We start from the raw sequence: 57,671 nt of genomic DNA, 5'->3' as shown, positions 1-57,671 counted from the left end.
CCCCGGCCGGCCGAGCACCGGCGCCGCCCGCGCCACCACTGCCATCACCTGTCGTTGCGCGACTTACCGCATCGCCACGCCACCCCACCGGAAAAGCAGAGCGGGACGTAATGAAAACTCAGCGTTGGTTCACCCCCTGGCTGTTGCTCGGGCCTGCCCTCGTCTGGCTGCTGGTGTTCAACCTCTGGCCAGCGATCAACACCGTGGTCCTCGCGTTCACCAACGCCAAGCCACTCGGCGGTGGAAGCTTCACTGGAGTGGCCAACTTCGAGCGCATGCTCAACGACGATCAACTCGTCTATGCGCTGGTGAACAGCATCGTCTACATGCTGGTCTGCCTACCCCTGTTGCTGTTCCTGCCGCTGCTGCTCGCGGTGCTGCTGGAGAAGAAGCTGCCGGGCATCACGTTCTTTCGCACGGCCTTCTACACCCCAGTGATCGCCTCCGCGGTGGTCGTGGCGCTGATCTGGACCTGGTTGCTGGAGGACCGCGGCCTGGTCAACGGGCTGGCCCAACAGCTCGGCTTCCTCACCGAACCGCTGCCCTTCCTCAGCGGGCGCTGGCTGCTGCTGTTCAGCGCGATCAGCCTCACCGTGTGGAAGGGGCTGGGTTACTACATGATCATCTACTTGTCGGCGTTGGGGAACGTTTCGCGCCAGCTGCACGAGGCGGCCGCGGTTGACGGCGCTGGTCCGATCCGCCGATTCTGGTCGGTCACCGTGCCCGGGGTGCGCACCACGATGTTGCTGGTCAGCGTCCTGGTCACCGTCTCCGCACTGCGGGTCTTCACCGAGTTGTTCGTGCTCACCAACGGCACCGGCGGGCCCGGCGGCCGGACCATGTCCCTGGTCATGCTCATCCAGATGTACAGCCGGGGCTTCACCGGGCACCTCGGCTACGCCTCGGCGCTCAGCCTGTTGTTGTTCGTGATCACTGTCGGCCCCATGCTTCTCCTCCTGCGCCTGAACCGGAAGGCGGCCTAGCCATGACGCAGCTCACCACCCCTCCCGCCGGCGCTCCGGCGAAGACGCCGGCCTCCGCGCCGAAGCGACGGCGTCGGGGCTCGGGCTTCGGCACCATGCGGCGGCGCGAGAAGCTGCTCCGGTACGCGCTGCTGCTGCTGGCGCTGGTGGTGACCGTCGGGCCGTTCGTGTGGCAGCTGTCCACCTCCCTGAAAGGCGCCGGCGAGAACATCTACACCCTGACGCCGCAGTTCATTCCCTCCGATCCGACGTTCGACAACTACCTGCGGGTGACCGAGACGATCCCCGTCCTGTCGTACGCGAAGAACTCGCTGATCGTGGCGGCGATGGCGGTCGCCGGTAACGCCGTGGGCGCCACCCTGGCCGGGTTCGCCCTCGCCAAGCTGCACTTCCGGGGCCGGACGCTGTTTCTCGCGCTGGTGCTCGGCACCCTGGTGCTGCCCGGCGAGGTGACGATCATCTCGCAGTACGTGACGGTCCGCAGCCTCGGTCTGGCCGACACGTTGGTCGGTGTGGCGCTGCCCACCGCTGTCGCCATGTTGAACGTGCTGTTGATGCGCGCGGCGTTCATGGCGATCCCCGACGAGATGGACGAGGCGGCGGTGATCGACGGGGCGTCGGCCTGGCAACGGCTGATCCATGTCGGACTCCCCAACGTGCGGGGAATGCTCAGCGTCATCACGATCTTCGCGTTCATCGGCGCCTGGGATGACTTCCTGTGGCCGTTGATCGTGTTGACCGACCCGCAGAACTACACCCTCACCGTCGGCCTGCAGTACCTCAGCGGTGCCTTCACCTCGAACCCGCGGGTCATCGCGGCCGGCACGATGATCGCGTTCATTCCGATCGTCATTGTCTTCGCGACGCTGCAACGGTTCTTCTTCCGCGGCGTCGAGGAGGGGGCGATCAAGGGGTAACCCTCGCCCCACCCCCACCCCCCCACCCCCAATGGAGGTGATCCTGGATGCGACGCCTGCTTCTGTCCCTGCTGGTTGGTGCCACAGTCGTGGCTGGCAGCACCCTCAACGCGGCCCCCACCGCGGCAGCCAACACCAACCCGCAGGACGACAGTCAGCCGTACGCCTCGTACTGGTTCCCGAACGAGATCCTCGACTGGGACCCGGACACCGACCCCGACGCCCGCTTCAACCGAGCGACTGTTCCGCTTCAGAAGCGGGTCTCCGACCCCGCCCTGAAGGCCAACCCGAACGCGCGGGCCGGCGAGGGCGAGGTGGCGTCGCTGGTGTCGTTCGCCCCGACGTCGGACAACCCGTCCCAGGGCTCGCTCGACGAGAACTACTACGCGTTCGGGCACTGGCAGTACATCGACACCCTGGTCTTCTGGGGCGGATCGTCCGTCGAGGGCCTGATCCTCGCGCCGAACCCCACGGTGATCGACGCCGCGCACCGCAACGGCGTCAAGGTGTACGGCACTGTCTTCTTCCCGCCGGTCGCCTACGGCGGGAAGATCGACTGGGTGCATGACTTCGTCGCCAAGTCGGGCTCGACCTATCCGGTCGTGGACAAGCTCGCCGAGGTGGCCGAGTACTACGGCTTCGAGGGCTGGTTCATCAACCAGGAGACGACGGGTGGCGACGCCGCCCTCGCCACCGAGATGCGCAACGCCATGACCCACGGCCGCAAGCAGGGCCTGGAGTTCATGTGGTACGACGCGATGACCGAATCCGGCCCCATCTCCTGGCAGAACGCGCTCACCGACGCCAACGACGCGTTCCTGGGTAGTGGCCGGAAGCCGGTCGCCGACTCGATGTTCCTCAACTTCTGGTGGTCCAACAGCGAACTGCTCGCGGAGTCGCGGGAGCACGCGCAGTCGCTTCGGCGCAGCGAGTACGACCTGCACGCCGGCATCGACACCGAGGCCAACGGCTACCACACCAACGTCGACTGGGACTCCCTGTTCCCGGCCGACGAGTCGCACGTCACCTCCCTGGGCATCTACCGCCCGGAGTGGACCTGGAAGTCCTCGAGCGGGCCCGCTGACTTCCGGGAGCGTGATTCTCGCTACTGGGTCGGTGCGAACGGCGACCCCTCGAACACCGCGACCTCCTCGCCCTGGAAGGGGCTCGCCAACTACCTCGCCGAGTCCACCCCGGTGACCCGGAGACCCTTCGTGACCAGCTTCAACACCGGAAACGGTGACGCTTACCACGTCCTGGGTGAGCGGGTGCACACCGGTGGCTGGAACAACCTGTCGCTGCAGGACGTGCCGCCGACGTACCAGTGGGTCGTCTCCTCGACCGGCACGAAGCTGACGCCGTCGCTGGACTTCACCGACGCCTACGAGGGCGGCTCGACGCTGCGCCTCAACGGCACGCTGGACGCCACGAACACCGTGCGCCTCTACCAGACCCAGCTGAAGGTCGCCACGGACACCAAGCTGTCGGCGGTCGTCAAGACCCCGCAGGCCGGTGCGACCCACCTGAGCGCGGCAGTGGCGTTCACCGACGCCCCGGACACCTTCATCCCCCTCGACCTGGGCTCGACCTCCGGCACCGGCTGGGAGCGACGCGTCCTGGACCTCTCCGAGTACGCCGGCAAGACGATCGCCCAGATCGGGTTGCAGGCGTCAGCGTCCGAGGCGGTCCCGTCCTACGACATCAAGGTCGGCCAGCTCGCCGTCTACGACGGCAAGGTGGACCGCGTCACCCCGCCGACCGATCTGACCGTCCTGGGCAGCACCGACGTCTCGGCGAGCCAGCAGACGCTGCGGCTGGCCTGGACCCCCTCGGCCAAGGGGACGGTGCACCACTACGAGGTGTACCGTCGCAACCCGGACGGCAGCCGCACCCTCCTGGGTGCCACGCCGAATGACGCGTACTTCGTGCCGCAGCTTGACCGGGTCGGCACCGAGACCAGCGTGACCATCGAGGTCGAGGCGGTCTCGACCGAGTACGGCCGCTCCACCGCGGCGACCACCACCGTCACCTGGTCCGGCACCGCGCCGACCAGGACCAACCCGGCGCTTGACCGGTCGGCGAACGCGCCGAGTTGACGACACATCCAGTGAGCGTCAACACCCGGTACGTGCGGCTGGTTGTCACCACCCTGACCCAGAACGACGACCTCGTCGTCTGCGCCCACGAGTCTGTGGCCAGCGGCGAATAGCCTCCCCAACTGCCACCGGCGCGATGTGTTTGCGCTGGTGGGCGTACCAACAGAAAGGATGACCCCGTGTCGGTCATGATTACCGCCGTCGAGTCCACCGACCTGTTCGTCGGTACCGAAGACAATCCGCGTCAGGTGCTCCGCGTGACACTTGACGGACCCGCCGGCCCAGTCACCGTCACCGGGCCCGGTGTCTCCGGTAACGCGACCGGCACGGGCGTCGTCGAGGTCCCCCTGGACATCGACGACCGAACCCCCGGCACGAAGCTGCCGGTAACCGTCACGGCCGGCGACGCGACCGCGGAAGCCACGGTCGAGGTCGCCGAGCCGGGCTGGACGATGTTCCTCGTCTCACACTTCCACTACGACCCGGTGTGGTGGAACACGCAGGCCGCGTACACCTCGCCGTGGGAGCTGCTCTCCGGCGACGCCACCACCCGGCCGCTCTGGGAGCGCAACGGCTTCGCGCTGGTGGACGCGCACATGGACCTCGCCCTGCGCGACCCGGTGTACACCTTCGTCCTCGCCGAGATCGACTACCTGAAGCCGTACTTCGACCTGCACCCCGAGCGACGGGCGGACCTGCGCCTGCTGATCGAGCGTGGTCAGGTCGAGCTGATCGGTGGCACCTACAACGAGCCCAACACCAACCTCACCGGCGCCGAGACCACCATCCGTAACATCATTTACGGTGTCGGCTACCAGCGGGACATCCTCGGCGGCGATCCGCAGACGGCCTGGCAGCTGGACGTGTTCGGGCATGACCCGCAGTTCCCGGGCTACCTCGCCGACGCCGGACTGACCGGCTCGGCCTGGGCCCGCGGCCCGTTCCACCAGTGGGGGCCGATCCAGAAGAACTTCCGCGAGGCCAAGAACGACGCGACGGTGATGCAGTTCCCGAGCGAGTTCGAGTGGATCTCGCCGTCGGGTCTCGGTGTCCTCACCCACTTCATGCCGCACCACTACTCGGCCGGCTGGTGGATGGACTCCTCGCCGGACCTGGCCAGCGCCGAGAAGGCCGTCTACGAGCTGTACCAGCGCCTCAAGCCGGTCGGCGCGACGAAGAACCTGCTGCTGCCGGTCGGCACCGACTACACCCCGCCGAACAAGTGGGTCACCGAGATCCACCGTTCGTGGGCCGAGAAGTACGTCTGGCCTCGCTTCGTCTGCGGTAACCCGCGGGACTTCCTCGACGCCGTCCGCGCGGAACTGGCCGAGACCGGCCGCCGCCCCAGCCCACAGACGCGGGACATGAACCCGGTCTACACGGGCAAGGACGTCTCCTACATCGACACCAAGCAGGCGCAGCGGGCCGGCGAGGTCGCCGCCGTGGACGCGGAGAAGCTGGCGACGCTGGCTGCGCTGGAAGGGCTCGGCCGCTACCCCGACGCCGCGCTCGACAAGGTGTGGCGGCAGCTCGCCTACGGCGCCCACCACGACGCGATCACCGGATCGGAGTCCGACCAGGTCTACATCGACCTGCTCTCCGGCTGGCGGGAAGCGTACGACCTGGCGGCCGCCGTCCGGGACCGGGCGTTGGACGTGCTCGTCGGGACGGTCGACACCACCGGTGACGGGACTCCGATCGTCGTCGCGAACACGCTCTCCTTCGTCCGCTCCGACCTGGTGTCGGTACGGCTGCCCGAGGGCCACGACGGTGGCCGGGTGATCGACGACACCGGCGCCGAGGTGCCGGCCGTCGTTGACCGGGGGACGCTGCGGTTCCACGCCGCCGACGTCCCCGCCCTGGGGTGGCGGACCTGGCGGCTGCTGCCGGGCGTCTCCAGCGCCGAGCCGGCCTGGACGCCCGCCGACGGTGCCGCGATCGAGAACGCCTTCTACCGGGTCACCGCCGACGCCGAGCGCGGTGGCGGACTCGACAGCATCTACGACAAGCTCTCGAAGCGGGAGCTGATCCGCGCCGACCACCTCGGCAACGAGCTGCGGATCTACGAGGAGTACCCGGCCCACCCGGACTTCGGCGAGGGCCCGTGGCACCTGATCCCGAAGGGCCCGGTCGTGGGGAGCGCGGCGGCGGGGGCGACGGTCCGCGTCGAGACCAGCCCGATCGGTTCCCGCCTGGTGGTCTCCGGTGTCGTGGACGAGATCGGCTACGAGCAGACGATCACGCTGTGGCACGGTGTGCGCCGCGTGGACTGCCGTACCCGCATCGTCGACTTCGCCGGCGCTGACCGGCTGGTCCGGGTGCGGTTCCCGGTCGACCTGCCCGGCGCGCTGCCGGTCTCCGAGGTGGCCGCCGCGGTGGTCGGCCGTGGGTTCGCGCTGCCGGACGTGGATGCCGCCGAGGCACCCTGGACGCTGGACAACCCGGCCAACACCTGGTTCGGGCTCGGCTCCACGGCGCGGGTCTCGCTCTCCGACGCCGCCGGTTCCCCGCTGGGTGACCGGGCCCTGGGCGTCGCCGAGGTTGTCACGCCCACGCTCGACGAGGCGGCCGACGCCCGCGACCTGGTCGTCGCGCTGGCCGCGGTCGGCGTCACCGTGACCACCGCCAGCGCCGACTGGGCGCGGTACGGCTGGCTCGATGTCGACTCGAACCTGCCCGACTTCCGCATTGTCATCGGCGGGTCGCAGACCAACGACGCCGCCCGGGAACTGCTGGAGCGGGCGGGCCCGGAGTACGTCGAGGCGCTGGAGCAGCACGGCCGGGTCTGGATTCCGGCGGAGAAGCCGCTGCACGAGGTGTGGCAGCCCAACGCCGACCTGCGGGACCTGCGGGCGCTACCGGCGCTCGTGGTCACCGACGTCGCCGCGCTCACCGAGGACGTCGCCGACGCCCAGATCCAGGCGTGCTGCCCGGGTACGGTGCCGACCTCGGAGCTGCTGGTTGACCACACCGTCGCGATGCTCACCTACGGGCTGCCCGGGTTCGCCATCGACCCGACCGGAGCACTGCACCTGTCGCTGATGCGCTCGTGCACCGGCTGGCCGTCCGGGGTGTGGATCGACCCGCCGAAGCGGACCCTGCCCGACGGCGCGTCGTTCCAGCTGCAGCACTGGACCCACGAGTTCAACTACGCGGTGACCAGTGGCGACGGCGACTGGCGGGCGCTCACGCTGCCCGCGCAGGGCCAGGAGTACAACCACCCGCTGTACGGCCGGGTCGCCGAGAACCACTCGGGGACGAAGCCAGCGACGCACTCGTACCTGGGGGTGGAGCCGGCCCGGGAGGTGCTGATCGGGACGCTCAAGCCGACCGGCAACCCGATCGCGCACGGCGCCGCCGCGTCCTCGGACCCGGCGGACGCGGTCAGTCTGCGGCTGCTCGAGTCCACCGGGCTCGGCCGTTCCGCGACCCTGACCGGTGCGCTGGCCCTGTCCGACAAGCACCAGGCCGACCTGTTGGAACGTCGTGGTGCGGCGCTCGCGGACTCGATCGAGTTGGCGGGTTCGCAGGTCACCACGGTCGTCGGCGTGCCGGCAGCGGCCCCGCGCAGCGAGGAACCGCTCGGGCCCGAGGTCGAGATCGCCCAGCCGGTGCACTCCCGGTACTGGTTGCACAACCGGGGCCCGGCGCCGATGGGTTACCTGCCGGTTTCGGTGGGTGTCTCCCCGGGGCTGCTGCGGACCGTCGGTGAGCCGGTCGAGGTCTCCGTGGTGCTCGCCTCGCACCTGCGGGACGCGGCCGTCGAGGGGACCGTCACCATCCTCGCCCCGCAGGGGTGGACGGCCTCGCTGGGCAGCCGCCCGTACCGGCTCGACCCGGATGGTCAGCTTCGCTTCGACGTCACCGTGACGCCGCCGGAAGGGGTGGAGTCCGGGCTGTACTTCATCACGGCGCGGACCGAGCACCTTGGGCAGACCATCGAGGATGTCACCACGGTCGCCGTCGGCGAGCTTCCCGCGTTGCTGCCGGTGCCCGGGGACATTCCGGAGGACTGGGACGCGGCGCAGGGCACGAAGGCCGAGACGGGACGTGACACCGGGCTCACGGTGGACGTCACCACCACTTCGGTCACCGTCGCCCCCGGTGGGCGGGCGACCGTCGGCGTGTCTCTGCACAACCGCACTCGGGGGGAGATCCGGGCTGAGCTCCAGCTCGTCTCGCCCTGGGGCACCTGGGACGCCATCGCCGAGCCGATCCGTGGCGTCGCGTTGCCCGCGGGCGAGTCCGACACGATCACCTTCGACGTCGTTCCCCCGCGGGACGCCGATCCGGGCCGATTCTGGGCGCTGGTGAAGGTGATGTGGTTCGGCCGTTGCCAGTACGCCCCGACGGTTGAATTGGTGCTGGAGCCATGACCACCGCGCAGCTCGACGAGTCGGTGCTGGGCTGGCTCGACGGACGGCCACTGGACCGTACGGAACTTGACCGCCGGCTCGCCGCCCTGCGCGGCGGGCTGCGGTCCTCCGCCCTGCCGGTGCCCGGTAGTGCGGAGGACCGGCAGCTGACCCGCTGGGTGGCGCAGGTGATCCTGACCGAACAGCTCTGCAGTGCGGAGGCCGAGGCCCGTGGTCTCGACGTGACGGATGCGCCACTGGTTCGGTTGGATCAGCTGGCCGCCGTCGAGTTCGGATCCATCACCGCGGCGGCGTTCGAGGGCTGCGCCGCGGTCCGGGCGCTGTACGCGGAGCTGACCGCGGAGGTCACCGCGCCAGCGGAGCAGGTCGCTGCCTACCGTGCGGCGACCGCTGCGTCCTCGGCCGGAGTCGTGTGGCAGTTGTCCTCCGCGGATGGCGACTTCGAAGCGACCCCGGACTCGTTGCCGGCGGCGTTGGCGGAGGCGTTGCGCTCGGCCACGCCGGGGGAGACGGTCACCGTCGACTCGTGGACGGTGGTGCTTCGGGGGCATCGGGAGTTGGTCGATCCGGCTCTTGATCCGACTGATCGGATCAACGACTCCGCGCGTCGGGTCGCCTTTGTTCGGTGGCTTGACCACGCTCGCGCGCACCGGCTGCGGCTGGTGCCGGGGCTGGAGCACCCGGGCGACCCGAACCAGCCCGACAACTACCACCGGCACTGACGATCCGGTATCACCGGCACTGACGGCTCCGGCCGGGGCTGCCCGTCGCTATCGGCGACGAGCAGCCCCGGCCGGGCTTTGTGCTTGCTACTCGCTACTTCTGGTGGTGGGTGGAGCGGTGTCGGCGGGTGAGGAACATGAAGCTGGCACCGACGAGGATGAGCAGGGTGGCGGTGCCGAGCAGGCTGGGCAGGCTGGCCCCGGTGATGGGTAGGTCTGGGTCGGTCGGGTCAGTGGGGTCGGTTGGGTCAGTGGGGTCGGTCGGGTTGGTCGGCTCAGTGACGGTGATGGTGACGGCCTCGGAGTCACTGTTGGGGCAGAGGACGGTCGTGCTGGTGTAGTGGGCGGTGATGGTGTGGGTGCCGACCGGCAGCCGAGTGGTGTAGGTGGCGGTGCTGTTGCTGTCCAGGGGCACGGTGGCGAGGTCGATGTTGTTGTTGCGGAAGGTGATGTCGCCGGTCGCGGGTCCGGGGTCACAGGTGACGGTGGCGGTGAGCGTGACGTCCTGATCCGTGGTCGGGTCCGGCGGCGAGACCTGCAGGTCCGTGCTGGAGGTCGCGATCAGGGTGGGCAGGGCCAGGCTGTGGTTGCTGCCGACGGCGGTGGTGGTCACGGTGGTGCCGGCGGGCAGGCTGACCGCGATGGGGGTGTTGCTGCTGCTGGCGGTGGTGACCTCGGCACCGAGTTGACCGAAGGAGTTGTCGCCCCAGGCGAGGGCGGTTTCGGTGTTGGTTATCGCCACGGTGTGGTTGCCGTTGTTGGCGGCGATGGCGGTGAGCGTGGTGTCGGCGGGAAGGACGACCTCGACCGGGGTGTTGCTGGTGAGGTTGTTTCCGTTGCCGAGCTGGCCGGAGGAGTTGTTACCCCAGCTGGCGGCGGTGCCGTTGCCGAACAACGCCACACTGTGGATGCGGCCAGCGGCGACAGCGACTACCTCGGTGCCCGGTGCCACCGCGACGTTGACCGGCGCGAGGGCGTCGTCGTTGGTCCCGTCCCCGAGCTGCCCCTGGGAGTTGTCCCCCCAGGCGACGGCGACGTTGTCAGAGGTTATCGCCAGGCTGTGGGCGGCGCCGCCGGCGATCCCGGCGAGCGTGGTACCCGGCAGCAGCGCGACGTTGACCGGTGCGTTGGTGTTGTTGGTGGTCTCGTCGCCCAGTTGGCCTTGGTCGTTGCCGCCCCAGGCGAGGGCGCCGCCGGTGGAGGTCAGCGACAGGCTGTGGACGGCCCCGGCGGCGATGGCGGTCGCCGTGGTGCCGCCGGGCAGGCTGACGGTGGTGGGTGTGCTGGTGGCGTCGTTGGTGCCGTCGCCGAGCTGGCCGGAGGAGTTGTCGCCCCAGGCGAAGACGGTGCCACTGGAGGTCAACGCCAGACTGTGGACGTTGCCGGCGGCGATGGCGGTAACCTCTGCTCCGGCGGGTAGGTCTACCGCGACGGGGGTGTTGCTGCTGTTCGTGGTGCCGTCGCCGAGCTGGCCGAAGGAGTTGTCGCCCCAGGCGAGCAGGGTGCCGGTGTTGGTCAACGCCAGGCTGTGGGAGGCGCCGCCGGCGATGTCGGTGACCAGGGTGCCGGCGGGGAGGCTGACCTCGACCGGTACCTCGCTGTTGTCATTGGTCCCGATACCCAACTGCCCCTTGTCGTTCTCGCCCCAGGACAGGGCGGTGTCTGTCACGGCGGCCTTCGCTGGTGGCTTGTTCTGCGCGAACACGGGCGACACGACGACCGCCTGCGTGACCGTCACGGCCAGTGCGAGGGAGAGCCAGCCGGCGGCGGTGCGTCCCGTCTGTTGCCCTCCAACGCCTCGGCCGAGCCGTTGACCGATTCCTTGCATCGTGCATACCTCCGAGCCGGCAAATGACCGCTAATAGGGCAGCAGCCATCCTTAGCCACCTATCCCCCTGTGCGGGTAGAAATATCTCTACCGTCAAGAACAACGCGTATCGGGCGTTAAGGGTGTCGGTCTGGGCAAAAGGACGATTGACTCGGCTTCCGCAACGTGGGTCAGCGCCGACGGCGGCGCTCAGCGGTGACTGCGCTCAGCAGCGGCGGCGCTCAGAAGAGCGTCAGCGGCTGCACCGGAGCCGGTTGGGGCAGCGGCTCGAGCGCGGGTACGCGGGCGCGCACCTCGTCGTGGAAGCGACGGGCGAGCACCGGGGCATCGGCGTTGTCTGGAGTGTGGACGAAGAAGGTGGGCGAGCGGCCCTCGTGGAGCCAGCCGGCGACGGTGTCGACCCAGCGCCGCCAGCCCGCACTGGTCTGGTCGGGATCGTCCCGGCCAAGGTAACGGACGATCGGCCGGTCGGTCAGCGCCGCCGAGCGGAGCGGCATCCGTGGCTTCTTCGTCCAGGCGTCCCGCTCCGCGTCGCTGGTCGGTGGGCGGGCGAAGAATGTGGTGGTGTCGAAGGGGACCCACTCGGTGTCGGTGGCGGCCAGCGTCCGGACCAACAACTGGGCCGCGCTGGAGTCGACGAAGAACGCGGGGTGGCGCACCTCGACCGCGTACCGGTAGGTCGGCGGAAGACGCCGCAGAAAGCGGGCGAGGACGGCCACGTCGTCAGGCGCGAAAGAACCGGGCAGCTGGATCCAGAGGGCCTGCGCCCGGGGGCCCAGGGGTTCGACCGCGTCGAGGAAGGCGCGCAGCGGTTCGTCGACGGCGCCGAGACGGCGCTCGTGCGTGACAACCCGGGGCAGCTTGAGCACGAACCCGAAGTCCGGGTCGGTCTGCTGCGCCCAGGAGGAGACCGTCTCCCGAGAGGGGGTCGCGTAGAAGGTGGTGTTCCCCTCCACCGCCGTGCACCATCCGGCGTAGTGCCGCAGGCGCTCGGGTGCCGGTAGGGGGTGGGCCACCAGACGCCCCTGCCACGCCTTGTGCGTCCACATCGCGCATCCCACCTGGAGCCGCACGCGGTATCCCTTCGCCGAAACGCCGACAGCTGGGCTCGGCCCCGCTGACCCACGCGGCCGGCGTATCAACGCCGCTCGCCGCGCCACGGCGGAGCGGTCGGGGCGAAGCAGGACGGAGCAGGACAGGGGCGGGCGGGGTCGAGACGACACGTACCGCCGCGACCCCGGCCGCCGGAAAGCGAGCTGGTCAGTCCGGGGTGGGGAAGCCGTACCGGGCGGCGTGCTCCGGATCGGCCGGGTCGATCTGGCGTACGCCGGAGTCGGCGAGGCGCTTGTTGACCTCGTCCAGCCGCTCGCGCACCAGCCGGGCCTCCTCCTCGGTGACTCGACCCCGGTGCGGTCGGCCCGCGTGCTCGATACTGCTGTAGTCGACCTTCTCGGCGGCGCGGCGCGTCTTCGGGGGGCGAACCCGCTCGGCGGTCCGCAGCAGCTGCGCCATCGGCGTGTCGGTGGCCATCGCGTCGAACTCGCTGGCTGTCAGTACGACCCGGCGCGGATCGCCCCCGCCGTGGCTGTCGTGGATCTCAACGACCGCGACATCCAGGGCCGCGTCGTCGATGCTCTCCACCTCGGCGGGGATGGCGTCCAACTGTACGGGCCCGGCAACCAGGTCGGGGTGCTCCAGGACGACCACCCGGGTGGCCTCGTCGTCGGGCTGGAGCACCCGGCCGCTGAAGTCGGAGACGCGGATCGTCTTCTTGCCCATGCGCGGAACTTCTCCTGTCGTAGGCCGGTCTGGAGGACCAGCAGACGTTACCCGACAGGTGTGCGAATGCCGGCGTCGGCTCGCCGGTCGGTGCGGTAGTGGTGTTGATCCCGCGTGACGCCCCCTGGGTGGCCCGACGGATGGTCAGCGCGTGTTGAGGTTGCCGGTGGGCAGGCTGTTCAGCTCAACCCAGGTGAGCATCGGAGAGGCGCGGGTGCCGCGGTGCGGTGGCTGGGCCGGGAAGCACTCCGCGGCAACCCAGGCGGTTGGCCAGCGGGCACTGGGGGTGTGGCGGCGACGGTCCGGTGGCTGTTTCGGCATGCCCCCACCATTCCAGGCGATGGTGTACATCGATTGACAATAGCTATAACAATCGATGGGACTAGGCGGCCCGTGGAAGGGGTAGCCGGACCTCGAACCGACACCCGCTAGTGGTGTTGCGGACCTGCACCCGACCGCCGTGTGCCTCGACCAACCCCCGTACGATCGCCAGTCCCAGCCCCCCGGAGCTGGCCAGCTCCCCGGTGCTGGGGCGGGGGGTGCGGGCCCGCTCGCCGCGGAAGGCGACCTCGAAGACGCGGGGTAGATCCCCCTCGGGGATGCCGCCGCAGGTGTCCGCCACGGCCAGCCACGCCCAGTCGGTGTCCGCCCCGGCCTCGACCCGGACGGTCCCCTCCGACGGCGTGTAGCGGACGGCGTTGAGTAGGAGGTTCCCCACCACCCGGGCCAGCTCGGGCTCGCTGGCCAGTACGGTCGGCCAGTCCGAGTCGGGTGCCAGCAGGCGGACTCGGCAGGCGGCCGCCAGCGGTGCGGTGCTGGCGACGGCGTCCGACACGACATCGCCCAGGGGCACCGCCGACAGGGTCAGGCGCAGGGCGCCGGCGTTGATTCGGGAGAGCTCGAAGAGGTCGTCCACCAGCCGGGTCATCCGATCGGTCTCCACCCGGATCCGGCGGTGGTACTCGCTCACCGTCGCGGGATCGTCGACCACCCGGTCCTCCAGCGCCTCAGCCATCGCGCGCAGCCCGGCCAGCGGGGTCCGCAGGTCGTGCGACACCCAGGCGACGAGGTCCCGCCGACCCTGTTCGATCTGGCGTTCCCGCTGCCGGGCCTGGTCCGCCCAGACCGCGGCGGCGGCCAGACGGCGTCCGAAGAGCCAGCCGACCGTGAGGCTTACCAGGGCCGCCGCCGCCACCGTGATCAGCACCACGTTCCGGTCATGCGCCGAGAGGAACATCTCGTTGGCGACCATGGATACCGCGGCCACCATCGCGGTCACCGCGACGACCAGGAGGGTGACGATGTGTACCGTCACCGAGCGTCCGCGCAGCAGGCGCAGGGCGAGCGCGCCGGCCGCGCCGACACAGAGCGCCGGACCGAGCGCGAACGCGAAGATCAGTGCTAGTTCACCCATCGGTCGGCTCGTATCGGTAGCCGATGCCCCAGACCGTCACGATTCGGCGCGGGTTGGCGGGATCGGCCTCCACCTTCTCCCGTAGCCGTCGGACATGGACGGTCACCGTCGACTGGTCACCGAAGTTCCAGCCCCACACCCGCTCCAGCAACTCGGCCCGGCCCAACGCTCGCGCGGGGTGTCGCATCAGGTACGCCAGCAGGTCGAACTCGCGCACGGTGAGGGTCAGTTCGTGGCCGTGCAATCGGGCCACCCGGGGGCCGGTCTCGACCACGAGCGCGCCGTCGCGGAGCACGGTGGCCGGCGCCGTCCGGGGCTCACCGCTGCGCCGCAGTACCGACCCAACCCGCAGCACCAGTTCCCGGGGCGAGAACGGCTTGCTGAGGTAGTCATCCGCGCCCAGCTGCAGGCCGAGGACCCGATCGGCCTCGTCACCGCGCGCGGTGAGCATGACGATGGGTACCCCGCCCGGCTTGGCCCGTAGCCGCCGGCACACCTCCAGGCCGTCGAGCCCGGGCAGCATCAAATCCAGTACGACGAGGTCCGGCGGTTCGGCGGCGACCGCGGCGAGCGCCGAGTTGCCGTCACCGACGTGCCGCACCTGGTAGCCGGCGTGTATCAGATAGCGACAGACCACATCACTGACTGTTCGGTCGTCGTCAACGACCAGCACCCGTTGCGTCACCGGGCCTCCCTCGTCGTTGCCCAGCGTAGCCGCGACGATCGGCTTAAGATCTTGCGAGGCGGTTACGGCCGTCGTCGGCGGCGGTGATCTGCTACCCGCGGGACACCCCGGACGCGGAGTACGACGCGCGGCGAGCAGACCTCGGAGGAGGCGGCGATGGGCAGCCGGCGGCTCTACCTGCACCTGACCACCTGGCTGGGGCAGTGGCCGGCTGGCCCCGGTCTGCACGTGGTCGCCACCCGGCGTCGGGACCAGCCTGCCTGGGACGGCCGGCTCCGGCCGGCGATCGCCGTCTCCGCCGGGGAGCACCAGGTGCTCTCGGTGGCACCGGAACGGGTCGCCACCGTCCGGGAACTGGCCCGGGGCTCGTCCCGGCGGCTCCTCGCTGGCCTGCCGGCGGCTGTCGGCCACCCCGACTGGGTGGTGCACGACGACGTGTTTCGGTGGACCGAGGACCCCGCACCGCTGCCGGATGTCGGGGAGTGGATCCCGCCGACCTCACCCGGCCTGCCGCCCTGGCTTCGACTGTTCGACCGGCCGGTGCTGGTGGTACGTGACGACCGCGGCCGGTACCGGGCCGGGGTCGGCGTCAAGTGCCATGACGCCTACGGCCGGGAACTGGCGGTGGGCACCGTCCCGGCAGCCCGAGGGCGGGGGCTGGCCCGTCGGCTGGTTGCCCAGGCGGCGCGCCACGTCCTCGCCGAGGGGGCGGTGCCGACGTACCTGCACAGTAGGCGGAACGCGGCGTCGGCCCGGGTGGCAGAGGCGGCCGGGTTCCCCGACCGGGGCTGGCGGTCGTTCGGGGTCTACCCGGGCTGAGCCGGCCGGTTCGTGCCCCGGGAGTGGGTAGGGCGCGGACCGGAGCTCCCGGGCCGGAACCCCAGTCCGCGTCCTTCCCCCAGGCCCCCCGCTGGCCACCCGGGGCCGATTGCCGGATGCAGTTGTGACGCTACGTATTTGGCGACGGGTAGGCAAGGGGTGATCGGAGGTGTTGGTGTGTCGAAAACTGGACTCTGACCTGCAGTAAAGGTGTGCGACCGGCCGAAGCAAGCGGTGACGGAGCGTACTAGGTGGGTCTGGCGGTCAGCCCGAGGACTTCGGCGGCGGCGTGGCCATTGGCGTGGCTGGCGCCGTACGTGGTGACGAAGGCGTCGACTCCTGGTGGCCGCCACGGCCCGGGCCAGCCCATCTCGACCACCACCACCGGGTGCTGCGCGGCGAGCGCCGTCACTAGGTCGACGGCGCCGGGCAGCAGGTGTAGCCGTCGGCCGACCAGGACGATCGTCCGCTCGCCGGCGACCCGGCACAGGGCCACCGGATCCGTTTCGGTAGCGACGACCCGCAGCTGCTCGACGTCGGCGAGGTGCGGGCCGAGTCCCCATGGCACGCGTGCCTCGGCGATCGTCGAGTTGGCGTGCAGCTGCACCACCAGGGGACGGCCGAGCCGGGTCAGCGTGCCCTCCACCCGGACCGCGCGGCGGGCAGCGGCGTACCCGAGTTGGGCGGGCAGGGCGTCGGCCGGGCCCGTAGTCCGGGTCCAGGCGGCGAGGTCGGCGGTACGGCCGGCCGCCTCCTCGACCCGGGCCCGTTCCAGCCGGCCGTCGGTGAGCGCCGTCCTGATCTCGTTGGCGACCTGCTCGACCAGGCCAGCATCGACCCGCGCGCCGATGCAGAGCAGGTCCGCCCCGGCGGCAAGTGCCGCGACGGCGGCCGGGCCCACCCCACCCGCGGCCGATGCCGCGCCCTTCATCTCGAGGGCGTCGGTGACGACCGCACCGGTGAAGCCGTACTCGTGGCGCAGAAGCTCAACTAGGGCTGCCCGGCTGAAGGTGGCCGGTCCATCCCCGGTCAGCGTTGGGATTCGGATGTGCGCCGTCATCACCGCCCGGGTGTCGGCGGCGACCACCGCCGCGAACGGCGGTAGGTCCCGCTGGCGGAGGAGCGTCAGCGGGGCGTCGATCGTGGGTAGTTCGTGGTGGGAGTCGGCGACCGTGGCGCCGTGGCCGGGGAAGTGCTTGGCGCAGGCGGCGACGCCGCCGTGTTGCAGGCCGGCTACGGCGGCGGCGGCGTGCGCGGCCACCCGGTCCGGATCGTGGCCAAAGGAGCGGGTGCCGATCACCGGATTCTCGTCGGCGCTGTTGACATCAACGGCCGGGGCCAGGTTGACGGTGATGCCGAGGGTGGCCAACTCCGCTCCGATGGCCTCGTGGACACGTCGGGTCAGCGCCACGTCACCGATCGCGCCGAGTGCGGCATTCCCGGGGTACGGGCTTCCGGTCGCGTGCGCGAGGCGGGTGATGTCGCCGCCTTCCTCGTCGATCGCAATCAGTACGTCGGACCGGGCGGCACGGAGGGCGGTGGTGGCCGCCGCCACCTGTTCGGGGTCGTGCACATTGGTGCCGAAGAGCGTGTGCCCGGCGAGGCCGTCGCCAACGAGGTCAACGGCCCACTGTGGGGGGACCGGGCCCGGGTACGCGGCGAGCAGGGTGCCCAGCACGAGCCGACGAATTCCTGGATCCGGCTTCATCTACTCCCCTGTCGCTCTGTCGGTACGGCCAGTTACCCGTTTCATCGGTGGTCGTTACGCTACGGTTACCTCTTTCGTCGTTGCGCGTGGATAGTTTGATGAAACCTCGAGGACTGGCATGACTATGACCCGGCTCCCCGGCACTCCCCGCCTGTTGCGGGCGCTCAATGACCGCGCGGCGCTGGAGTTGCTGCTGGAGCAGGGTCCGCTGACCCGAGCGCGGCTGGGCGAGTTGACCGGTCTGTCCAAGGTGACCGCATCCCAGCTGGTGGAGCGGCTTGAGGAGCGGGGTCTCGTCACCCGGGTCGGTGAGCAGGCGGGCGGGCGTGGTCCGAACGCCCAGCTGTACGCCGTCCGTCCCGGCAGCGCCCACGTGGTCGGGGTGGACTTCGGGGCCGAACGGGTGGTCGCCGCCTGTGCGGACATCACCGGTGCCGTGGTCGGTCGCTCCGAGCAGCCAACTGGCGATACCGATGACCCGGTCGGCGTGGTGCACAACGCCGTCGTTGCGGCCGTGAGCAGCGCCGGGGCGCCGCTGTCGACCGTACGCCGGGTCGTCCTGGGCGCTCCCGGTCTCGTCGATCCGACCAGTGGTGACATCACCTTCGCGTTCAATCTGCCGCGGTGGCACGCCGGCCTGCTTGGCGCGCTCCGGGACGACCTGCGCACCCGCGTGGTCTTCGAGAACGACGTCAACCTGGTGGCGATGGCCGAGGCGCGGTCGGGAGCGGCGCAGGGCATAGCTGATTTTGTCCTGGTCTGGGTGGACGCCGGTATCGGTCTGGCGATCGTCTTCGGCGGGCGGCTGCACCACGGCAGCACCGGCGCCGCCGGTGAGATCGGCTGGCTGCCGGTGCCTGGCGTGCCGATCCCGCATGCCGCTGCCCCTCGTACGAAGCCCGCGTTCCAGCAGCTCGTCGGCGGGGATGCGGTTCGCGTGCTTGCCCAGGAGTACGGGTATCGCGACGATACGGCGGCCGGCGGGGTCTCCGCGGCGATCGCCGACGGCGCGGCGGGTGCCCCGATGCTGGACGAGCTGGCCCGTCGGCTTGCGCTCGGCGTGACGAGCACTTGTGTGGTGTTGGATCCGCCGCTGGTGGTCCTGGCGGGTGCGGTCGGTCGGGCCGGTGGGGCGGCGTTGGCCGAAAGAGTGCAACGGGAGGTGGCGGCGATCGCCCTGGTTCGGCCGCGGGTGGTGCCGACCGGGCTGACCGAGGAACCGATCCTGCGTGGCGCGCTGCACACCGCCCTGGAGGCCGTTCGGGACGAGGTGTTCGGCTCCACGACGAGCTGACCGACGATCGACAGTGTTCGTTCCGGTATCTCGACTTCGGGGGCCCGGGTGTGGCGCACCGGTGCGTGGTTGGATGGAGTCGTGACTGGTGCCTTGATCCCCGGCCCCTCCGGTGCCGCCCCCGCCCCCGCTTCTGTGGACGCGGACTTGGTGGTCAGCCTTGACGGCGTGACCGTGCGTCGCGCTGGTGCGGCCCTACTGCACGACGTTGATTGGCAGGTCGAGCTGGACGAGCGGTGGGTCGTGCTCGGTCCCAACGGCGCCGGTAAGACCACGCTGCTCAACCTGGCCGGTGGTCGACTGCACCCGACCGCCGGGCTCGCCCACGTGTTGGGCGAGCAGCTTGGCCGTACTGACCTGACCGAGCTGCGGACGCGGATCGGCCTCTCCACCACCGCCCTCGCCGAGCGGATCCCCACCGAGGAGCGGGTCGTGGACGTGGTGGTGACCGCGTCCTGGTCCGTGGTGGGCCGCTGGCGGGAGGAGTACGACAGCGGCGACGAGACGCGGGCACGATCCCTGCTCGGCCAGCTCGGCGTCGGAGACCTCGCCGACCGCCGGTACGGCACCCTCTCCGAGGGGGAGCGTAAGCGGGTGCAGATCGCCCGGGCGCTGATGACCGACCCGGAGTTGTTGCTGCTCGACGAGCCCGCCGCCGGGCTTGACCTGGGGGGCCGCGAAGAGCTGGTGGCCCGGCTCGCGGAGCTGGCGTCGGACCCGGAAGCCCCGGCGTTGGTACTGGTCACCCACCACGTGGAGGAGATCCCGCCGGGCTTCACCCACGCGCTACTGCTGGGCGACGGGGCCGTGGTGGCGCAGGGCCTGCTGACCGATGTTCTCAGCGGGGACAATCTCAGCAAGACGTTCGGGCTGTCCCTGGTGGTTGAGCGGCACGGCGACCGCTACACCGCCCGCGCCGGTTAAGCCACGGCGTGGCCCGCGTCGGGCCCTAACTGGGTAGGGATCCGCAGCCCCAACCCGCACAACCGGAGGTGCTCGATGCCACAGACCCGGGTGGTTGTCCTGGGTAGCGCCAACATGGACCTCGTGGCGACCGCCGCGGCGCTGCCCCGACCGGGGGAGACGCTGCTCGGCACGGACTTCGTCATGGTGCCGGGCGGCAAGGGCGCCAACCAGGCCATTGCGGCAGCGCGGGCCGGTGCGGCCTGCACGTTCCTCGGCGCCATCGGCTCCGACGCCTTCGGCGTCACCCTGCGCGCCCGTATCACCGCGGCCGGAGTGGACACCAGCCAGCTGCGGGTCGTGTACGGCGCCTCGGGGGTTGCCCTGGTGATGGTCAACGCCGAGGGGGAGAACGCCATCGTGGTCAGTCCCGGCGCCAACGCCACGATGACCCGGCTGACCGAGCTGGAGCTGACCGCCGTACGTGAAGCGGATGTGCTGGTTGCCCAGTTGGAGATCCCGGTGGAGACCGTTACCGAGGCGGCGGTGGCGGCGCGTGCCGCCGGCACCCGCGTGGTGCTCAACGCTGCACCCGCCCGGACCGTGCCACCGGAGCTCTTCGCCGCCACCGACGTGTTGGTGGTCAACGAGAGCGAGGCGCAGACGTTCACCGGTCACGGTCGGGACAAGCCACAGGCATTACTGGAGCTGACCCCTCGAGCGGTGCTCACTCTCGGCGTCTCCGGCACCTGGTACGGCGACCGGGATGGCGGCTGCGTGCGGGTCCCGGCGGTGCCGGTCGAGACGGTTGACTCGACGGCGGCCGGGGACGCGTTCTCGGCCGCGCTCGCGGTCGGCTGGGGGGAGGGGCGCGACCTGGTGGACGCGGCGCGGTGGGCGACGGCGGCCGGCGCGGCGTGTGTCCGGCGGCTCGGCGCTTCGGTGGCGTTGCCTCGCCGGGACGAGATCGACGAGCTGTACCGACCGGGCTGACTCGTCAGCGCCGAGGGTCACGGCGGGTGGTGGCCGCGGCAGTCCGGGCGGGATGTTCTGGCCGCGAGGTCACCGGTCGTAGGTCTGCTGTTCGACGGCGCGCTGCACGGCGCGGTAGATCTGGCCGAACCGGAGCGCGTCCGGCGTGCGCAGGAGCAGTAGTTCGCGGCCCTGCACCTGCACCCACAGCTCGTGTACGCGGTTGCCCCGCTCGTAGGAGCGGTCCAGCCAGCCGAGCGGGATCTCCAGGAAGGGCGCCACGGCCAGTGCGAGCAGCAGGCACCCGGCGAGGGTGAGTAACACCGGCAGCCAACCTCGCTCCGGCGCCGACCAGACCAGTGAGAGTACGCAGACCACTGCCGCCAGCGGCGGCAGCGACAGCAGCAGCACCAGGACACTGCGGCTGAGCAGCCGCCCGCGGACGGCGAGGGTGGTTCGCCCTTTCGCGTGCCAGACGTATCTGATCTCAGCTATCGGCACCAAGAGCCCGCCCGACCGGATCGCCTCGGAGGTCACCTGCACCGCGTCGTCCCGGTAATAGAGGGTCATCATTAACTCTAACCGGGTTCGGTCGGTGTGGGTCGGCCCGGCTGGGCCGGGTGCGGGCCGCTGCTGCGGCGCTGCGCCGCTACGGGCTAGTGGCGCGGGAGCGGTCCGACCTCGCGGCCGGGGCGGGGTGCGGTGGTTGGGGAGCCGACTGGCCGGCTTCGATGGTGCGCTGCAGGGCGCGGTAGATCTGCCCGAACCGCAGCGCGTCTGCGGTCGCCAGTAGCAGCATCGGCCGGCCCTGCCAGCGGATCCAGATTTCCAGTCGGCGGCTGCCCCGGGCGTAGGAGCGGTCCAGGTGTTCGAAGAGAAAGTCGGCGACCGGCCCGACCGCGAGCCCGACCAGCACCGAGGCGCCGATGATGGCGATGGTGATGGTGGGGGAGCGGCCGAGCCAGAGCGCGAGCGCGATGCCGGCGACAGCGGCGACCAGCGGACCGGCCAAGGCCGCGCCGATCGCGCCGCGGCCTGCCAGCACGCGCCAGGAGCGGCTGCCACGGTGGTGCCACACAGCGCTGATCTCGGCCAGCGGGAAGGTCCGGCCCTCTACCTGGACAGCGGTGGAGGTGACTTGTATCGATTTATCGTGGTAATACGTGACCATCGCGGAACTCCGGGTGCCGGGGCTGGCGCCAGACTACGGCCCAAGCGGCTGGGCCGTAAGGTTGGCACGCGACTTCGACGAGGAAGTGAGGGACAGCGTGGGCGAGTTCGTGCGGCTGGAGATCAAGGACGGGATCGGCACCATCCGGTTGGAGCGACCGCCGATGAATGCCCTGAACACCCAGGTGCAGGAGGAGTTGCGCGCCGCGGCGAGCCAGGCGGGTGGTGACCCGGCCGTTCGCGCGGTCATCGTGTACGGCGGGGACCGGGTCTTCGCCGCCGGGGCGGACATCAAGGAGATGGCCGACATGTCCTACGTGGACATGTCCGAGCGGGCTGCCGCGCTCTCCAGCGCGCTGGGGGCGATCGCCCAGATCCCCAAGCCGGTGGTCGCCGCGATCACCGGGTACGCCCTCGGCGGCGGCTGCGAGTTGGCCCTCGCCTGCGACTGGCGGGTGGTTGCCGAGAACGCCAAGCTCGGCCAGCCGGAGATCAAGCTCGGCGTCATTCCCGGTGCCGGTGGCACCCAGCGGCTGGCCCGCCTGGTCGGCCCGGCCCGGGCCAAGGATCTGATCATGTCGGGCCGGATGGTGGACGCCGCGGAGGCGCTCCGGATCGGGTTGGTCGACCGGGTGGTCCCCGCCGCCGAGGTCTACGCCGCCGCGGTGGCCCTGGTGCAGCCGTACCTGACCGGGCCGGTGCAGGCCCTGCGCGCGGCGAAGCTGGCGGTCGACGGTGGCCTGGAGATGGATCTGACCTCCGGCCTGGCCTGGGAGAGTCAGCTCTTCGCGGCGCTGTTCGCCACCGACGACCGGCGGGAGGGCATGGCGGCTTTCGTGGCGAAGCGCAAGCCGGACTTCACCGGACGTTGATCCGGGGCGTTCCCATTCCGGCTACCGCTCGGTAGCGTATGTCCGGGCCTTCTGCGGGCAGGGGAGCTGGTCATGTCGGAGCGGATCGAGGGGCACGGCGGAACGCTCGCGCTTGCGGCACTGCGAGCACACGGGGTGCGGGAGATGTTCACCCTCTCCGGTGGGCACGTCTTCCCGCTCTACGACGCCGCGCACCAGCTCGGGTTTCCGATCTATGACGTCCGGCACGAGCAGTCGGCGGTCTTCGCGGCCGAGGCGGTGGCGAAGTTGCAGCGCCGCCCCGGCCTCGCCGTGCTGACCGCCGGACCGGGGGTCACCAACGGCATCTCCGGGTTGACCAGCTCCTTCTTCAACGCGTCACCGATCCTGGTGCTCGGTGGGCGAGCACCACAGTTTCGCTGGGGGGCGGGCAGTCTCCAGGAGCTGGATCATCTGCCGTTGGTGACCCCGGTGACGAAGCACGCCGAGACGGTGTCGCGCCCCGAGGACATCCCCCACGTGGTGAGCGTCGCGTTGACCACGGCGCTCACCCCGCATCGTGGCCCGGTCTTTGTGGACCTCCCCCTGGAGGTGGCCTTCTCGGTGGCCGACGCCGACCTGCCCGCCGTCGCTCCGATCGCCCCGATCGAGGCGGACCCGGCGGAGGTGACGAAGGCCGCTGACCTGATCGCCCGGGGTCAGCGCCCCGTGCTCATCGCCGGCTCCGACGTCTACGCCGGTGATGCCGTTGCTGCCCTGCGCGCGGCGGCCGAGGCCCTTGCGGTGCCGGTCTTCACCAATGGCATGGGCCGGGGCGCGCTGCCGCCGGAGCACCCGCTCGCCTTCGCCAAGTCCCGCCGGGTGGCGTTGCAGAACGCCGACGTGGTGGTGGTCGTCGGCACGCCGCTGGACTTCCGGCTCAACTTCGGCGACTTCGGCACCGCGGCGGTGGTGCATGTTGTGGACGCGCCGGCTCAGCGCGCCGGACACCGCCAGCCGACCGCCGCACCCGCCGGCGACCTGCGACTGATCCTCTCCGCGTTCGCCGACCACCCCGGCGACCGTGCCGACCACACGGAGTGGGTCGCCGAGTTGCGGGCCGCCGAGGAGGCCGCCCGCGCCCGCGACGCCGCGGAGATGGCCGCGGAGACCGACCCGATCCGGCCCGCCCGGGTCTACGGCGAGTTGCGTCGGGTACTGGATCGGGACGCGATCACCATCGGCGATGGTGGTGATTTCGTCTCGTACGCGGGCCGGTACCTGGAGCCCGCCCAGCCCGGCACCTGGCTCGACCCCGGTCCGTACGGCTGCCTCGGCACCGGGATGGGCTACGCCATGGGTGCTCGGGTGACCCACCCCGACCGGCAGATCTGCGTCCTGATGGGGGACGGTGCGGCCGGCTTCTCCCTGCTGGACGTGGAGTCGTTGGTCCGACAGCGGCTCCCGGTGGTGATCGTCGTCGGCAACAACGGCATCTGGGGGCTGGAGAAGCATCCGATGCGGGCACTGTACGGCTACGACGTCGCCGCCGACCTCCAGCCGGAGTTGCGTTACGACCAGGTGGTCCAGGCGCTGGGCGGTGCGGGCGAGACCGTGACGAAGGCCGCCGGTCTGGGGGCGGCGCTGCGGCGGGCCTTCGAAGCCGGGGTGTCATACCTGGTCAACGTGGTGACTGACCCGACTGACGCGTACCCCCGGTCGTCGAATCTCGCCTGAGGCGGGTCAGGCCTCGGGCCGCTTCTGATCACCGTCCCGGCGACGAAGGTCGTCCTCGCGGCGGCGCAGGTCCTCCTCCCAGCGGCGGAAGAGCTCCTGGTCGGCCCGGTTCTGGGTGCGTTCCTCGACCGAACGGAGAAACTCCGGGTCGTCGTCCGGGGCTATCGGGCGGCGCCGGCGCCCGGTGAGACCGTTGCCGGCCGGCCGACCGGCCCCGGGTTGACCGACTCTGGACTCGCGGCCGGCCACGAACCAGGCGATCGAGCCGACCAGTGGGAAGAAGAGGATGACCAGCACCCAGGCGATCCGGGGCAGGGCGCGGATGTCGCCCTCCTCGGCCGAGAGGCAGCTGATTAACGCGACGACGGCGAGGACGACCTGCGCGAGGAAGAGGAGAACGTACAGCCGAGCCATGACACCATCATGACGTACCCGTGGTTGTTGCCACACCCCAAGGAGGGCGTGACATTTACACTCCGTGATCATGGAGCAGCGGTTGACGGCCGAGGAGCGGCTGACTCTCAAGACGGGCGCCTTCGGCGCGGTCGCCCTTGTGTCGAATGTGGAGCCCGGTGTGCTGGCGTTGGTTCGGGAGAGCTTCGCCGCCTCTGCCGCGCTGGCCGACTCCAGTGGGGTGGTCAAGGCGGTGCTGACCAGTGGTCCCCTGCCCCGACTGCCGAGTGATTCGGAGCTTGAGATCGAATCCGTGGTGCTTCCGGCGTTGGCCCGGGCGGTGGCGATTCTGCGGGAGAAGTCTCCGCAGGACGTGCGGACCTACCGGGAGGTGGTATTGGCCGCTGCCGACCAGGCGGCCGGGGCGCACCGGGGCGTCACCCCGCAGGAGGCGGCGATGATCGAGCGTATTCGGGGTGCGCTGGTGGAGCCGGCCTGAGCCGTGTTGGTGAGCCGTGTCACCATACGGGCTCCGGAGCTCGAAGCTACTTGTGGGTAACATGATGTCGTGGGCAACCGCACAGCGTCCGCGGTTGACCGCGCGTTGAGTTACGCGGGAGGCTGCGCCCCAGACCGGGCGAGCGAATCGCACCAAATACAGGAGGGTCGTCGAAGCGCGATGAATATCGTCGTACTCGTCAAGCAGGTGCCCGATTCGGGCGCGGACCGCAACCTGCGTACTGACGACAACACCATCGACCGCGGTTCGGCGAACAACGTCATCAACGAGATGGACGAGTACGCCATCGAGGAGGCCTTGAAGATCAAGGAGGCGCACGGCGGCGAGGTCACCATCCTGACCATGGGGCCCGACCAGGCGACCGAGTCGATCCGCAAGGCGCTCTCCATGGGCCCCGACAAGGCCGTACACGTCCTGGACGATGCCCTGGCCGGGTCCTGCGCGGTGGCCACCTCCAAGGTGCTCAGCGCCGCGCTCGGGCAGCTGAACGCCGATCTGGTGCTCTGCGGTGCCGAGTCCACCGACGGCCGGGTCCAGGTCCTGCCGCACATGATCGCCGAACGGCTCGGCGTCGCCGCGCTGACCGGTGCTCGTAAGCTCACCGTTGACGGCGGCACGCTCACCATCGAGCGGCAGACCGAGGAGGGCTACGAGGTGGTAACCGCCGAGACCCCCGCCGTGGTCTCCGTCTGGGACACCATCAACGAGCCGCGCTACCCCTCCTTCAAGGGCATCATGGCCGCCAAGAAGAAGCCGGTGCAGACCCTGCCCCTGGGCGACCTCGGTGTCGCCCCGGCCGAGGTGGGCCGCGCCGGCGCGACCAGCGCTGTGCTGGAGCACAGCAAGCGCCCGCCGCGCTCCAGCGGCACGAAGGTCACCGACGAGGGCGCCGGCGGCACGCAGCTGGTCGAGTTCCTCGCCACCGAGAAGTTCGTGTGAGAGCAGGTCTGAACATGTCTGAGGTTCTCGTCGTCGTCGAAGCCACCCGGGAATTCGGCGTCAAGAAGGTCACCCTGGAGATGCTCACCCTCGCCCGTGGCCTGGGCACGCCCAGCGCGGTCGTGCTCGGCGGCCCCGGCGCTGCCGAGGCGCTGAGCGCGAAGCTGGGTGAGTACGGGGCAGCGAAGATCTACGCCGCCGAGAGTGCGGAGATCGACGACTACCTGGTCTCGCCCAAGGCCACCGTCCTGGCTGAGCTGGTTACCCGCGTGCAGCCCGCCGCCGTGCTGCTCGCCTCCGCCCAGGAGGGCAAGGAGATCGCGGCTCGGCTCGCGGTGAAGCTCGACAACGGCATCCTGACCGACGCGGTCGCACTGGACGCCGACGGCACCGCGACGCAGGTCGTCTTCGCCGGCTCCACCATCGTGAAGTCCAAGGTCACCCGTGGCCTGCCGCTGGTTACCGTTCGGCCGAACTCGATCACCCCGGAACCGGCCGCGGCCACCCCGGCCGTCGAGCAGCTCACCGTCTCGGTCCCGGCCGCCGACAAGCTGGCCCGGGTCGTCAACCGGGTCGCCGAGCAGAAGGGCAGCCGTCCGGAGCTGACCGAGGCGTCGGTCGTCGTCTCCGGTGGGCGTGGGGTCGGCACCGCCGACAACTTCAAGCTCGTCGAGGAGCTAGCGGACCTGCTCGGTGGTGCCGTCGGCGCATCCCGTGCCGCCGTCGACTCGGGCTACTACCCGCACCAGTTCCAGGTGGGTCAGACCGGCAAGACGGTCTCCCCGCAGCTCTACATCGCGCTCGGCATCTCCGGCGCGATCCAGCACCGGGCCGGTATGCAGACCTCAAAGACGATCGTCGCGGTCAACAAGGACGGTGAGGCGCCGATCTTTGAGCTCGCCGACTTCGGCGTCGTGGGCGACCTGTTCAAGGTCGTACCGCAGACCGCTGAGGAGATCCGCAAGCGCCGGTGAGTTAACTCGCCAGACCCGACCAGCGCCGGGAACCCCGACGGTTCCCGGCGCTGGTCGTGTCGGCGTCCGCCCACAACCGTACGGTCGCCGCGTCAACCTGCGAGGATGGCCTGCGTGCCCCGCACGCACCCCGCCGAGGCAGGGAACGAGGAACGCGGATGTCGAGGACGCCCGACCGGGGCCACCATGCGTTGGCTCTGCACGAGGTCGTGCTGCTGCTCGAGACCGACACTGAGCGCGGCTTAAGTGACGCGACGGCGGCCGACCGCCGGGAGCGCTTCGGGGCCAACGTCCTGCCGGCCGCCACTCGCGGCGGCCTGCTCCGCCGGCTGCTCCGCCAGTTCCAGAACCCCCTCGTGTACGTGTTGGTGGGTGCCGGCCTGGTCACCCTGCTGCTCGCCGAGTACGTCGACTCGGTCGTGATCTTCGGTGTGGTCCTGGTCAACGCCCTGGTCGGGTTCCTACAGGAGTCCAAGGCCGAGGCCGCGCTGGACGCGTTGCGGTCGATGGTGCGGACCGAGACCCGGGTGGTCCGGGACGGTCAACCGCGGCGGGTGCCGTCGGCGGAGGTCGTCCCCGGCGACCTGGTGCTGGTCGAGGCGGGGGAGAAGGTCCCCGCCGATCTGCGCCTGGCCCGCGCCGATGAGGTCAGGGTCGACGAGTCGACCCTGACCGGTGAGTCGCAGCCCGTCCGCAAGGACGAGGTCGTCGTCCCGGACGAGACGCCGGTGGCCGATCGTCGGAACGTGCTCTACTCCGGCACGCTTGTCACCGGCGGCTCGGCGGCCGGTCTGGTCATGGCCACTGGGGCCGAGACGGAGCTGGGTCGGATCCACCGCCTGGTCGGTAGCGCCCAGGTGTTGGACACCCCGCTGACGGCCAAGCTGGCTCGCTTCAGCCGGCTGCTCACCGTCGTGATCCTGGTGCTCGCCGGGGTGGCCTTTGGAGTCGGCATCCTCCGGGGGGAGAGCGGTAGCGAGATGTTCACTGCCGCCGTGGCGTTGGCGGTCGGGGCCATCCCGGAGGGGCTGCCGGCGGCGGTGACGATCACGCTGGCGATCGGGGTCGGGCGGATGGCTCGTCGGCAGGCGGTGATCCGGCGGCTGCCGGCGGTGGAGACGCTGGGCAGCACGACGGTGATCTGCACGGACAAGACTGGCACCCTGACCGAGAACCAGATGACGGTGCGGAAGCTCTGGACAGTCGCCGGCCAGCACGAGGTCACCGGCAGCGGATACCAACCAGCCGGTGAGATCCGAGGTCCCGACGGAGAGGTCGCCCGGATCTCCGATGCCGGGGCGCTGCGCTGGTCGCTACTCGCGGGGGTGGCCTGCAACGACGCCCGGCTGGTCGAGCGGGACGAGGAGTACGTGGTGCTCGGCGACCCGACCGAAGGCGCGATGCTGGTGGTGGCGGCCAAGGGCGGCCTCTGGGCCGCGGCGGTGGCCGACGAGCTGCCCCGGGTCGCATCGATCCCGTTCACCTCGGAGCGGCAGTTCATGGCGACCTTGCACGAAACCCGGGACGGCGGACGGGTGGTGTTGGTCAAGGGCGCGGTCGAGCGGCTGGTGGAGTGGAGCGTCGCGGCGCTGGACGAGCAGGGGCAACCGGTGCCACTGGACCGGGACGAGGTGCTGGCCGCCGCCGAAGCGCTCGCCGGCGAGGGGCTACGGGTGCTGGCCACAGCGCAGGTCCGGGTGGACGGTGCGGCCGAGCTGGCGGAGCAGGAGCTGCCCGGCAGCCTGGTCCTCACCGGCCTGCACGCCATGCTTGATCCGCCCCGGGCCGCGGTCGCTGCGGCGATCGCCGCCAGCCAGCGAGCCGGAATCTCGGTGAAGATGATCACCGGTGACCATCAGAGCACCGCGTGCGCCATCGCCGGTCGCCTCGGCCTGTTGGACGCGGAGCCGGGGTCCGGCGCGGTGCTCTCCGGCGCCGACCTCGCGCGGCTCTCGCCTGCCGACCGCCCGGCGGCGGTGGACCGGGCGGCGGTCTTCGCCCGGGTGTCGCCGGAGCAGAAGCTGCGGCTGGTGGAGGCGTTGCAGGCCGATGGGCAGGTGGTCGCGATGACCGGGGACGGCGTCAACGACGCGCCGGCCCTGCGGCAGGCCGACATCGGGGTGGCGATGGGACGCAGCGGCACCGAGGTGGCCAAGGAGGCCTCGGACATCATCCTCACCGATGACGACTTCACCACGATTGAGGCGGCCGTCGAGGAGGGGCGGGGCGTCTTCGCCAACCTCACCAAGTTCATCACCTGGACGCTGCCCACCAACGCGGCGGAGGGCATGCTGGTCCTCGTCGCCATCGTGCTCGGCACCGCGCTGCCCATCCTGCCCAGTCAGATCCTTTGGATCAACATGACCTCGGCGGTGCTGCTCGGGCTGACGCTCGCGTTCGAGCCGAAGGAGAGCGGGATCATGTCCCGGCCGCCCCGAGATCCGGCCCAGCCGCTGCTGACCAGCGCTTTGGTGATGCGGATTCTGCTCGTGTCCGCACTGGTCGTGGCCGGTGCCTGGTGGGTGTTCGAGTGGGAGCGCAGCGGCGGCGCGGAGCTGGCGCAGGCCCGTACGGCGGCGGTGAACCTCGTCGTCGCCGTGCAGGTTTTCTATTTGTTCAGCTGTCGCTCGTTGCGTCACTCGGCCTGGCGGCTGGGGCTGTTCACCAACCGCTGGCTGATCGGTGGCGTGCTGCTGCAGGCCCTCGGCCAGGTGGCGCTCACCTACCTGCCGGTGCTGAATACGCTGTTCCGGACGGCACCCATCGGCCCCGGAACGTGGCTGCGGATCCTGGGTGTCGCCCTCGTGGCCGGTGCCGTCGTGGCACTCGACAAGCGGTTCGGCTGGTTCGGCCGTCGGCTCGGTTGAGCTGCGCTGGCGCGCCCCGCGGCGCGACTCTTCCCGCGGCAGGCCCGCCGGCCTCCGGCCGACGCAGATCGGGTCGTTAGGCTGGCTCTGATGGCTTACCTGGATCACGCGGCGACCACTCCAATGCTCGACGTGGCGTTGGAGGCGTACGTCGCCACCGCCCGTGAGGTCGGCAACGCCTCCGCCCTGCACGGGGCGGGCCGCCAGGCCCGTCGCCGCGTGGAGGAGTCGCGTGAGCGGGTGGCCGCCGCGCTGGGTGCCCGCCCCGCCGAGGTGATCTTCACGGGGGGCGGTACCGAGAGCGACAACCTCGCGGTCAAGGGCATCTTCTGGGCCCGCCGGTCCGCCGATCGCCGGCGGACGCGGGTGGTGTCCAGTGCGGTGGAGCACCACGCGGTGCTCGACGCCGTCGACTGGCTGGCCGCGCAGGAGGAGGCCGAGGTGAGTTGGCTTCCGGTCGATGCCCTCGGCCGGGTCAGCCCACAGCAGCTTCGCGCCGAGTTGGCCGCTGCCGCCGACCAGGTGGCGGTGATCACGACGATGTGGGCCAGCAACGAGGTGGGTACGGTCCAGCCGGTCGCCGAGTTGGCCGCGGTGGCTGCCGAGCACGGGGTGCCGCTGCACACCGATGCGATCCAGGCGGTCGGTCAGGTGGCGGTGGACTTCGCCGCCAGTGGCGTCTCGGCACTCACTGTGACCGGGCACAAGCTCGGCGGGCCGGCTGGGGTGGGTGCCCTGGTGCTCGCCCGGGACGTCGCGGTGACCCCGCTGCTGCACGGCGGTGGCCAGGAGCGGGACGTCCGCTCGGGGACCTTGGACACGGCCGGAATCGTCGCTTTCGCGGTCGCCCTGGAGACGGCGGTCCGGCACCAGCAGGAGTACGCGGCCCGGGTTGCTGCCCTCCGAGACGACCTTGTGACACGGGTGCGGCAGGCGGTGCCGGAGGCGGTGCTCAACGGTGACCCGGACGATCGTCTGCCCGGCAACGCCCACTTCTCCTTTCCGGGCTGTGCGGGCGATGCGCTGTTGCTCCTGCTCGACGCGCAGGGCATCGCCTGCTCCACCGGCTCGGCGTGCTCGGCGGGGGTCGCCCAGCCGAGCCATGTGCTGCTCGCGATGGGGGCCGACAGCGCTCGTGCCGGCTCCTCGCTGCGCTTCACGCTCGGCCACACCAGCACGCCGGAGGAGGTCGACGCGCTGATTGCGGCCCTGCCGGAGGCGGTCGACCGGGCCCGGCGGGCCGGTAGCCTCAGCGCTTCGCGCTGATCCCAGCGCCGCACGGCGGCAGCGATTCGCTCCGTAGGCGCCGTCCGGGCAAGCGGGGTGTGCTGGGTTTTGGGGGCGGCGGCCGGGGTGGTTACGCTCGTCCGGGCACCACCGCGGTGCCCGACGGCGTGGGGAAGGTGGTCGGGGTGCGGGTGCTGGCGGCGATGTCGGGCGGCGTGGACTCCGCGGTCGCGGCGGCGCGGGCCGCCGAGGCGGGGCATGACGTGACCGGGGTGCACCTGGCGTTAGCCCGCAACCCGCAGACCTATCGCACCGGCGCCCGGGGCTGCTGCACGCTGGAGGACTCCCGGGATGCCCGGCGGGCCGCCGACGTGCTCGGCATCCCGTTCTATGTGTGGGACATGGCCGAGCGGTTCCAGGCCGATGTGGTGGACGATTTCGTCGCCGAGTACGCGGCCGGCCGTACCCCGAATCCCTGCCTGCGCTGCAACGAAAAGATCAAGTTTGCCGCGGTGCTGGACCGCGCCGTGGCCCTGGGCTTTGACGCCGTGGTCACCGGTCACCACGCGCGGCTTGGCGCCGACGGGTTGCTGCGCCGTAGCGTCGATCTTGCCAAGGACCAGTCCTACGTGCTCGGCGTGCTCACCCGCGAGCAGCTGAGCCGGTCGATGTTCCCGCTGGGGGATTCGACGAAGACGCAGGTCCGAGCGGAGGCAACCCGGCGCGGCCTGGCGGTGGCCGACAAGCCGGACTCGCACGACATCTGCTTCGTCGCCGACGGCGACACCCGCGGTTTCCTCGCCCAGCGGCTCGGTGCGGCGCCGGGCGATGTCGTCGACGGCGACACCGGCGAGGTGGTGGGCCGGCACACCGGGGCGTACGCCTACACCGTCGGGCAGCGGCGCGGGCTGCACCTGGACCGCCCGGCCCCGGACGGTCGACCCCGCTACGTCCTGTCGATCACTCCGAAGACCAACACGGTGACGGTGGGCCCGGCCGAGGCGTTGGCGGTGTCGCAGGTGCAGGCGCGGCGCCCGGTGTGGATCGGCGGGCCCCGGCCGGCTGATCCGGTCGAGTGCGAGGTGCAGTTGCGCGCGCACGGTGACGTGGTGCCGGCGACCGTGGCGGTGACCGGCGACGGGCTCCGGGCCGAGCTGCATCAGCCGGTCCGCGGGGTGGCGGCCGGCCAGGCGATCGTGGCCTACCGCCCGGACCCGGCGGGCGACATCGTGCTCGGCTCCGCCACCATCGCCGCCTGACCCACCCGGGTGGCCCGGCGGTGGTCGTCCGGAATCGGATAGTCTTCGACCGTGAGTGATCAGCCGTGGCCGTGGCCCGCGGGTGCGGCGACCGGTGTCGGGTCGCTCCCCGGCACCGACATCGCGGAGGCCCAGCGGATCGCCCTCGGTGAGCTGCCCCTCCTCCCTCACCTGCCCGAGTTGCCCGCCCGTGGCCCGGGCGCGGAGCTGATCGGCCGGACCGCCGGGTTGTTGGTGGAGTTCCCGGTCGAGCTCTACGCCGCCCGTTGGCGCGTTGCTTCCCGCTCCGGTCGGGATCGGCGCCGGGCCCGGGACCTGATGGAGCGGGATCTGGACCAACTCGCCGCGCAGGCCGAGGCGTACGCCGGGCCGGTCAAGGTCCAGGTCGCCGGGCCGCTGACCCTCGCCGCGGCGGTGGAGCTGCCGGTGGGTGGCCGGTTGGTACGCGATCCCGGCGCGGTGCGGGACCTGGCCGACTCCCTGGCTGAGGGGGTGCGCGAGCACGTCGCTGCCGTCGCGCGCCGGCTACCGCGGGCCTCGGTGCTGCTGCAGCTGGACGAGCCGTCGTTGCCGGCGGTGCTCGCCGGGCGGGTGCCGACCGAGAGCGGGTTCGGGACGTATCAGCCGGTGGAGCCGGGCCGCGCCCGCAGCCTGCTGCGTGCGGTCATCGCCGCCGCTGGCGTACCGGTCGTGGTGCACTGCTGCGCCCCGGACGTGCCGCTGGAGCTGATTCGGGAGGCCGGTGCGGTCGGTGTGGCCCTCGATCTCGACCTGGTCACCGACCTGGACCCGCTGGGTGAGGCGATCGACGCCGGGCTGGGCCTACTGGCCGGCGCCGCGCCCACGCGACCGGCGGCGGCCGACAACCCACCGACGTCGGCGCGGGTCGCCGAGCGGGTGGGCCGGCTCTGGGATCGGCTCGGGTTCCCCCGCCGGCAGCTCGCGGAGCAGGTCGTCATCACGCCGGCCTGCGGGTTGGCGAACGCCACTGGAGGGCACACACGGGCGGTCCTGGCCGCCTGCCGGGACGCGGGACGGCGGTTGAGTGAGCCGGGGTGAGCGGCACGGTCCGCGGGTGCTGCCGGACTCGGCTAACCGCCCCTCGCTGGTAGCTTGGCTGCCCCTCGCCAGTAGCTCTGGCTGCCCTCGCCGGTAGCTCGGCTGCCGGAGTGGCCGGGCTGGGCCCGGCGTGGCCTCGCCGTCGCTGGCGGTCAGGCGTGGCCTTGTCGGCGTCGGGATGCGCTGCTGCCGCCGTCGCTGGCGCGGGCGGGTGGGCGGCGCAATGTCCCACCGCCCCGATACGGTTCCCGGGTAGCGGGAAGAATGGGAGGTCAGGGCGATGTCCGAGGATGCCATCGGCCAGCAGGTTCCTGCGGAGCAGGAGGCGGCGGCCGGCGCGGAGCCGACCCCGGCGGCGCGCGAGCGGCATGCGACGCTCAGCCGGGAGCTGACCGAGCACCAATACCGCTACTACGTGCTCGACGCGCCGACCATCTCCGACGCGGCCTTCGATGAGCAGCTGCGGGAGCTGGCGGGGCTGGAGACGGAGTTCCCGGCCCTGCGCACGCCCGACTCTCCGACGCAGCGGGTGGGGGGCGCCTTCTCCACCGATTTCACCCCGGTGGCGCACGCCGAGCGGATGATGTCGCTCGACAACGCCTTCTCCGACGAGGAGCTGGCGGCCTGGGCCGAGCGGGTCGAGCGGGATGCCGGTGGCCCGGTTCCCTACCTCTGCGAGCTGAAGGTGGACGGCCTCGCGATCAACCTGACCTACGAGCAGGGGCGCCTGGTCCGGGCCGCCACCCGCGGGGACGGCCGCACCGGCGAGGACGTGACGGCGAATGTCCGCAGCATTCGGGATGTGCCGGGGGAGCTGACGCCGTCGGCCGAGTTCCCGGAGATTCCGGGTTTCCTCGAGGTCCGCGGTGAGATCTACTTCCCGGTCGCCGGCTTCGCGGACCTGAACGCCGGACTGGTCGAGCAGGGGCGAGCGCCCTTCGCCAACCCACGCAACGCGGCCGCCGGCAGCCTGCGGCAGAAGGATCCACGGGTCACCGCGTCCCGGCCGCTGCGGCTGGTCGTGCATGGCTTCGGGGCCCGCCGGGGCTGGGCCCCGAGCACCCAGTCCGAGTCGTACGCGGCGTTGCGGGCCTGGGGGCTGCCGACCAGCGATCGGTGGCGGGTGGTGCCGGGGCTGGCCGGCGTCGCGGAGTACATCGCGCACTACGCCGCGCACCGGCACGACGTCGAGCATGAGATCGATGGCGTGGTGGTGAAGATTGACCCGGTGGCGATTCAGGGCCGGCTGGGTTCGACGAGCCGGGCGCCGCGTTGGGCGATCGCGTTCAAGTACCCGCCGGAGGAGGTCAACACCCGGCTACTCGACATCGACGTGAACGTCGGGCGCACCGGCCGGGTCACTCCCTTCGCGGTCCTGGAGCCGGTTCGGGTGGCCGGGTCGACGGTGGCGCTGGCCACCCTGCACAACGCCCGTGAGGTGGAGCGTAAGGGGGTGTTGATCGGCGACACGGTGGTGATCCGGAAGGCCGGTGACGTGATTCCCGAGGTGCTTGGCCCGGTGGTCGAGCTGCGCCCGGCGCAGGCCCGGCCGTTCGTGATGCCGAGCAGGTGCCCGTGCTGCGACACCCCGCTGGCTCCGGCGAAGGAGGGCGACATCGACATCCGTTGCCCCAACACGCGTAGCTGCCCGGCTCAACTCCGGGAGCGGGTCTTCCACCTGGCTGGGCGGGGGGCCTTCGACATTGAGGTCCTGGGTTACAAGGGGGCCGCCGCGTTGCTTGACGCCCAGATCATCACCGATGAGGGCGATCTGTTCACTCTCGACACCGCGCAGTTGGCGCGGTCCCCGTTCTTCGTCAACAAGGACGGCAGCCTCGGCAGCAATGCGGTCAAGTTGCTGGAGAACCTGACCGTGGCCAAGGAGCGCGAGCTCTGGCGGGTGCTGGTGGCGCTCTCCATCCGGCACGTCGGCCCCACCGCGGCGCAGGCCCTGGCTCGGCACTTCCGGTCGGTCGAGGCGATTGACCAGGCCGGGGAGGAGGAGCTGTCGGCTGTTGAGGGAGTCGGGCCGACCATCGCGGCGAGCGTGCGGGAGTGGTTCGCCGTGGGTTGGCACCGCGAGGTGGTGCGGAAGTGGGCAGAGGCCGGGGTGCGGATGGCGGAGGAGGCCGTCGAGGAGGGGCCGCGCCCCCTGGAGGGGGTGACCGTGGTGGTGACCGGGACGCTCGCCGGCTTTTCCCGGGACCAGGCGGCCGAGGCGATCAAGTCGCGCGGCGGCAAGGTCACCGGCTCGGTCTCGAAGAAGACCGCCTTTGTGGTCGTCGGTGACAATCCTGGGACGAAGGCGGACAAGGCGACGAGCCTGAAGGTGCCGGTGCTGGACGAGGAGGGCTTCCAGGTGCTGCTCGACGCGGGTCCCGAGGCTGCTCACGCGGTGGCCCGGGTCGAGGGCTGACCGGCGGCCGCAGGCGCGCATACCAACTTAATTACGACTACGACTGATTCGTGACTGTCGTACGGGGATTTCTGGCTCCTGGGGCGTTACATGGGGGGCACGGCGTACGCATGGGTGCGCCGACCTGACCCGCGGGAGGTGTGATGGCGACGGCCGACCCGCGCAACTTCGTCCCACCAGGACGGAGCGCGCCGTTCTTCGCCTTCGTGGCGGTGGTCCTCGCCTTGGCCACGCTGACGTCGGTGGGTCCGTTGCTGGCGCTTCCCGACCAGGTGTTCCAGCTGCCCGCCGCCTTCTGGACCATGGCGGTGCTGGCGGTCGCCGGAGACGCCCGGCCGTTCCTCCCGCCGGGCCGGCGGCAGTCGTCGGCGGTGTTTCCGTCCACCTGCTTCACCTTCGCCATCCTGCTCGGCTGGGGGCTGGGCCCGGCGGTCGCCGTGCAGGTGGTGGCGGTCGTGGTATCCGGGTTCCGATCGGGGCACGCCAGCTGGCGAATCGCCTTCAACGCCGGCCAGTACGCCTGCGCCCTCGCCGCCGCTGGTGTTCTCATCGGCCTCGGCCCGGGCGACCTCTTCGGTGGCGGGCAACTGAGCTGGACCGACGTGGCCGCGGTCAGCGGCGCGATGCTCGCCTGGTTCGCGGTCAACCACGGGCTGGTCAACTCGGCGGTGTGGCTGCGCTTTGGGGTGCGTTGGCGGCCGGGGATGGGCCTCGAGCTGCTCTCCACCGGTTCGCTGCTGCTGCTCGCGCCGGTGCTGGTCACTGCGGCCCAGGCGAGTGCAGCGCTGGTCCCGCTGGTGTTGGCGCCGCTGTTCGCGGTCTATCAGATGGTTCGGCTCAGTGCCGAGCAGCAGCAGCTCTCCGCCCTCGATCCCCTCACCGGCCTGGCCAACCGAAAGGCACTGGTCGCCGAGGTCGGTGAGGAACTCCACCGGCACGCGGAGCGGGCGGCGGATGGTTCGGCGCCGGCCCGAATGGCGCTGCTCCTGCTCGACCTGGACCGGTTCAAGCACGTCAACGACGCGCTCGGGCACGCTGTCGGCGATCGCCTGCTGGTCGAGGTGAGTGCCCGGCTGACCGAGGTCGCCGGCGGGGACCTGGTGGCCCGGCTCGGCGGGGACGAGTTCGCCATCGTGTTGACCGGGCTGACCGATGTCGCCGAGGCGCGCACCCGGGCCGACCAGGTGGTGGCCGCGTTGGCCGAGCCGGTCACGCTGGACGGACTGCCGCTGGATGTCGGCGGGTCGATCGGGGTCGCGCTCTTCCCCGACCATGGTGAGGACTTCACCACCCTGATGCGGCACGCCGATGTGGCGATGTACGACGCGAAGCAGCGCAACGACACGGTCGCCGTCTACGTGGCCGAGTCCGACCACAACTCTGCCGAGCGGCTCGGTCTCCTCGCCGACCTGCGTCGGGTACTCAGTTCCGGTCTGCGCCCGGATGCGGACGGCGGCGGGGCGGACCCGGAGCGCAACGGTTCGACGTTCCCGGTGATCGGTGGTGCCGACGCGGCGCTGCCCGGCACGGGCGGGCCAAGCCCGGGCCGGTGGTCGCTGTGGGGTCGACGGCAGCGCGTACACCTGGTCCACTCCGACGAGCTGATCCAGCAGATCGTCACCGCGGCCGACCCGATTCGTCGCCGCACCACCGTCGGCCCGGCCGGACCGCCGGCCTCCAGCGGGACCGTTGATGACGTCGCCGAGGGAGCCGGAGGGCCGGAGCTCAGGGCAGCGGTGGGACGCGCCGGCGGGCTGGCCGACCCGGCCGGCGCGGGTGAGATCACCATGTACTACCAGCCGCAGGTCGACATCGCGACCGGCGAGGTGGTCGGGGTCGAGGCGCTACTGCGCTGGCGCCATCCCCGGCGCGGGATGGTCGACCCGGAGGAGCTGATCCGGGTGGCCGAGCAGAGTGCGGTGATGCGCCTGCTCACCTTCCGGGTCATCGATGACGTGCTGACGCAGCTGGCGCGGTGGCAGGCGGCGGGTGTGCTCCTCCGGGCGGCCGTGAACGTCAGCGTCCGGGACCTGCACACCGGGGAGATCGCCGACCGGATCGCGGAGCAGCTTGCCCGGCACGGCATACCGCCGCAGCGCCTCCAACTGGAGATTACCGAGGGGGCGCTGATGGCCGACCCACGGCGGGTGCTCGCCACCATCACCCGGCTGCACCGGCTCGGCGTGGGGATCGCCCTGGACGACTTCGGCACCGGCTTCTCTTCCCTGCAACACCTACGGCGGCTACCGCTGTCCGAGGTGAAGGTGGACCGCTCCTTCGTGCTGGGGATGACTGAGGACGCCGACGACGCGGCGATCGTCACCTCGGTGGTCGAGTTGGCCCGGGCACTCGGGCTGCGGGCGGTAGCCGAAGGGGTGGAGGATGAGCGGACCTGGCGGATGCTGCACGCGATCGGCTGCGACGCCGCGCAGGGCTGGTTCTACGCCCGGCCGATGCCGGCTGAGGAGCTTGTCGCCTGGCTGGCCCGGTATCGTCCGGTCCGCCCGACGGCGGGCCCGGAGGCCGCCGTCCGGCCCCGCCCCGCCCGTTGACCGTCAACTACCCGCCGGCCCCGCCGTCGAGGGGGGAGCCGAGGCAGCGGCGTCGAGGGGGGAGTCGAGGCAGCGGCGCCGGGAGGGAGCAATAGACTCGCTGCGGTCACCGCGGGTAGCGCAGCACCGCCCGCGGTCGGCGCGGACAGATCAGCAGGACAGCCACGAAGGGGGCACCGATGGCCGCCATCTCCCGCGAGGAGGTCGCGCACCTGGCGCGACTGTCGCGGCTCGCCGTGACCGAGGAGGAGCTGGCTACCCTCGCCGGCCAACTCGACGTGATCCTTCAGGCAGTCGCCCAGGTCGGCGAGGTCACCGCGGCGGACATTCCGCCGACGTCGCACTCCGTGCCGCTGACCAACGTGCTGCGCGATGACGTGGTGGCGTCGTGCCTGACGCCCCAGGAGGCGCTGTCGGGCGCTCCCGACGCCGCTGAGCAGCGGTTCCGCGTACCACGGATTCTGGACGAGGATGTGGCTTCATGACCGACCTGACCAGCTTCTCCGCCGCTGAACTCGCCGGCCTGGTGGCGCGGGGCGAGTCCTCGGCGGTCGAGGTCACCCAGGCGCACCTGGATCGGATCTCGGCCGTTGACGACCGGGTGCACGCCTTCCTGCACGTTGATACGGAGGGTGCCCTCGCCGCCGCCCGGGACGTGGATTCGCGCCGCGCCGCCGGCGAGCCGCTCGGCCCGCTGGCCGGGGTGCCGGTGGCGGTCAAGGATGTGCTCACCACAAAGGGCGTACCGACCACCGCCGGGTCGAAGGTCCTGGCCGACTGGCGCCCGCCCTACGACTCCACGATCGTGCGGCGGCTGCGGGCGGCCGGCACGGTGATGTTGGGCAAGACCAACATGGACGAGTTCGCGATGGGCTCGTCCACCGAGTACTCGGCCTTCGGGCCGACCCACAACCCGTGGGACCTGAGCCGGATCCCAGGCGGCTCCGGCGGCGGCAGCTCGGCCGCCCTGGCCGCGTACGAGACGCCGCTGTCGATCGGGTCGGACACCGGCGGTTCGATCCGGCAGCCCGGTGCGGTCACCGGAACCGTCGGCGTCAAGCCCACCTACGGGGGGACCTCCCGGTACGGCCTGATCGCCTTCTCGTCCTCGCTGGACACGCCCGGCCCCTGCGCCCGTACGGTGCTGGATGCCGCGCTGCTGCACGAGGCGATCGGCGGGCACGACCCGCTCGACTCAACCTCGATCCCCGCGCCGGTGCCGGACGTGGTGGCTGCCGCTCGCCTCGGCGCCAGCGGCGACCTGACCGGGGTTCGGCTGGGCGTGGTCCGGGAGTTCGCCGGGGAGGGAGCCGAGCCGGGCGTGCTGGCGGCCTTCCGGGCGGCGGTGGAGACGCTTACCAAGCTGGGCGCCGAGGTCGTCGAGGTCTCCTGCCCGCACTTCCAGTACGCGCTGCCGGCCTACTACCTGATCGCCCCGAGTGAGTGCTCATCGAACCTGGCCCGCTTCGACGGGGTCCGGTTCGGCCTGCGGGTCGGTGACGACGGCACCCGGTCGCTGGAGGAGGTCATGTCGGCGACCCGGGAGGCCGGTTTCGGCCCGGAGGTCAAGCGCCGGGTCATGCTCGGCACGTACGCCCTCTCCTCGGGCTACTACGACGCGTACTACGGTCAGGCGCAGAAGGTTCGCACGCTGATCAGCCGGGACTTCACCACCGCCTTCGACCAGGTCGACGCCCTGATCTCGCCGACGACGCCGTTCGTCGCGTTCCCGGTCGGGGCGCGCACCGCCGACCCGTACCAGATGTACCTGGCCGACCTGTTCACCATTCCGAGCAACCTGTACGGCGGGCCGGGCATCTCGGTGCCCTGTGGCCTCGCCGACGGGCTCCCGGTCGGCCTGCAGGTCATGGCACCGACGATGGCCGACGACCGGATGTACCGGGTCGCGGCCGCGCTGGAGAGCGCCGTCGGCCCGTTCACCCCACCGGCACTGTGAGGCAGGAGCACCGATGACGACGACACTGCCCGCGTACGACGAGGTCGTCGCACGCTACGAGCCGGTGATCGGCCTGGAGACCCACGTCGAGTTGGGCACGAACACCAAGATGTTCTGTGGTTGCCCGACCGACTTCGGTGGGGCGCCGAACACCCGGGTCTGCCCGGTCTGCCTGGGGCTGCCCGGCTCGCTTCCGGTGGCCAACCGGGCGGCCGTGGAGGCGACCATCCGGATCGGGCTCGCATTGAACTGCTCGATCGCGCAGTGGTGCCGGTTCGCCCGGAAGAACTACTACTACCCGGACATGCCGAAGAACTACCAGATCAGCCAGTACGACGAGCCGCTCTGCGTGGACGGCTACCTGGATGTCGAGGTTAACGGCGAACCGGTGCGGATCAGCATCGAACGCGTGCACATGGAGGAGGACACCGGCAAGACCCTGCACGTGGGCGGGGCCACCGGCCGCATCCACGGCGCGACCGAGTCGCTGGTCGACTACAACCGGGCCGGTATCCCGCTGGTCGAGATCGTCACCAAGCCGATCCCCGGCGCCGGCGCGATGGCGCCGGAGGTGGCCCGCGCGTACGTCACCGAGCTGCGCGACGTGCTCCGTTCGCTCGGCGTCTCCGACGTCCGGATGGAGGAGGGGTCGCTGCGCTGCGACGTCAACACCTCCCTCAACCTCCCGGGTGAGCAGTGGGGCACCCGTACCGAGACGAAGAACGTCAACTCGCTGCGGTCGGTGGAGCGCGCGGTGCGCTCGGAGATGATCCGGCAGGCGTCGGTGCTGGCGGCTGGCGGCCGGATCACCCAGGAGACCCGGCACTTCCACGAGGACACCGGGGAGACCACCTCCGGCCGGTCCAAGGAGACCGCGACCGACTACCGGTACTTCCCGGAGCCGGACCTGGTGCCGATCGCGCCGGACCCGACCTGGGTGGCCGAGTTGAAGGCCGCGCTGCCGGAGTTGCCGCGGCTGCACCGGCGTCGGCTCCAGCAGGAGTGGGGCCTGTCCGACCTGGACATGCAGTCGATCCTGAACGCTGGTGCGGTCGAGCTGATCGAGGCGACCATCGCGGCCGGCACCACCCCGACCGCCGCCCGCAAGTGGTGGCTGGGCGAGCTGTCCCGCCGGGCCAACGAGACCGGGGTGGAACTGGCCGACATCGGCGCCACCCCAGCGCAGGTCGCCGAGTTGCAGGGCCTGGTTGACGCCGGCAAGCTCACCGACAAGCTGGCCCGTACGGTGCTGGAGCACGTGGTCGCGGGAGAGGGCTCGCCGGCCAAGATCATGGCCGACCGCAATCTGGAGGTGGTCTCCGACACCGGCGCGCTGACCGCCGCGGTGGACGAGGCGATCGCCGCCAACTCCGCCATCGCCGACAAGGTCCGCGGCGGCAAGGTGGCCGCGGCCGGTGCCCTGGTCGGCGCGGTTATGAAGACCACCCGTGGCCAGGCTGACGCAAAGACCGTGCGTGAGCTGATCCTGGAGCGCCTCGGCGTCCAGGGCTGACGTGCCAGGCAGGCCCTCCGGCTGGTACGGCGGAGGGCCTGACGCCGTGCCCACCCCTCGGAGGGCGCCAACGGCGGCGCCCGGATGGAGTCCCCGTGAACCAGCACGACCTCGATGTCCTCGACGAGATCCAACGCCGGGTGCTGTGGCTCGCCACCCGTATTGTGGACGCGGCTAACCACGACCGGGACACCGGCGACGGGGTGAAGGTCGGCGGGCACCAGGCGTCGAGCGCCTCGCTGGTCACCGCGATGACGGCGCTGTGGTTCGCGCACCTCGACGCCGAGGACCGGGTCGCGGTGAAGCCGCACGCCTCCCCGGTGTTCCACGCCATCCAGTACCTGCTCGGCAACCTGGACCGGTCGTACCTGACCCGGCTGCGTGCCCGGGGCGGCCTTCAGTCGTACCCGTCCCGGACGAAGGACCCGGACGAGGTCGACTTCTCCACCGGCTCGGTGGGGCTGGGCGCGGCGGCGCCACTCTTCGCGGCGGTCACCCGCCGCTACGTGGACGCGCACTTCGGTGCCCGTCCCCGGTCCCGGTTCGTCGCCCTCATCGGCGACGCCGAACTGGACGAGGGCAACATCTGGGAGGCGGTCGCCGACCCGGCCACCGCCGGGCTCGGCAACGTGATGTGGCTGGTCGACTTCAACCGCCAGTCGCTGGATCGCGTTGTTCCGGGCATCCGGATCGACCAGTGGCGGGGCCAGTTCGAGGCCGCGGGCTGGCACGTCGTGGAGGTCAAGTACGGTCGTCGGCTCGCTGCCGCGTACGCCCGTCCGGGCGGGGCGGCGCTGCGGGACTGGATCGACGCGATGCCGAACGAGCAGTACCAGTCGCTCTTCGGCCTCGCCGGGCCGCTGCTGCGCAAGCAGTTCCTCGACGGCGCGCCGGCGGGAATCGCGGAGTTCATCGCCGACATCCCCGACGACGAATTGGGGCCGCTCGTCACCGACCTCGGCGGGCACGACCTGGCGGCGATGCTGGATGCCTACGCCCAGTGTGACGCGGTCACCGACCGGCCCAGCGTGGTCTTCGCGTACACCGTGAAGGGCTGGGGGCTGCCGATGGCCGGCAACCCGCGGAACCACTCGGCACTGCTCACCACGGCGCAGGTGGACGCGTTGCGGGCCGCGCACGGCCTCACCGGGGACACCGAGTGGGACCGGCTCGACCCGGCGTCGGCGGCCGGTGTCCGGGCCGGAGAGCGCCGGGAGGCGCTGTCCCGGGCGCCACGCACGCGGGCGCTGGGCGTGCGCGTCCCGGAGACGACCCGGGTACGCGCGAACAAGCCGCTCTCCACCCAGGAGGTCTTCGGCCGGGTGCTGGTTGACCTGGCCCGTGACCCGCAGGTCGGGCGTTACCTCGTCACCACCGCGCCGGATGTGGCCACCTCGACCAACCTGGCCGGGTTCATCAACCGGTCCGGGGTGTTCGCGCCCACCTCGCAGCGCGCGTGGTCCGAGGACCGGATGCTGCGGTGGACGGAGAGCCCGGCCGGCCAGCACATCGAGCTGGGCATCTCGGAGATGAACCTGTTCCTGCTGCTCGGGCAGCTCGGTCTGGCCTGGGACCACTCCGGGCAGCCGCTGCTACCGGTGGGCACCGTGTACGACCCGTTCGTGCTGCGGGGCCTGGACGCCTTCTTGCACGGCACCTACTCCGGCGCCCGGTTCGTGGTCGCGGGCACTCCCTCGGGAGTCACCCTCGCGCCGGAGGGGGGCGCGCACCAGTCGACGCTCACCGCCAGCGTCGGCCTGGAACTGCCCGGGGTCACCTTCGTCGAGCCCGCCTACGCCACCACCCTGGACTGGCTGCTCTGTGACGCGTTGGGGCAGATCGCCGGGGGAGCGGCACCGACCGCGACCGCCGCGCCCGGAGAGGACGGCGGATACTACTTCCGGCTCAGCACCCGCCCGGTCGACCAGGCTCCGTTCGCGGCGGCCCGGAGCCGGCTCGGCGACGCGGTGCTGCGTCGGCAGGTGCTCGCCGGTGCCTACCGGCTGGTCGACGCCCACCAGGCGTACCCGCAGCTCGCCGATGCCCCGGTCGTGCAGCTCGCCGCCTCTGGCGCGGTCCTGCCTGAGGTTCTGGCCGCCGCAGCCGAGCTGGCCGAGGAGGGGATCGCCGCGCACGTCGTGGACGTCACCAGCCTGGACCGCCTCTACCGGGCCTGGCAGCGGACCCTGCGCCAGGGGGTCCGCACCGCTACCGTGCCGAGCGTTCCGGGCGCGTTGCGGTCGGCGTTCGTCGACCGGGTGCCGGTGGTCACCGTGCACGACGCCGCGTCACACGCGATGGCATGGCTCGGCTCGGCGGTCGGTGCCCCGGCGGTGCCCCTTGGCGTGGACGAGTTCGGTCAGTCCGGCAGCGTCGCCGAGCTGTACGAGCTCCACGACCTGCTGCCGGGCAGCATCGTCAACGCCGCCCTCGCCGCGCTCTCCCTGCGCTGACCCGATCGCTGGCCGCCGGCTTGTCCGGCGGTCAGGTTCAGCGGGTCGGGGTGGGGGTTACCGGGGCCGGTGCTCCAGCCTTCGGGTCCTCCACGAGGTGTCGTTCGAGGTTCACCTGGGCCTGGCCGGTGCCGCCGACGGTGATGTCGTCGTACGCCTGGAGCAGCTTCTCCTCGTCGAAGTAGAGGACGGTCATCGACAGTGGGGTGGGTTCTTCGCCCTCCAACCCGCGCAGCCCGGCGCCGCCGGTCGAACCCTGCACCATCAGCAGGGTGGGGGTCTGGTCCGGCTGCTGGGGCAGCCGGTACACCTCACGGTTGTGGGTGTGCCCGGCGAGTACCAGCGGGGTGGCACCGGAGAGTGGTCCCGCCGACGCGGGATCGTGCACCAGCGCCAGGTCCACCGGCCGGGGTGCGCTACGGGCGGTGGCTGCCAGCTGGTCGCCGGAGTCGATGAGCTGGTCGGCGGTCTCCCCGGTCAGGCCACTGCCCGCCGGTGAGGTGCTCTTGTCGGGCGTGAAGCGCGGGTCCCCGATGCCGGCGATGGTCAGCCCGGCGACGACGGTGGTCGTGTTGTCCAACACGATGGCGTTGCGCTGCTGGGCCACCGCCGCCGTCGTACCCCCCGAGTCGTGGTTGCCGCGGATGTAGACGTAGGGCGTGCGGAGGAGTCCGATCGAGGCGACGTAGTTCGCCTCCGGCTCGCTGCCCCAGTCGGTGATGTCGCCGGTGTCGACCACGACGTCGATGCCGAACTGATTCACCACGGTTTGGATGACCGGCCAGGCAGCTGGGTTCAGGTGCAGATCGGAGATGTGCAACACCCGCGTGGTGCCGGGCTGCGGCTCGAACACCGGCAGCTCCGAGACGGTGGAGTAGAGCTGGCTGACGTTGCCGACCAGGCGCTGGAGTTGTTCGGCGTAGCGGGTGTAGTCGTTGGCGATCCGGCGGGCGTCGCCGACGAGCGCCGGCGCGTTGACCAGGAGCCCCTCGTAGCGGGGCTCTTCGATCGCCTGCGGTCGGAGGGTAGCCGCCGCGGTGCCCAGGCTGCCGGTGGTGATCACGAGCGCGAGCGCACCCGCCCAAGCGGTGCGGCGGGTGTCGCGGAACACCAGGAAAGCCAGCAGCAGGGTGACCAGCACCGTGGCGGCGACGGTACGGACACCGAGGCGCAGAATGCCCTCGCGGACGTCATCCACGACGGTCTGGCTCGCCCGGTTGAGGCTCTCCGGGTCGTGCAGCAGCGCCTCGGTGCGGTCCTGGTCGAGGGCGCCGAACTGCACGGTCAGTTGGGTTGGGCCGTCGTGGCTGTCGAGCAGGAGCGCGCCGAGCGGCGGTATGTCGATGGTGGTGCCGCCGTGCAGCGTCGGGGTCACCGTCAGGTCTGCCTGAAACGGCCCGACCTCGGTGCTGACCCGGCCTCCGGCCAGTGTGCCGATCAACACCCCGGCCAGGGTTACCGCGAGTACGGCCAGGGTTATCCCGACGGCTCGCAGCGCCCGCCAGCGGGTCGCATGGCCGTCGGTCGACCGGTGCCGCAGCCGGAACCGCCGACTCCAGCCCGTCTCCGGCGGCTGGCCGCCTCGGCTGTCCTGCTGCTCGTTCTCCTGACCGTCCATGCTGAAATTCTGACTCGCCTGGTCGAACGGCTCGGGAAAATCTGGGCCGGGTGTCGCGCGCTGTCGGCCCTATCACACCTCGTGGTCAGCTTCGTCCGGCTTCGCCGTCAGCGAACACCAGGCGCAGGAGACGATCGTCGTCCGCCATCGGAGCTCCGCGCCTGTCGTGGTTCGAGGTGCCCACCCAGAGTGAGCCGTCCGGTGCCGCGGCTACTGCCCGCAACCGCCCGTACTGGTTGGTGAGCAGGTCGCGCGGCTGGCCGAGCGTTCCGGTGTCGGTCAACTCGACCAGCCAGAGCCGCTGTCCGCGCAGGCAGGCCGTGGCGAGGAGACGCTCGGTCCGGGCCAGTCCGGAACAGGAGGCCTCCGCCGGCGGCCACCAGACGATCGGGTTGACGTATCGGCTGTCGTCGGAGCGGCCCTCGACCTCCGGCCACCCGTAGTTGCCGCCCCGCTTGATCTCGTTGATCTCGTCCCAGGTGTTTTGGCCGAATTCGACGGCGTACATCCGACCGTCGGCGGCCCAGGTGAAGCCCTGCACGTTCCGGTGCCCCAGCGACCAGACGGGCGAGTCGGGGAAGGGGTTGTCCGGTGCCGGCTCGCCGTCGGTGGTGATCCGCAAGATCTTCCCGCCGAGTCGGTTGCCATCCTGCGCCTGCTCCCGGTCGCCGGCGTCGCCGGTGCTGGCGTAGAGCTGCCCGTCCGGGCCGAAGGCGAGGCCCCCACCGTTGTGGGTGCGAGCCTTCGGGATGCCGGTCAGGATCGGGCGCGGCGGCTCGCCGAGGGTGAGCCGGGCGATCCGATTGTCCTGTTCGGCGGTGTAGTAGACGAAGATCGTCTGATCCTGCTGGTAGTCCGGGGAGACGGCGATCCCCATCAGCCCGCCCTCGCCACCCGCCGTCACCTCGGCGAGGGTCTGGACCACGGTCACCCGCAGCCCATCGGGGTCGGACTCGGGCCCGACCTGGAGAATCCGGCCGGCGTCCCGCTCGGTTATCAGCGCGCCCCCGTCCGGCAGGAAGGCGATGCCCCACGGGACGCGTAGACCCTTCGCCAGCACGGTGGCGACCACCTCCGGCCCGGTGCTCCCCAGGTCGGTGCTGGTCGGCGTGGGGAAGGTGGGGGGTTCACCGGCCGGGTCGGGCGCGGGCTCGCCGAAGCTGCAACCGGTGGCAACCAGCAGCGCCGCGCAGGACGCCGCGAGGGCGGCCCGAAAACGGTGGGTGCGCGGGTGTGCGGGTCGGGCGCTCACCCGGAACAGGGTAGCGGCCGGTGAACCGGGTGCGGGCCCCGGAACGGGGCCGGCCGGGTGCGGGCCCGAAAGGACGCGGAGCGGGTGCGGGCCCGAGAGGACGCGGGCCGGTGCCTGCCCCCGGAACGGCGCGGCTCGGGCCGAGGCCCTATCGTCGGCGGGTGTGAAGGTGTGGATCCCCCATGAGCACGGCACATCCCTCCTTGGTGACCTGCCGGCGGGTGTAACGGTGGAGGTGGCAGAGCCGGACCGGCTTCCGTCCCCGGTGACCGACGTCCGGTTCTGGGTGCCGCCGTTCCTGGCCGAGGCGGAGACCACCGACCTGTTGCGGGAGCTGCCGGACTTGGCGGTGGTGCAACTCCTGACCGCCGGCGCGGACGCGTGGGTCGGCCGGATGCCACCGGGCGTGACGCTCTGTGATGCGCGAGGAGTGCATGACCAGGCCACCTCGGAGTGGGTCGTCACCGCGATCTTGGCGTACCTACGGTCCTTCCCCGCGCTCGTTCGGGCGCAGGACCGTCGGGAGTGGGCGTACCGCGAGGTGGCGCCCACCGAAGAACTGGCCGGCAAGCGGGTGCTGATCGTCGGCGCCGGCTCGATCGGCACGGCGCTTCAGGCGCGCCTCACCCCGTTCGAGGTGGACCTCACCCTGGTAGCCCGAACCGCGCGACCCGGCGTGCACGCCGTCGCGGAGCTGCCCCGGTTACTACCGGAGGCGGATGTGGTGGTGCTGCTGGTGCCGTTGACCGACCAGACCCGGGGGCTGGTTGACGAGGCGTTCCTGGCGGCGATGCGCGACGGCGCACTGCTGGTCAACGCGGCGCGGGGGCCGGTGGCGCAGACCGAAGCACTCGTCGCCGAGCTGGGCACCGGCCGGATCTCGGCGGTGCTGGACGTCACCGACCCCGAACCGCTGCCTACCGACAACCCGTTGTGGGCGATGCCGAACGTGCTGCTCACCCCGCATGTGGCTGGCTCGGTGCAGGGCCTGCTTACGCGGGCGTACCAGCTGGTGGGTGATCAGATCCGCCGCTTCGCCGCGGGCGAGCCGCCGACCAACGTGGTGGTGGAGGGCTACTGAGTCGCTTCGCCGTTGATGCCGGGCTGGGGCCGGTCGGCGACCGCGATGAGCCGGGGCAGGTCATCGTGGCGGACGGCGGGCAGCGGGACCGCCCGGCCGTCGGTGAGCCGGGCGACCGCTCGGCCGTCCGGGCCCGCGCCCAGCTCGACGATCTGGTCCCAGCGGATTCGGTACTGCCCGGCGAGCGCCTGTAGGCGCAGCCCCTGGGCGTTGGCGTCGGTGCCGGACCGCCAGGCCCACCCACCGAGGGCGAGCGGCACGAGGAGCAACGGCAACAGGTACCACCGGGCGGCGGCCAGGGGCAGTGCGCCGAGGAAGGCGACCACCGCGGCGACCAGCAGGGCCTGGTTGTGCCGGAACCGGAGAGTGTCGGAGCTGCTCACCCGCTGATAATCCCATCTGCTCGGAAGCGGTGTCGGGACGGGGCGGCGCCGGGCGCCGCAGGTGGCGACTCCGGCGGTCCGGAATCACGGTCGAGGGGGTTCGCCCCGCGCCCATCGGCGCGGGGCGAACCCCCTTCCAACTACTCAGAGTGCCCGGTCAGGCCGGGCAGCCGGGAACCGCGACGCAGTTGTTGGGCCGGTTCTTGATGACGACGGTGCCGGTGGCGGTGTTCAGGTTCACCGTTCCGTTGTCGTTGAAGATGCCGCCGCCATCGATGGTGGCGAGGTTCTTCACCACCTGGGTGTTGAAGAGGGTGGTGACGCCGTCGACGTTGTAGATGCCGCCCCCCAGGGTGGCCTGGTTGTCGACAACCTTGCTGTCGCGCAGCACCAGTTGGCCCGTGTTGTAGATGCCGCCGCCGGAGTCTGCGGCGGCGGTGTTGCCCTTGATGAGGCTCTTCTCGGTGACCACGATGCCGTTGGCGTCGATGACCAGCCCACCACCGACCCCGGCCGACGAGGTGTTCTTGGTGATCTCGACCTTTCGCAGGGTGAGTTGCGCGCTGACCAGCAGTCCGCCGTACTGGAGCGCGGTGTTTCCGGTGACTTTGGTGTCGGAGATCGTGTTGGAAGCCTGGCTGAGCAGCAAGCCTCCGGCCGCACTGCTTGCGTGGTTGTTGGCGATCACGCTCTTCGTCACGTTCACCGCGCCAGTGGCGCCGAGACCTGCAATGCCCCCGGCGATGCCAGCGGTGTTCGCTTTCACCTGCGACGTGGTGACGGTGAGGAGGCCAATGGCATTGCCGATGCCGCCGCCGGAAGTGCCGGCGGTGTTGTGGCTGACGGTGGAGTGCTTGACGGTCGTGGTGCCGAAGTTGGCGATGCCGCCTCCTGCGGTGGCGGCGATGTTGCGGGTGATGGTGCTGTGGTTGGTGGTGAGGGTGCCGCCGAGGTTGACGAGGATGCCGCCGCCCTCGTCCGGGGTGCTTCCGCCGGTGATCTTCAGTTTGTTGAGGGTGAGGTCGCCGCCGACGTTGACGGTGAGGATGCGGAACTCGTCGACGGCGGCGGCGCGTTCGATGGTGGTGTGTTTGCCGCCGTTGAGGGTGATGGGGGTGGTGATGGCGGGCAGGCCGGCGCCGTCGATGTCGGCGGTGAGGAGGTAGGTGCAGTCTTTGGCGAGGTTGAGGGTGGCGCCGCCGCGGGCGTTGGCCAGGGTGATCGCGGCGATGAGCGCGTCGGCGTCACAGGGCACGGGGGTGCCCGGCGGCTTCTTCTCCTTCTTGCCCTTGCCCTTGCCCTTGCCTTTGCCCTTGCCGTTGTCTTTGTTCTGGTCGTCGTGTTTGCCCTGGTCGCCGCTGCGGTTGTCGCGGTCTTTGCCGGGCTGGTGGGGTTTGTCGGTGCGGTTGTCGGTGGTGAGGGCGCGTCCGATGGCGTCGGCGGCCGGGGTGGCGGCGACGCCGACGGCGGTGAGGGCGAGGCCGGTCACGCCGGCGAGTCCGACGGCCCACCAGCGCCGCGGTGACCTCGCCCGGTGTCCGCCGGGGCGGTCCGGTTNGGGTTCGTGGGTGTGGTCCTGCTGGTTCATCGCGGTGTCGGTGTCCTTCCCCCGTGCGTGGCGAGGAGGCACCAGCCCCGGGGGCAGACCGGGGTGGTGTCGTCCTCGGCTACCGGGTAGGCGGTAGCAGCCACCCGCACGCTAAACCGACACAAAGCTCAGAAGAACACGAACACGAAGAATATGACTAAATCAGACATCACCTAATGAGGTGCCGCTGGACACCGGGACTCGTAGCGTGTCCCCCAGGTTCGGTCGATGGAGGCGGCCGCGGATGCGTTCCGCGTCCGCGGGGCCGGCAACGGCGACCGGGCGCCGTCCGTTCAGTCGGGGACGCGGCGGTAGGCGCCGTCGCTGGCCGAGGTGGTCATGGCGGCGTACGCGCGCAGCGCCGCGGAGACGGGGCGCTGCCGCTCCGCCGGCGTGTACGGGCGGTCTCGCTTCTCTTGCGCGACCCGGCGGGCATCCAACACCTCGGGCGGTACGGCCAACTCGATGGCCCGGTTCGGGATGTCGATGACGATCTCGTCGCCCGGTTCGACCAGGGCGATCAGCCCACCGGCAGCGGCCTCCGGCGAGACGTGGCCGACCGACAACCCGGAGGTGCCACCGGAGAACCGGCCGTCGGTGAGCAGCGCGCAGGCCCGTCCCAGCCCCCGGCCCTTGAGGAACGAGGTGGGGTAGAGCATCTCCTGCATCCCTGGCCCGCCCCGGGGGCCCTCGTAGCGGATCACCACCACGTCCCCCGCGACCACCTCCTTGGCCAGGATGGCGGCGACCGCGTCGTCCTGGGACTCGTAGACCTTGGCCGGGCCGCGGAAGGTCAGGCACTCCTCGGGCACGCCGGCGGTCTTCACCACGCAGCCCTCCGGCGCCAGGTTGCCGTGCAGGATGGCCAGCCCCCCGTCCGCGGTGTACGCGTGGGCCCGGTCCCGGACACAGCCCCCAACGGCATCGGTGTCCAGGGCGGACCAGCGGTTGGTGGTGGAGAACGGCTCGACGGTGCGGACCCCGCCCGGGGCGGCATGGAACAGCTCGACCGCCTTCGGCGTCGCGGTGCCGCCACGAATGTCCCAGTCGGCGAGCCAGCGCTCCAGCGAAGGGGAGTGCACCGCGTGGACCTCCTGGTGGAGCAGGCCGGCCCGGTTCAGTTCACCGAGGATGGCCGGGATGCCGCCGGCCCGGTGGACGTCTTCCATGTGGTACTGGGGGGAGTTCGGTGCGACCTTCGCCAGGCAGGGCACCCGCCGGGAGATGGCGTCGATGTCCGCCACCCCGAAGTCCAGCTCGGCCTCGCGGGCGGCGGCGAGCAGGTGCAGGATGGTGTTCGTCGAACCGCCCATCGCCACGTCGAGGGCGACCGCGTTGTCGAAGGCGGCGCGGTTGGCGACCGCGCGGGGCAGCACCGTGGCGTCGTCCCCGTCGTACCAGCGCTTGGCGATCTCGACGACGGTCCGGCCGGCCTCGACGAAGAGCGACCGGCGGGCGGCGTGGGTCGCCAGCGTTGACCCGTTGCCGGGCAGGGCCAGGCCGATCGCCTCGGTGAGGCAGTTCATCGAGTTGGCGGTGAACATGCCGGAGCAGGAGCCGCAGGTGGGGCAGGCCGAGCGTTCGATCTCGCCGAGCTGGTCGTCGGTGACCGCCTCGTTGGACGCAGCGATCATCGCGTCAATCAGGTCGATCTTCGAGTGCACGACCCCCTCGATCGCGACGGTCTTGCCAGCCTCCATCGGGCCACCGGAGACGAAGACAGTCGGGATGTTCAGCCGCAGCGCGGCCAGCAGCATCCCAGGGGTGATTTTGTCGCAGTTGGAGATGCAGACCAGGGCGTCGGCGCAGTGAGCGTTGACCATGTACTCAACGGCGTCGGCGATCAGCTCCCGGCTGGGCAGCGAGTAGAGCATGCCGCCGTGGCCCATCGCGATGCCGTCGTCCACGGCGATGGTGTTGAACTCCCGGCCGACCCCGCCGGACTCGGCTACCGCTTCGGCCACCAGGCCACCGAGGTCCTTGAGGTGGACATGCCCCGGAACGAACTGGGTGAAGCTGTTGGCGATGGCGACGATCGGCTTGCCGAAGTCGTCGTCGGTCATTCCGGTGGCGCGCCACAGGGCTCGGGCACCGGCCATCGTCCGACCGTGGGTGGAGGTCCTCGACCGCAGCTCAGGCATGCGTACCAGTTTGGCACCGTCGTCGGGGCGACCGGAGCCCGCGCAGGACGTGTCCCAACAGATGCACACCCGGCCCCCCACTCCGGGCGTTCATCCGGCAGAGTTGGGCTGTGTTGTTACCCCCGGGTCGGTTTCGCAGCGCGGTGCGGAGCGGGCTCACCCGCCGGCCGGCCGCCATCCCGGCGGTGGGCGGTGCCCGCCGGGTGTCGGCGCGTCGGCCCGCAGCGTTCCTCCTCGTCGCCGTGGCCGCCGTCATCGGTCTGGTGGCCGTCGTGGCCGGCGTGGTGGTGCTGCTGACCGCTGCCCGGCAGCCAGAGCCGGTCCCTTCGGTCGGCTGGGCCGAGGTGGTCTCCCTGGCCACCGCGACCAGCGGGCTGCTCTTCGGGGCCGGGCTGCTCCGCCTACCCGGCATGGCCCCCACCGTCGGGGTAGCCACCCGACTTTCGCTGGACGGGCTGATCATCGCCACCGCGCTCTGGTTCGTGGGTTGGGTGCTCCTCACCGAGCCGACCCGCCTGCTCGGATCCGCCCCGACGGGCGGTGCGCCGATCCTGCTCGCCACTGTTAGCGCGGCGCTGATCGTGGGCCTGGCCATCGTCGTGGTGTTCCGGGTCTCGTCGCCGCGGCGCCGGCTCGCCGCGCTCGGCGCCGGTTCCGCCGCGACGACCGTCGGTGGGCTCGGTGTCGCCACCGGGCTACTCCAGGCGCAGACGGGGTTGGCACTCAGCGGAGCGACAGTGGCCGTCGGCGGCCTGCTGACCGTCGCGTTGGTGCTTCATGGGTTCGACCGCCCCTGTAAGTCGGACATCGATCCAACCCGGCGTGAGGGTGAGCACGCCGTCCTGCCGATCCTGGTGATGGCGGGCGCGGCGGCGTACCACTTCCTCCAGGATGGCCGCTTCGACCCGTGCGGCGTGGCCGCCATCAGTGTCGAGGGCTTCGTCCTGGTTGCCCGGCAGTCCCTGACCCTGCACGACGTCCGCCGGTACGCGCGCCGGCTGGTCGAGGGGGAGGCGCACTTCCGGGAGTTGGCACACACCGATGCCCTGACCGGCCTGGCGAACCGGCGGGGACTGCTGCGGGCCCTGCACCGCTGCGCGGAGCGGGGCGACCCGTGCGTCCTGTTCCTGCTCGACCTCGATGGCTTCAAGAACGTCAACGATGTGCGCGGTCACGACGCCGGGGACGCTGTCCTGGCTGAGGTTGGCCGGCGGCTCCGCCACTCCGTGAGCTCCTGCGATCTGGCGGCCCGGCTCGGCGGGGACGAGTTCGCTGTCCTGTTGCCCGGCTCGCCCGCCACCGTCGACCAGGTGGGGGACCGACTCCTTGGGGCGTTGGGAGCCGCGTACGAACTGCCCGAGGGGCCAGTCTTTCTCTCGGCGAGCATCGGCATCGCTGGTTGGGCCCGTCAGCCCGATGTCGAGCTGCTGCTGCGCCACGCCGACCTGGCCCTGCGCTACGCCAAGCAGTGCGGCAAGAACCGGATCGAGCGGTACGACGTCGCCTACGACCAGTTGCTGAGCCGGCGGGCCACGCTGGAGCACGAGCTGCGGGGGGCGATTGAGCGCGACGAGCTGCGGCTGGTGTTCCAACCGGTGGCGTCGCTGCCGTCGGTGCGCCCGGTCGGCGCCGAGGCCCTGCTCCGGTGGCGCCATCCGGAGCTGGGCGCGGTCCGCCCGGATGAGTTCATCCCACTCGCCGAGGAGTGCGGCATGATCGCCAAGCTGGGGGCGTGGGTGCTGGACCAGGCCTGTCACCAGCTCTCCCGTTGGCTCGCCGACGGGCACGATGTATGGGTATCGGTCAACGTCTCGCCTCGAGAACTGCATGCCCCGGCCTACGTTGGTCAGGTCGCCGACGCGCTGCGCGTACATCGGGTTCCGCCGCAGCGCCTGGTGCTGGAGGTCACCGAGCATGCCGTCGCCACCGACCTGGACGAGCTGATCCGACGGTTGACCGCGCTGCGCCGGATCGGGGTTCGGGTCGCGTTGGACGATTTCGGCGCCGGCTACTCCTCCCTCGGCCAGCTTCGTCGGCTTCCGCTCGACATTCTCAAGATTGATCACAGTCTCGTCGCTGAGCACGAGCCGGTTCGTCCGGTGGACGCCGACGGTCCGGCGTTCGCCCCGATGGTCGACATTGTCATGCGCTTGGGGCATCAGTTGGGCCTTGGGGTTATTGCCGAGGGTGTTACGACTCCAACCGAGTTGGCCGAAGTGGTCGCCGCGGGCTGTCACTTCGGTCAGGGTGCCCTCCTCGGCTGGGGGGTGCCGGCCGAGCACCTGGAGGCGATGTTGGAGGCCGCCACCTCGTCGAACTCCCCGCCGGTCACCATGTCGGTCCCGCCTGTGCTGGCCTCCGGTCCGCCGCCGCCCCGGCGGCTGCCGACCCTGCCCGTGCCCGGGCCGCCGGTGTCGGAGTAGCCCAGGTCGAACCGGGTTGGATCGGGACCGGGTCGGAGTCGGACCGGGTTGGAGTCAGACCGGGTCGGATCGGGTCGGTAGCGCCGACTGTCTCGGGCGGGAACTTTTCGGCAGATCCGTTAACCAAAATGTGGGACTAGTTGACTCATTGCTTGAGATCCGTCATGCTGGTTCCCATGTCGTCGTACCGGTCGCTGCGAGTACTTACCTGAGCGCACTCTCCCACTGAGAGTGCGCTGGCCCCGTGCATCCCGCACGCGGGCTTTTTTGTTGCCGTCAGATCCGCCGGCGTTCCACCGCAGAACCCACCGCACCCTCCAGCCGAAGGCCTGAACCGCCATGACGAGACCCACACCCGAGACCCTCGCCAATTCCGCCCGGCGGGCCCGCCCGGCCGCCGAGCCGCCCCGCGACGTTGACCGGCCCCGCCCGACGGCCACCCCGACCGTCCCGGCGGTACGCACCCCTTTCCCCGCCCCCGCCCAGGTCTCCGGTGCCGGCTCCCTCGTGCGCTCCCTCGAAGCGCTCGGCGTCGAGGTCATCTTCGGCATTCCCGGCGGGTCGATCCTGCCGGCGTACGACCCGTTGTACGACTCCACGGTCCGGCACATCCTGGTCCGGCACGAGCAGGGCGCCGGACACGCGGCCACCGGGTACGCGCAGGCGACCGGGCGGGTCGGCGTCTGCATCGCCACCTCCGGGCCCGGTGCGACCAACCTGGTGACGCCGATCGCCGACGCGAACATGGATTCGGTGCCACTGGTGGCGATCACCGGCCAGGTCGCCCGGCCGTCGATCGGGACGGACGCCTTCCAAGAGGCGGATATCCAGGGCATCACGCTGCCGATCACCAAGCACAATTTCCTGGTCCAGAGCGCCGAAGAGCTGCCCCGGGTGCTCGCCGAGGCGTTCCACCTCGCCGCGACCGGTCGGCCCGGCCCCGTTCTGGTGGACATCCCCAAGGACGTCCTTCAGGCGTCAACCGTCTTCGCCTGGCCGCCGACGCTCGACCTCCCCGGCTACCGGCCGACGCTGCACCCGCACGGAAAGCAGATCCGGGAGGCGGCCCGGTTGATGGCCATCGCCCGCCGGCCGGTGCTCTACGTCGGCGGCGGGGTGCTCAAGGCCGGCGCGACCGACGGGCTGCGTCGGCTCGCCGAGCTGACCGGGATTCCGGTGGTCACCACCCTGATGGCGCGCGGGGCGTTCCCCGACTCACACCCGCAGCACCTGGGCATGACCGGCATGCATGGGACGGTCGCAGCGGTCTACGGTCTGCAGAAGGCGGATCTGATCATCGCGCTGGGGGCGAGGTTCGACGACCGGGTGACCGGCCGGTTGGACTCTTTCGCTCCCGACGCGTCCGTGGTGCACGCCGACATCGACCCGGCCGAGATCGGTAAGAACCGGCACGCGGACGTGCCGATCGTGGGAGATGCCCGGCATGTCATCGACGAACTGGTCGGTGCGGTCACCATCGAGCAGTCGGCCGGTCACCGGCCCGACCTCGACGACTGGTGGTCCCAGCTGCAGGACCTGCGCAAGCGTTACCCACTGGGCTATGACGAGCCGGCCGACGGCACGCTCTCCCCGCAGTACGTGCTCAGCCGGCTCGGCAAGATCGTCGGCCCGGAGGCGGTGTACGTGGCGGGCGTGGGTCAGCACCAGATGTGGGCTTCCCAGTTCATCTCGTACGAGAAGCCACGTACCTGGTTGAACTCCGGCGGCCTCGGCACTATGGGGTACGCGGTGCCGGCGGCGATGGGTGCCAAGGTGGGCCGGCCGGAGACGGTGGTTTGGGGGATCGACGGCGACGGCTGCTTCCAAATGACCAGCCAGGAGCTGGCGACTTGTGCGCTGGAGGGCATCCCGGTCAAGATCGCTGTGATCAACAACGGCAATCTCGGCATGGTGCGGCAGTGGCAGACCCTCTTCTACGGCGAGCGGTACTCCAACACGGAACTCGGTACCCACAAGCATCGGATTCCGGATTTCGTCAAGCTCGCCGAGGCGCTCGGCTGTGTTGGGCTGCGCTGTGAGACAGCGAAGGACGTTGACCGGACGATCGAGGCCGCGATGTCTATCAACGACGCCCCGGTGGTCATCGACTTCGTGGTCGGCAAGGACGCGATGGTGTGGCCGATGGTCGCCGCCGGCACCAGCAATGACGAGATCATGTTTGCCCGCGGTGTCCGGCCGGTCTTCGACGAGGACGAGGCGTAGTTATGGCCAACCACACCGGGCGCCGTCGGGGTCGGGAGAATCAGACGAGGAAGGCACCACTGTGACCATGCACACGCTCTCCGTGCTCGTGGAGAACAAGCCCGGGGTCCTGGCCCGGGTGTCCGGGCTCTTCTCCCGGCGCGGCTTCAACATTGGCAGCCTGGCTGTCGGGGAGACCGAGAACCCGGACGTCTCCCGGATCACCATCGTGGTCAACGCCGAGTCCTCTCCGCTGGAGCAGGTCACCAAGCAGCTCAACAAGTTGGTGAACGTCATCAAGATTGTTGAGCTGGATCCCCAGGTGTCGGTGGCCCGGGAACTGCTGCTGGTGAAGGTCCGCGCGGACCGCAGCGCCCGGGGTCAGGTGCTGGAGACGGTGAACCTGTTCCGAGCCCGGGTCGTTGACGTCGCCCCGGACACGCTGACCGTCGAAGCGACCGGCACGCCGGACAAGCTGGCCGCCCTGCTCCGGGACCTTGAGGTCTTCGGCATCAAGGAGATGGTGCAGTCCGGCACGGTCGCCATCGGCCGTGGGTCCCGCTCCATTACCGCCAGCCCGGCGCTCCGGGCCGCCTGATCCCTACCCCACCAGATCTCCGA

General features: G+C 71.0%; 43 protein-coding genes. 28 read left to right on the top strand and 15 right to left on the bottom strand.

The annotated features are described in order from the left end of the window. Nucleotides 1–110: 110 nt before the first annotated feature. From B116_RS0100775 to B116_RS0100755, 5 genes are all read left to right on the top strand, one after another. On the top strand, nt 111–983 hold the full coding sequence (locus B116_RS0100775) for a carbohydrate ABC transporter permease (protein WP_018723610.1): 873 nt from the start codon (nt 111–113) through the stop codon (nt 981–983). Between the two features lie 2 nt (nt 984–985). Continuing rightward, nucleotides 986–1,900, top strand: a complete 915-nt coding sequence (locus tag B116_RS0100770) for a carbohydrate ABC transporter permease (protein WP_018723609.1) — start codon at nt 986–988, stop codon at nt 1,898–1,900. Between the two features lie 47 nt (nt 1,901–1,947). Next, complete coding sequence (locus tag B116_RS24565; protein ID WP_033667208.1) at nt 1,948–3,996, top strand: endo-beta-N-acetylglucosaminidase; 2,049 nt, start codon at nt 1,948–1,950, stop codon at nt 3,994–3,996. 179 nt (nt 3,997–4,175) lie between these two features. Beyond that, nucleotides 4,176–8,372, top strand: coding sequence for a glycoside hydrolase family 38 N-terminal domain-containing protein (locus B116_RS0100760; protein ID WP_018723606.1), 4,197 nt, complete (start codon nt 4,176–4,178; stop codon nt 8,370–8,372). After that, complete coding sequence (locus tag B116_RS0100755; protein ID WP_018723605.1) at nt 8,369–9,094, top strand: DUF7158 domain-containing protein; 726 nt, start codon at nt 8,369–8,371, stop codon at nt 9,092–9,094. Before B116_RS0100760 ends, B116_RS0100755 begins: the two co-directional genes overlap by 4 nt. A gap of 94 nt (nt 9,095–9,188) precedes the next feature. Here the strand turns inward: B116_RS0100755 and B116_RS0100750 are convergent, their stop codons facing one another. From B116_RS0100750 to B116_RS0100725, 6 genes are all read right to left on the bottom strand, one after another. Next, on the bottom strand, nt 9,189–10,922 hold the full coding sequence (locus B116_RS0100750; RefSeq protein WP_027658909.1) for an RCC1 domain-containing protein: 1,734 nt from the start codon (nt 10,920–10,922) through the stop codon (nt 9,189–9,191). Between the two features lie 221 nt (nt 10,923–11,143). Beyond that, on the bottom strand, nt 11,144–11,971 hold the full coding sequence (locus tag B116_RS0100745) for a DUF72 domain-containing protein (RefSeq protein ID WP_027658908.1): 828 nt from the start codon (nt 11,969–11,971) through the stop codon (nt 11,144–11,146). Nucleotides 11,972–12,182: 211 nt separating this feature from the next. Then, nucleotides 12,183–12,701: a hypothetical protein gene (locus B116_RS0100740; RefSeq protein ID WP_018723602.1), complete on the bottom strand. Its 519-nt coding sequence runs from the start codon at nt 12,699–12,701 to the stop codon at nt 12,183–12,185. A 144-nt stretch (nt 12,702–12,845) separates the two neighbouring features. Then, nucleotides 12,846–13,052: a hypothetical protein gene (locus tag B116_RS24560; protein WP_033667207.1), complete on the bottom strand. Its 207-nt coding sequence runs from the start codon at nt 13,050–13,052 to the stop codon at nt 12,846–12,848. Between the two features lie 31 nt (nt 13,053–13,083). Continuing rightward, nucleotides 13,084–14,115, bottom strand: coding sequence for a sensor histidine kinase (locus B116_RS0100730; protein ID WP_018723600.1), 1,032 nt, complete (start codon nt 14,113–14,115; stop codon nt 13,084–13,086). Next, a complete protein-coding gene (locus B116_RS0100725; RefSeq protein WP_018723599.1) occupies nt 14,108–14,800 on the bottom strand; it encodes a response regulator transcription factor in 693 nt (230 codons plus the stop codon). The genes B116_RS0100730 and B116_RS0100725 overlap by 8 nt, the downstream gene beginning before the upstream one ends. 156 nt (nt 14,801–14,956) lie before the next feature. Between B116_RS0100725 and B116_RS0100720 the strand changes: the two genes are divergently transcribed. After that, entirely contained in the window at nt 14,957–15,619 is a 663-nt protein-coding gene (locus B116_RS0100720; RefSeq protein WP_018723598.1) for a GNAT family N-acetyltransferase, read from the top strand. A gap of 247 nt (nt 15,620–15,866) precedes the next feature. Here the strand turns inward: B116_RS0100720 and B116_RS0100715 are convergent, their stop codons facing one another. Beyond that, on the bottom strand, nt 15,867–17,327 hold the full coding sequence (locus B116_RS0100715; RefSeq protein WP_027658907.1) for a glycoside hydrolase family 3 N-terminal domain-containing protein: 1,461 nt from the start codon (nt 17,325–17,327) through the stop codon (nt 15,867–15,869). A gap of 118 nt (nt 17,328–17,445) precedes the next feature. On the opposite strand from B116_RS0100715, the gene B116_RS0100710 reads away from it, so the two are divergent. The 3 genes from B116_RS0100710 to B116_RS0100700 all read left to right on the top strand — a co-directional run bounded on the left by B116_RS0100710 (nt 17,446) and on the right by B116_RS0100700 (nt 20,517). Beyond that, nucleotides 17,446–18,621, top strand: a complete 1,176-nt coding sequence (locus B116_RS0100710; RefSeq protein WP_027658906.1) for an ROK family transcriptional regulator — start codon at nt 17,446–17,448, stop codon at nt 18,619–18,621. A gap of 48 nt (nt 18,622–18,669) precedes the next feature. Further along, nucleotides 18,670–19,545, top strand: coding sequence for an ABC transporter ATP-binding protein (locus tag B116_RS0100705; protein ID WP_027658905.1), 876 nt, complete (start codon nt 18,670–18,672; stop codon nt 19,543–19,545). A gap of 75 nt (nt 19,546–19,620) precedes the next feature. Then, complete coding sequence (locus B116_RS0100700) at nt 19,621–20,517, top strand: ribokinase (protein ID WP_018723594.1); 897 nt, start codon at nt 19,621–19,623, stop codon at nt 20,515–20,517. Between the two features lie 69 nt (nt 20,518–20,586). Here B116_RS0100700 and B116_RS0100695 read toward each other — a convergent pair whose 3' ends face one another. Beyond that, nucleotides 20,587–21,066, bottom strand: a complete 480-nt coding sequence (locus B116_RS0100695; protein WP_026321966.1) for a DUF6232 family protein — start codon at nt 21,064–21,066, stop codon at nt 20,587–20,589. A 79-nt stretch (nt 21,067–21,145) separates the two neighbouring features. Further along, a complete protein-coding gene (locus B116_RS0100690; RefSeq protein ID WP_027658904.1) occupies nt 21,146–21,667 on the bottom strand; it encodes a DUF6232 family protein in 522 nt (173 codons plus the stop codon). A 97-nt stretch (nt 21,668–21,764) separates the two neighbouring features. Here B116_RS0100690 and B116_RS0100685 point away from each other — a divergent pair, with 97 nt between their 5' ends. Both B116_RS0100685 and B116_RS0100680 read left to right on the top strand, forming a co-directional pair. After that, on the top strand, nt 21,765–22,538 hold the full coding sequence (locus B116_RS0100685) for an enoyl-CoA hydratase/isomerase family protein (RefSeq protein WP_018723591.1): 774 nt from the start codon (nt 21,765–21,767) through the stop codon (nt 22,536–22,538). Nucleotides 22,539–22,610: 72 nt separating this feature from the next. Then, a complete protein-coding gene (locus B116_RS0100680; RefSeq protein WP_027658903.1) occupies nt 22,611–24,233 on the top strand; it encodes an acetolactate synthase in 1,623 nt (540 codons plus the stop codon). Nucleotides 24,234–24,239: 6 nt separating this feature from the next. Here the strand turns inward: B116_RS0100680 and B116_RS0100675 are convergent, their stop codons facing one another. Next, complete coding sequence (locus tag B116_RS0100675; protein ID WP_018723589.1) at nt 24,240–24,647, bottom strand: PLD nuclease N-terminal domain-containing protein; 408 nt, start codon at nt 24,645–24,647, stop codon at nt 24,240–24,242. A gap of 64 nt (nt 24,648–24,711) precedes the next feature. On the opposite strand from B116_RS0100675, the gene B116_RS0100670 reads away from it, so the two are divergent. The 13 genes from B116_RS0100670 (at nt 24,712) to B116_RS0100605 (ending at nt 44,362) form a co-directional block, all read left to right on the top strand. Continuing rightward, nucleotides 24,712–25,125 carry a hypothetical protein gene (locus B116_RS0100670; protein WP_027658902.1) on the top strand — a complete coding sequence of 138 codons (414 nt, stop codon included), beginning with the start codon at nt 24,712–24,714 and terminating at the stop codon, nt 25,123–25,125. A gap of 180 nt (nt 25,126–25,305) precedes the next feature. Further along, nucleotides 25,306–26,085, top strand: coding sequence for an electron transfer flavoprotein subunit beta/FixA family protein (locus tag B116_RS0100665; protein WP_018723587.1), 780 nt, complete (start codon nt 25,306–25,308; stop codon nt 26,083–26,085). Between the two features lie 14 nt (nt 26,086–26,099). Continuing rightward, nucleotides 26,100–27,059: an electron transfer flavoprotein subunit alpha/FixB family protein gene (locus B116_RS0100660; protein WP_018723586.1), complete on the top strand. Its 960-nt coding sequence runs from the start codon at nt 26,100–26,102 to the stop codon at nt 27,057–27,059. A 158-nt stretch (nt 27,060–27,217) separates the two neighbouring features. Then, on the top strand, nt 27,218–29,926 hold the full coding sequence (locus B116_RS0100655) for an HAD-IC family P-type ATPase (protein ID WP_027658901.1): 2,709 nt from the start codon (nt 27,218–27,220) through the stop codon (nt 29,924–29,926). Between the two features lie 90 nt (nt 29,927–30,016). Beyond that, entirely contained in the window at nt 30,017–31,192 is a 1,176-nt protein-coding gene (locus B116_RS0100650) for a cysteine desulfurase family protein (protein WP_027658900.1), read from the top strand. A 146-nt stretch (nt 31,193–31,338) separates the two neighbouring features. Further along, on the top strand, nt 31,339–32,412 hold the full coding sequence (gene mnmA / locus B116_RS0100645) for a tRNA 2-thiouridine(34) synthase MnmA (protein WP_188115980.1): 1,074 nt from the start codon (nt 31,339–31,341) through the stop codon (nt 32,410–32,412). 51 nt (nt 32,413–32,463) lie between these two features. Continuing rightward, nucleotides 32,464–33,471: a uroporphyrinogen decarboxylase/cobalamine-independent methonine synthase family protein gene (locus B116_RS0100640; RefSeq protein WP_027658899.1), complete on the top strand. Its 1,008-nt coding sequence runs from the start codon at nt 32,464–32,466 to the stop codon at nt 33,469–33,471. A gap of 280 nt (nt 33,472–33,751) precedes the next feature. Continuing rightward, nucleotides 33,752–35,887, top strand: coding sequence for an NAD-dependent DNA ligase LigA (gene ligA, locus B116_RS0100635; RefSeq protein WP_027658898.1), 2,136 nt, complete (start codon nt 33,752–33,754; stop codon nt 35,885–35,887). A 143-nt stretch (nt 35,888–36,030) separates the two neighbouring features. Next, entirely contained in the window at nt 36,031–38,439 is a 2,409-nt protein-coding gene (locus B116_RS0100630) for a putative bifunctional diguanylate cyclase/phosphodiesterase (protein WP_027658897.1), read from the top strand. 179 nt (nt 38,440–38,618) lie between these two features. After that, nucleotides 38,619–38,924, top strand: a complete 306-nt coding sequence (gene gatC, locus B116_RS0100620) for an Asp-tRNA(Asn)/Glu-tRNA(Gln) amidotransferase subunit GatC (protein ID WP_018220804.1) — start codon at nt 38,619–38,621, stop codon at nt 38,922–38,924. Continuing rightward, nucleotides 38,921–40,396 carry an Asp-tRNA(Asn)/Glu-tRNA(Gln) amidotransferase subunit GatA gene (gene gatA / locus B116_RS0100615; protein WP_018723579.1) on the top strand — a complete coding sequence of 492 codons (1,476 nt, stop codon included), beginning with the start codon at nt 38,921–38,923 and terminating at the stop codon, nt 40,394–40,396. The genes gatC and gatA overlap by 4 nt, the downstream gene beginning before the upstream one ends. Before the next feature lie 13 nt (nt 40,397–40,409). Beyond that, nucleotides 40,410–41,909 carry an Asp-tRNA(Asn)/Glu-tRNA(Gln) amidotransferase subunit GatB gene (gene gatB / locus B116_RS0100610; RefSeq protein WP_027658896.1) on the top strand — a complete coding sequence of 500 codons (1,500 nt, stop codon included), beginning with the start codon at nt 40,410–40,412 and terminating at the stop codon, nt 41,907–41,909. A gap of 95 nt (nt 41,910–42,004) precedes the next feature. Continuing rightward, nucleotides 42,005–44,362, top strand: coding sequence for a transketolase-like TK C-terminal-containing protein (locus tag B116_RS0100605; RefSeq protein WP_027658895.1), 2,358 nt, complete (start codon nt 42,005–42,007; stop codon nt 44,360–44,362). A gap of 37 nt (nt 44,363–44,399) precedes the next feature. Here B116_RS0100605 and B116_RS0100600 read toward each other — a convergent pair whose 3' ends face one another. Together B116_RS0100600 and B116_RS0100595 are read right to left on the bottom strand one after the other, a co-directional pair. Next, nucleotides 44,400–45,980 carry a metallophosphoesterase gene (locus B116_RS0100600; RefSeq protein ID WP_027658894.1) on the bottom strand — a complete coding sequence of 527 codons (1,581 nt, stop codon included), beginning with the start codon at nt 45,978–45,980 and terminating at the stop codon, nt 44,400–44,402. Nucleotides 45,981–46,065: 85 nt separating this feature from the next. Further along, nucleotides 46,066–47,232, bottom strand: coding sequence for a PQQ-dependent sugar dehydrogenase (locus B116_RS0100595; RefSeq protein WP_027658893.1), 1,167 nt, complete (start codon nt 47,230–47,232; stop codon nt 46,066–46,068). 163 nt (nt 47,233–47,395) lie between these two features. On the opposite strand from B116_RS0100595, the gene B116_RS0100590 reads away from it, so the two are divergent. Continuing rightward, nucleotides 47,396–48,313 carry a 2-hydroxyacid dehydrogenase gene (locus B116_RS0100590; RefSeq protein ID WP_027658892.1) on the top strand — a complete coding sequence of 306 codons (918 nt, stop codon included), beginning with the start codon at nt 47,396–47,398 and terminating at the stop codon, nt 48,311–48,313. Here B116_RS0100590 and B116_RS0100585 read toward each other — a convergent pair. The 3 genes from B116_RS0100585 to ilvD all read right to left on the bottom strand — a co-directional run bounded on the left by B116_RS0100585 (nt 48,307) and on the right by ilvD (nt 52,425). Then, nucleotides 48,307–48,696 carry a PH domain-containing protein gene (locus tag B116_RS0100585; RefSeq protein ID WP_027658891.1) on the bottom strand — a complete coding sequence of 130 codons (390 nt, stop codon included), beginning with the start codon at nt 48,694–48,696 and terminating at the stop codon, nt 48,307–48,309. The genes B116_RS0100590 and B116_RS0100585 overlap by 7 nt on opposite strands. Before the next feature lie 157 nt (nt 48,697–48,853). Beyond that, nucleotides 48,854–50,284, bottom strand: coding sequence for a hypothetical protein (locus tag B116_RS0100580; RefSeq protein WP_027658890.1), 1,431 nt, complete (start codon nt 50,282–50,284; stop codon nt 48,854–48,856). A 293-nt stretch (nt 50,285–50,577) separates the two neighbouring features. After that, nucleotides 50,578–52,425 (bottom strand): dihydroxy-acid dehydratase, encoded by a 1,848-nt coding sequence (gene ilvD, locus B116_RS0100575; protein ID WP_026321716.1) that lies wholly within the window; start codon nt 52,423–52,425, stop codon nt 50,578–50,580. Nucleotides 52,426–52,535: 110 nt separating this feature from the next. Here ilvD and B116_RS0100570 point away from each other — a divergent pair, with 110 nt between their 5' ends. The 3 genes from B116_RS0100570 to ilvN all read left to right on the top strand — a co-directional run bounded on the left by B116_RS0100570 (nt 52,536) and on the right by ilvN (nt 57,648). After that, a complete protein-coding gene (locus B116_RS0100570) occupies nt 52,536–54,848 on the top strand; it encodes a putative bifunctional diguanylate cyclase/phosphodiesterase (protein ID WP_027658889.1) in 2,313 nt (770 codons plus the stop codon). 339 nt (nt 54,849–55,187) lie between these two features. Then, a complete protein-coding gene (locus B116_RS0100565) occupies nt 55,188–57,071 on the top strand; it encodes an acetolactate synthase large subunit (protein ID WP_027658888.1) in 1,884 nt (627 codons plus the stop codon). Nucleotides 57,072–57,132: 61 nt separating this feature from the next. After that, nucleotides 57,133–57,648 (top strand): acetolactate synthase small subunit, encoded by a 516-nt coding sequence (ilvN, locus tag B116_RS0100560; protein WP_027658887.1) that lies wholly within the window; start codon nt 57,133–57,135, stop codon nt 57,646–57,648. The last annotated feature ends 23 nt before the right edge of the window (nt 57,649–57,671 follow it).

The organism is Salinispora fenicalii (assembly GCF_000514815.1).
Taxonomy (GTDB): domain Bacteria; phylum Actinomycetota; class Actinomycetes; order Mycobacteriales; family Micromonosporaceae; genus Micromonospora; species Micromonospora fenicalii.
Note: the sequence above shows the minus strand (reverse complement) of the source record. Positions and strands in the feature narration are given on the sequence as shown.

Coding starts and splice junctions, on each gene's coding strand:
- B116_RS0100775 (WP_018723610.1), top strand. CDS start 111: ATGAAAACTCAGCGTTGGTTCACCCCCTGGCTGTTGCTCGGGCCTGCC.
- B116_RS0100770 (WP_018723609.1), top strand. CDS start 986: ATGACGCAGCTCACCACCCCTCCCGCCGGCGCTCCGGCGAAGACGCCG.
- B116_RS24565 (WP_033667208.1), top strand. CDS start 1,948: ATGCGACGCCTGCTTCTGTCCCTGCTGGTTGGTGCCACAGTCGTGGCT.
- B116_RS0100755 (WP_018723605.1), top strand. CDS start 8,369: ATGACCACCGCGCAGCTCGACGAGTCGGTGCTGGGCTGGCTCGACGGA.
- B116_RS0100750 (WP_027658909.1), bottom strand. CDS start 10,922: ATGCAAGGAATCGGTCAACGGCTCGGCCGAGGCGTTGGAGGGCAACAG.
- B116_RS0100745 (WP_027658908.1), bottom strand. CDS start 11,971: ATGTGGACGCACAAGGCGTGGCAGGGGCGTCTGGTGGCCCACCCCCTA.
- B116_RS0100740 (WP_018723602.1), bottom strand. CDS start 12,701: ATGGGCAAGAAGACGATCCGCGTCTCCGACTTCAGCGGCCGGGTGCTC.
- B116_RS24560 (WP_033667207.1), bottom strand. CDS start 13,052: ATGTACACCATCGCCTGGAATGGTGGGGGCATGCCGAAACAGCCACCG.
- B116_RS0100730 (WP_018723600.1), bottom strand. CDS start 14,115: ATGGGTGAACTAGCACTGATCTTCGCGTTCGCGCTCGGTCCGGCGCTC.
- B116_RS0100720 (WP_018723598.1), top strand. CDS start 14,957: ATGGGCAGCCGGCGGCTCTACCTGCACCTGACCACCTGGCTGGGGCAG.
- B116_RS0100715 (WP_027658907.1), bottom strand. CDS start 17,327: ATGAAGCCGGATCCAGGAATTCGTCGGCTCGTGCTGGGCACCCTGCTC.
- B116_RS0100710 (WP_027658906.1), top strand. CDS start 17,446: ATGACTATGACCCGGCTCCCCGGCACTCCCCGCCTGTTGCGGGCGCTC.
- B116_RS0100700 (WP_018723594.1), top strand. CDS start 19,621: ATGCCACAGACCCGGGTGGTTGTCCTGGGTAGCGCCAACATGGACCTC.
- B116_RS0100695 (WP_026321966.1), bottom strand. CDS start 21,066: ATGACCCTCTATTACCGGGACGACGCGGTGCAGGTGACCTCCGAGGCG.
- B116_RS0100690 (WP_027658904.1), bottom strand. CDS start 21,667: ATGGTCACGTATTACCACGATAAATCGATACAAGTCACCTCCACCGCT.
- B116_RS0100680 (WP_027658903.1), top strand. CDS start 22,611: ATGTCGGAGCGGATCGAGGGGCACGGCGGAACGCTCGCGCTTGCGGCA.
- B116_RS0100675 (WP_018723589.1), bottom strand. CDS start 24,647: ATGGCTCGGCTGTACGTTCTCCTCTTCCTCGCGCAGGTCGTCCTCGCC.
- B116_RS0100665 (WP_018723587.1), top strand. CDS start 25,306: ATGAATATCGTCGTACTCGTCAAGCAGGTGCCCGATTCGGGCGCGGAC.
- B116_RS0100660 (WP_018723586.1), top strand. CDS start 26,100: ATGTCTGAGGTTCTCGTCGTCGTCGAAGCCACCCGGGAATTCGGCGTC.
- B116_RS0100655 (WP_027658901.1), top strand. CDS start 27,218: ATGTCGAGGACGCCCGACCGGGGCCACCATGCGTTGGCTCTGCACGAG.
- B116_RS0100650 (WP_027658900.1), top strand. CDS start 30,017: ATGGCTTACCTGGATCACGCGGCGACCACTCCAATGCTCGACGTGGCG.
- ligA (WP_027658898.1), top strand. CDS start 33,752: ATGTCCGAGGATGCCATCGGCCAGCAGGTTCCTGCGGAGCAGGAGGCG.
- B116_RS0100630 (WP_027658897.1), top strand. CDS start 36,031: ATGGCGACGGCCGACCCGCGCAACTTCGTCCCACCAGGACGGAGCGCG.
- gatC (WP_018220804.1), top strand. CDS start 38,619: ATGGCCGCCATCTCCCGCGAGGAGGTCGCGCACCTGGCGCGACTGTCG.
- gatA (WP_018723579.1), top strand. CDS start 38,921: ATGACCGACCTGACCAGCTTCTCCGCCGCTGAACTCGCCGGCCTGGTG.
- gatB (WP_027658896.1), top strand. CDS start 40,410: ATGACGACGACACTGCCCGCGTACGACGAGGTCGTCGCACGCTACGAG.
- B116_RS0100600 (WP_027658894.1), bottom strand. CDS start 45,980: ATGGACGGTCAGGAGAACGAGCAGCAGGACAGCCGAGGCGGCCAGCCG.
- ilvD (WP_026321716.1), bottom strand. CDS start 52,425: ATGCCTGAGCTGCGGTCGAGGACCTCCACCCACGGTCGGACGATGGCC.
- B116_RS0100565 (WP_027658888.1), top strand. CDS start 55,188: ATGACGAGACCCACACCCGAGACCCTCGCCAATTCCGCCCGGCGGGCC.